This window comes from Sphingobium sp. LB126 (genome assembly GCF_002795205.1).
GTDB classification, from domain to species: domain Bacteria; phylum Pseudomonadota; class Alphaproteobacteria; order Sphingomonadales; family Sphingomonadaceae; genus Sphingobium; species Sphingobium chungbukense.
This window is the reverse complement of record NZ_NETV01000007.1, coordinates 1-57671: the sequence shown is the minus strand read 5'-3', so window position 1 is coordinate 57671 and position 57671 is coordinate 1. Positions and strand designations below refer to the sequence as shown.

The 57671-nt window shown below is 61.8% G+C and carries 52 protein-coding genes and 8 pseudogenes (1 of these 60 running past the window's edge); 39 read left to right on the top strand and 21 right to left on the bottom strand.

Going from position 1 to position 57671, the window contains the following annotated elements:
* The 3 genes in view from CAF53_RS26385 to leuD are tightly spaced (at most 3 nt apart) and all read left to right on the top strand, a layout consistent with a single transcriptional unit that may run on beyond the window.
* Nucleotides 1-378 carry the 3' end of a hydroxymethylglutaryl-CoA lyase gene (locus CAF53_RS26385; RefSeq protein WP_100239972.1) on the top strand. It extends 543 nt beyond the left edge of the window, so only the last 378 of its 921 coding nucleotides appear in the window; the start codon falls outside the window, past its left edge; it ends in the stop codon at nucleotides 376-378.
* A gap of 3 nt (nucleotides 379-381) precedes the next feature.
* On the top strand, nucleotides 382-1797 hold the full coding sequence (leuC, locus tag CAF53_RS26380; protein WP_100239971.1) for a 3-isopropylmalate dehydratase large subunit: 1416 nt from the start codon (nucleotides 382-384) through the stop codon (nucleotides 1795-1797).
* Complete coding sequence (gene leuD / locus CAF53_RS26375; protein WP_100239970.1) at nucleotides 1794-2453, top strand: 3-isopropylmalate dehydratase small subunit; 660 nt, start codon at nucleotides 1794-1796, stop codon at nucleotides 2451-2453. Before leuC (CAF53_RS26380) ends, leuD begins: the two co-directional genes overlap by 4 nt.
* Nucleotides 2454-2612: 159 nt before the next feature.
* Here leuD and CAF53_RS26370 read toward each other — a convergent pair whose 3' ends face one another.
* Nucleotides 2613-3173: a recombinase family protein gene (locus CAF53_RS26370; RefSeq protein ID WP_100239969.1), complete on the bottom strand. Its 561-nt coding sequence runs from the start codon at nucleotides 3171-3173 to the stop codon at nucleotides 2613-2615.
* 175 nt (nucleotides 3174-3348) lie between these two features.
* Here CAF53_RS26370 and CAF53_RS26365 point away from each other — a divergent pair, with 175 nt between their 5' ends.
* Complete coding sequence (locus tag CAF53_RS26365) at nucleotides 3349-6318, top strand: Tn3 family transposase (protein WP_008603805.1); 2970 nt, start codon at nucleotides 3349-3351, stop codon at nucleotides 6316-6318.
* A 12-nt stretch (nucleotides 6319-6330) separates the two neighbouring features.
* On the opposite strand, the gene CAF53_RS26360 is transcribed toward CAF53_RS26365, so the two are convergent.
* Together CAF53_RS26360 and CAF53_RS26355 are read right to left on the bottom strand one after the other, a co-directional pair.
* The gene (locus CAF53_RS26360) at nucleotides 6331-6723 is read right to left on the bottom strand and encodes a Plug domain-containing protein (protein ID WP_242443687.1); all 393 of its coding nucleotides are present in this window, start codon (nucleotides 6721-6723) and stop codon (nucleotides 6331-6333) included.
* A 441-nt stretch (nucleotides 6724-7164) separates the two neighbouring features.
* Entirely contained in the window at nucleotides 7165-8535 is a 1371-nt protein-coding gene (locus CAF53_RS26355; RefSeq protein ID WP_100240111.1) for an MFS transporter, read from the bottom strand.
* Nucleotides 8536-9046: 511 nt separating this feature from the next.
* Here CAF53_RS26355 and CAF53_RS26350 point away from each other — a divergent pair.
* The 4 genes and pseudogenes from CAF53_RS26350 to CAF53_RS26335 form a co-directional block, all read left to right on the top strand.
* Nucleotides 9047-9574: pseudogene (locus tag CAF53_RS26350) on the top strand (Tn3 family transposase); the annotation flags it as partial.
* 188 nt (nucleotides 9575-9762) lie between these two features.
* A pseudogene (locus CAF53_RS26345) lies at nucleotides 9763-10379 on the top strand (transcription elongation protein SprT).
* Between the two features lie 120 nt (nucleotides 10380-10499).
* Nucleotides 10500-11135: an AAA family ATPase gene (locus CAF53_RS26340; RefSeq protein WP_100240110.1), complete on the top strand. Its 636-nt coding sequence runs from the start codon at nucleotides 10500-10502 to the stop codon at nucleotides 11133-11135.
* Nucleotides 11135-11419: a ribbon-helix-helix domain-containing protein gene (locus CAF53_RS26335; protein ID WP_100240109.1), complete on the top strand. Its 285-nt coding sequence runs from the start codon at nucleotides 11135-11137 to the stop codon at nucleotides 11417-11419. The genes CAF53_RS26340 and CAF53_RS26335 overlap by 1 nt, the downstream gene beginning before the upstream one ends.
* Before the next feature lie 28 nt (nucleotides 11420-11447).
* On the opposite strand, the gene CAF53_RS26330 is transcribed toward CAF53_RS26335, so the two are convergent.
* The gene (locus CAF53_RS26330; protein WP_100240108.1) at nucleotides 11448-12551 is read right to left on the bottom strand and encodes a replication initiator protein A; all 1104 of its coding nucleotides are present in this window, start codon (nucleotides 12549-12551) and stop codon (nucleotides 11448-11450) included.
* An 809-nt stretch (nucleotides 12552-13360) separates the two neighbouring features.
* On the opposite strand from CAF53_RS26330, the gene CAF53_RS26325 reads away from it, so the two are divergent.
* Nucleotides 13361-14395, top strand: coding sequence for an IS110 family transposase (locus CAF53_RS26325; protein WP_100240107.1), 1035 nt, complete (start codon nucleotides 13361-13363; stop codon nucleotides 14393-14395).
* Between the two features lie 261 nt (nucleotides 14396-14656).
* Here CAF53_RS26325 and CAF53_RS26320 read toward each other — a convergent pair.
* The 6 genes and pseudogenes from CAF53_RS26320 to CAF53_RS26300 form a co-directional block, all read right to left on the bottom strand.
* Nucleotides 14657-14944 (bottom strand): annotated as a pseudogene (locus CAF53_RS26320) (Tn3 family transposase); the annotation flags it as partial.
* 46 nt (nucleotides 14945-14990) lie between these two features.
* Nucleotides 14991-15338 (bottom strand): type IV secretory system conjugative DNA transfer family protein, encoded by a 348-nt coding sequence (locus CAF53_RS27730; protein ID WP_197707590.1) that lies wholly within the window; start codon nucleotides 15336-15338, stop codon nucleotides 14991-14993.
* Nucleotides 15316-15696, bottom strand: a complete 381-nt coding sequence (locus tag CAF53_RS27725) for a hypothetical protein (RefSeq protein WP_197707589.1) — start codon at nucleotides 15694-15696, stop codon at nucleotides 15316-15318. Before CAF53_RS27725 ends, CAF53_RS27730 begins: the two co-directional genes overlap by 23 nt.
* 1 nt (nucleotide 15697) lies before the next feature.
* Entirely contained in the window at nucleotides 15698-15979 is a 282-nt protein-coding gene (locus CAF53_RS26310) for a hypothetical protein (protein WP_100240106.1), read from the bottom strand.
* Nucleotides 15976-16194, bottom strand: a complete 219-nt coding sequence (locus CAF53_RS26305; protein WP_100240105.1) for a conjugal transfer protein TraD — start codon at nucleotides 16192-16194, stop codon at nucleotides 15976-15978. Before CAF53_RS26305 ends, CAF53_RS26310 begins: the two co-directional genes overlap by 4 nt.
* Nucleotides 16195-16264: 70 nt before the next feature.
* Nucleotides 16265-16537 (bottom strand): conjugal transfer protein TraD, encoded by a 273-nt coding sequence (locus CAF53_RS26300; RefSeq protein ID WP_100240104.1) that lies wholly within the window; start codon nucleotides 16535-16537, stop codon nucleotides 16265-16267.
* Nucleotides 16538-16711: 174 nt separating this feature from the next.
* Between CAF53_RS26300 and traA the strand changes: the two genes are divergently transcribed.
* The 4 genes from traA to CAF53_RS26280 are packed head-to-tail and all read left to right on the top strand — an operon-like array spanning nucleotide 16712 to nucleotide 21036.
* Nucleotides 16712-19618 carry a Ti-type conjugative transfer relaxase TraA gene (gene traA, locus CAF53_RS26295; RefSeq protein WP_100240103.1) on the top strand — a complete coding sequence of 969 codons (2907 nt, stop codon included), beginning with the start codon at nucleotides 16712-16714 and terminating at the stop codon, nucleotides 19616-19618.
* Between the two features lie 60 nt (nucleotides 19619-19678).
* Nucleotides 19679-19924 carry a ribbon-helix-helix domain-containing protein gene (locus tag CAF53_RS26290; protein WP_197707588.1) on the top strand — a complete coding sequence of 82 codons (246 nt, stop codon included), beginning with the start codon at nucleotides 19679-19681 and terminating at the stop codon, nucleotides 19922-19924.
* A gap of 3 nt (nucleotides 19925-19927) precedes the next feature.
* The gene (locus CAF53_RS26285; protein ID WP_100240102.1) at nucleotides 19928-20362 is read left to right on the top strand and encodes a putative toxin-antitoxin system toxin component, PIN family; all 435 of its coding nucleotides are present in this window, start codon (nucleotides 19928-19930) and stop codon (nucleotides 20360-20362) included.
* Nucleotides 20359-21036 (top strand): DUF6118 family protein, encoded by a 678-nt coding sequence (locus CAF53_RS26280; protein ID WP_100240101.1) that lies wholly within the window; start codon nucleotides 20359-20361, stop codon nucleotides 21034-21036. Before CAF53_RS26285 ends, CAF53_RS26280 begins: the two co-directional genes overlap by 4 nt.
* 89 nt (nucleotides 21037-21125) lie before the next feature.
* On the opposite strand, the gene CAF53_RS26275 is transcribed toward CAF53_RS26280, so the two are convergent.
* Complete coding sequence (locus CAF53_RS26275) at nucleotides 21126-21911, bottom strand: SDR family NAD(P)-dependent oxidoreductase (RefSeq protein WP_004213209.1); 786 nt, start codon at nucleotides 21909-21911, stop codon at nucleotides 21126-21128.
* The gene (locus tag CAF53_RS26270) at nucleotides 21908-22459 is read right to left on the bottom strand and encodes a recombinase family protein (protein ID WP_004213210.1); all 552 of its coding nucleotides are present in this window, start codon (nucleotides 22457-22459) and stop codon (nucleotides 21908-21910) included. The genes CAF53_RS26275 and CAF53_RS26270 overlap by 4 nt, the downstream gene beginning before the upstream one ends.
* A gap of 139 nt (nucleotides 22460-22598) precedes the next feature.
* On the opposite strand from CAF53_RS26270, the gene CAF53_RS26265 reads away from it, so the two are divergent.
* The 3 genes from CAF53_RS26265 to CAF53_RS26255 all read left to right on the top strand — a co-directional run bounded on the left by CAF53_RS26265 (nucleotide 22599) and on the right by CAF53_RS26255 (nucleotide 26769).
* Nucleotides 22599-25556: a Tn3 family transposase gene (locus CAF53_RS26265; RefSeq protein WP_031286087.1), complete on the top strand. Its 2958-nt coding sequence runs from the start codon at nucleotides 22599-22601 to the stop codon at nucleotides 25554-25556.
* Nucleotides 25557-25750: 194 nt separating this feature from the next.
* Nucleotides 25751-26020 carry a WGR domain-containing protein gene (locus tag CAF53_RS26260; protein ID WP_100239968.1) on the top strand — a complete coding sequence of 90 codons (270 nt, stop codon included), beginning with the start codon at nucleotides 25751-25753 and terminating at the stop codon, nucleotides 26018-26020.
* Nucleotides 26021-26208: 188 nt separating this feature from the next.
* Nucleotides 26209-26769 (top strand): recombinase family protein, encoded by a 561-nt coding sequence (locus CAF53_RS26255; protein ID WP_017184234.1) that lies wholly within the window; start codon nucleotides 26209-26211, stop codon nucleotides 26767-26769.
* Nucleotides 26770-26853: 84 nt separating this feature from the next.
* Here the strand turns inward: CAF53_RS26255 and CAF53_RS26250 are convergent, their stop codons facing one another.
* The 4 genes from CAF53_RS26250 to CAF53_RS26235 form a co-directional block, all read right to left on the bottom strand.
* Nucleotides 26854-27933, bottom strand: a complete 1080-nt coding sequence (locus CAF53_RS26250) for a Cj0069 family protein (protein ID WP_157784811.1) — start codon at nucleotides 27931-27933, stop codon at nucleotides 26854-26856.
* An 88-nt stretch (nucleotides 27934-28021) separates the two neighbouring features.
* The gene (locus CAF53_RS26245; protein WP_017184236.1) at nucleotides 28022-28690 is read right to left on the bottom strand and encodes a Fe-Mn family superoxide dismutase; all 669 of its coding nucleotides are present in this window, start codon (nucleotides 28688-28690) and stop codon (nucleotides 28022-28024) included.
* Nucleotides 28691-28764: 74 nt separating this feature from the next.
* Entirely contained in the window at nucleotides 28765-30162 is a 1398-nt protein-coding gene (gene chrA, locus CAF53_RS26240; RefSeq protein ID WP_017184237.1) for a chromate efflux transporter, read from the bottom strand.
* Between the two features lie 2 nt (nucleotides 30163-30164).
* Nucleotides 30165-31043, bottom strand: a complete 879-nt coding sequence (locus tag CAF53_RS26235) for a chromate resistance protein ChrB domain-containing protein (protein WP_232307676.1) — start codon at nucleotides 31041-31043, stop codon at nucleotides 30165-30167.
* A 240-nt stretch (nucleotides 31044-31283) separates the two neighbouring features.
* Between CAF53_RS26235 and CAF53_RS26230 the strand changes: the two genes are divergently transcribed.
* The 4 genes and pseudogenes from CAF53_RS26230 to CAF53_RS26215 all read left to right on the top strand — a co-directional run.
* Complete coding sequence (locus CAF53_RS26230; RefSeq protein WP_008603797.1) at nucleotides 31284-32174, top strand: DUF1259 domain-containing protein; 891 nt, start codon at nucleotides 31284-31286, stop codon at nucleotides 32172-32174.
* The gene (locus CAF53_RS26225; RefSeq protein ID WP_228165648.1) at nucleotides 32171-32575 is read left to right on the top strand and encodes a PepSY domain-containing protein; all 405 of its coding nucleotides are present in this window, start codon (nucleotides 32171-32173) and stop codon (nucleotides 32573-32575) included. The genes CAF53_RS26230 and CAF53_RS26225 overlap by 4 nt, the downstream gene beginning before the upstream one ends.
* Before the next feature lie 611 nt (nucleotides 32576-33186).
* Complete coding sequence (locus CAF53_RS26220) at nucleotides 33187-35001, top strand: TonB-dependent receptor (protein WP_100240100.1); 1815 nt, start codon at nucleotides 33187-33189, stop codon at nucleotides 34999-35001.
* A gap of 456 nt (nucleotides 35002-35457) precedes the next feature.
* Nucleotides 35458-35558, top strand: a pseudogene (locus CAF53_RS26215) (transposon DNA-invertase); the annotation flags it as partial.
* 46 nt (nucleotides 35559-35604) lie between these two features.
* Here the strand turns inward: CAF53_RS26215 and CAF53_RS26210 are convergent.
* A complete protein-coding gene (locus CAF53_RS26210; protein WP_197707579.1) occupies nucleotides 35605-36510 on the bottom strand; it encodes a LysR family transcriptional regulator in 906 nt (301 codons plus the stop codon).
* A 352-nt stretch (nucleotides 36511-36862) separates the two neighbouring features.
* Between CAF53_RS26210 and CAF53_RS26205 the strand changes: the two genes are divergently transcribed.
* The 17 genes and pseudogenes from CAF53_RS26205 (at nucleotide 36863) to CAF53_RS27715 (ending at nucleotide 51620) form a co-directional block, all read left to right on the top strand.
* Nucleotides 36863-37423: a TonB-dependent receptor plug domain-containing protein gene (locus tag CAF53_RS26205; protein WP_157801401.1), complete on the top strand. Its 561-nt coding sequence runs from the start codon at nucleotides 36863-36865 to the stop codon at nucleotides 37421-37423.
* A complete protein-coding gene (locus CAF53_RS26200) occupies nucleotides 37420-39063 on the top strand; it encodes a TonB-dependent receptor (RefSeq protein WP_100240098.1) in 1644 nt (547 codons plus the stop codon). Before CAF53_RS26205 ends, CAF53_RS26200 begins: the two co-directional genes overlap by 4 nt.
* Nucleotides 39064-39157: 94 nt before the next feature.
* Nucleotides 39158-39856 carry a dienelactone hydrolase family protein gene (locus CAF53_RS26195; protein WP_197707587.1) on the top strand — a complete coding sequence of 233 codons (699 nt, stop codon included), beginning with the start codon at nucleotides 39158-39160 and terminating at the stop codon, nucleotides 39854-39856.
* Between the two features lie 315 nt (nucleotides 39857-40171).
* Nucleotides 40172-41119, top strand: coding sequence for a LysR family transcriptional regulator (locus tag CAF53_RS26190; RefSeq protein ID WP_157801376.1), 948 nt, complete (start codon nucleotides 40172-40174; stop codon nucleotides 41117-41119).
* Nucleotides 41119-42066 carry a LysR family transcriptional regulator gene (locus tag CAF53_RS26185; RefSeq protein ID WP_100239977.1) on the top strand — a complete coding sequence of 316 codons (948 nt, stop codon included), beginning with the start codon at nucleotides 41119-41121 and terminating at the stop codon, nucleotides 42064-42066. Before CAF53_RS26190 ends, CAF53_RS26185 begins: the two co-directional genes overlap by 1 nt.
* Nucleotides 42067-42413: 347 nt before the next feature.
* The gene (locus tag CAF53_RS26180; RefSeq protein WP_100240097.1) at nucleotides 42414-43703 is read left to right on the top strand and encodes a hypothetical protein; all 1290 of its coding nucleotides are present in this window, start codon (nucleotides 42414-42416) and stop codon (nucleotides 43701-43703) included.
* A gap of 7 nt (nucleotides 43704-43710) precedes the next feature.
* Nucleotides 43711-44109, top strand: coding sequence for a VOC family protein (locus tag CAF53_RS26175; RefSeq protein WP_197707596.1), 399 nt, complete (start codon nucleotides 43711-43713; stop codon nucleotides 44107-44109).
* A 136-nt stretch (nucleotides 44110-44245) separates the two neighbouring features.
* A complete protein-coding gene (locus CAF53_RS28850) occupies nucleotides 44246-44941 on the top strand; it encodes a hypothetical protein (RefSeq protein ID WP_242443685.1) in 696 nt (231 codons plus the stop codon).
* A 57-nt stretch (nucleotides 44942-44998) separates the two neighbouring features.
* Nucleotides 44999-45403 (top strand): alpha/beta hydrolase, encoded by a 405-nt coding sequence (locus CAF53_RS28845; RefSeq protein ID WP_242443684.1) that lies wholly within the window; start codon nucleotides 44999-45001, stop codon nucleotides 45401-45403.
* Nucleotides 45404-45680: 277 nt separating this feature from the next.
* Nucleotides 45681-45824 (top strand): hypothetical protein, encoded by a 144-nt coding sequence (locus CAF53_RS27370; RefSeq protein ID WP_157801400.1) that lies wholly within the window; start codon nucleotides 45681-45683, stop codon nucleotides 45822-45824.
* Nucleotides 45825-47478: 1654 nt separating this feature from the next.
* Nucleotides 47479-47595: a CoA transferase gene (locus tag CAF53_RS29295; RefSeq protein ID WP_347337878.1), complete on the top strand. Its 117-nt coding sequence runs from the start codon at nucleotides 47479-47481 to the stop codon at nucleotides 47593-47595.
* 115 nt (nucleotides 47596-47710) lie between these two features.
* Nucleotides 47711-47959 carry a CoA transferase gene (locus CAF53_RS29175; protein ID WP_277949235.1) on the top strand — a complete coding sequence of 83 codons (249 nt, stop codon included), beginning with the start codon at nucleotides 47711-47713 and terminating at the stop codon, nucleotides 47957-47959.
* The gene (locus CAF53_RS28835) at nucleotides 47944-48609 is read left to right on the top strand and encodes a CoA transferase (RefSeq protein ID WP_242443694.1); all 666 of its coding nucleotides are present in this window, start codon (nucleotides 47944-47946) and stop codon (nucleotides 48607-48609) included. Before CAF53_RS29175 ends, CAF53_RS28835 begins: the two co-directional genes overlap by 16 nt.
* Before the next feature lie 39 nt (nucleotides 48610-48648).
* The gene (locus CAF53_RS28830; protein ID WP_242443683.1) at nucleotides 48649-48966 is read left to right on the top strand and encodes a hypothetical protein; all 318 of its coding nucleotides are present in this window, start codon (nucleotides 48649-48651) and stop codon (nucleotides 48964-48966) included.
* Nucleotides 48941-49672 carry a hypothetical protein gene (locus CAF53_RS28825; protein WP_242443682.1) on the top strand — a complete coding sequence of 244 codons (732 nt, stop codon included), beginning with the start codon at nucleotides 48941-48943 and terminating at the stop codon, nucleotides 49670-49672. Before CAF53_RS28830 ends, CAF53_RS28825 begins: the two co-directional genes overlap by 26 nt.
* Nucleotides 49657-50929, top strand: a pseudogene (gene leuC, locus CAF53_RS26155) (3-isopropylmalate dehydratase large subunit); the annotation flags it as partial. The gene CAF53_RS28825 and the pseudogene leuC (CAF53_RS26155), both read left to right, overlap by 16 nt.
* A 436-nt stretch (nucleotides 50930-51365) precedes the next feature.
* Nucleotides 51366-51620, top strand: a complete 255-nt coding sequence (locus CAF53_RS27715; protein ID WP_197707586.1) for a hypothetical protein — start codon at nucleotides 51366-51368, stop codon at nucleotides 51618-51620.
* Nucleotides 51621-51777: 157 nt separating this feature from the next.
* Here the strand turns inward: CAF53_RS27715 and CAF53_RS26145 are convergent.
* The 3 genes and pseudogenes from CAF53_RS26145 to CAF53_RS26135 all read right to left on the bottom strand — a co-directional run bounded on the left by CAF53_RS26145 (nucleotide 51778) and on the right by CAF53_RS26135 (nucleotide 55943).
* Nucleotides 51778-52335, bottom strand: a pseudogene (locus CAF53_RS26145) (recombinase family protein).
* A gap of 189 nt (nucleotides 52336-52524) precedes the next feature.
* A complete protein-coding gene (locus CAF53_RS26140; protein WP_100239968.1) occupies nucleotides 52525-52794 on the bottom strand; it encodes a WGR domain-containing protein in 270 nt (89 codons plus the stop codon).
* A 192-nt stretch (nucleotides 52795-52986) separates the two neighbouring features.
* Nucleotides 52987-55943 (bottom strand): annotated as a pseudogene (locus CAF53_RS26135) (Tn3 family transposase).
* A gap of 139 nt (nucleotides 55944-56082) precedes the next feature.
* Here CAF53_RS26135 and CAF53_RS26130 point away from each other — a divergent pair.
* A pseudogene (locus CAF53_RS26130) lies at nucleotides 56083-56632 on the top strand (recombinase family protein).
* Between the two features lie 168 nt (nucleotides 56633-56800).
* Entirely contained in the window at nucleotides 56801-57412 is a 612-nt protein-coding gene (locus CAF53_RS26125) for an SDR family NAD(P)-dependent oxidoreductase (protein ID WP_242443681.1), read from the top strand.
* Here the strand turns inward: CAF53_RS26125 and CAF53_RS27810 are convergent.
* Nucleotides 57359-57671: DUF6118 family protein (locus tag CAF53_RS27810; RefSeq protein ID WP_242443680.1), on the bottom strand; the 313-nt coding region annotated here is incomplete at its 5' end. The two genes, CAF53_RS26125 and CAF53_RS27810, sit on opposite strands and share 54 nt — an antisense overlap.

Genomic DNA, 57671 nt, shown 5'->3' with positions numbered 1-57671 from the left:
ACGCCCGATCGGGTGAGGTCGCTGTTCGAGCGGTCGATCCGCCGATATGGGAACGGTACGGGATGGGCGTTCCACGGCCACGACACCTACGGTCTGGGCGTAGCAAATGTGTTGGCCGCCTATGACGCAGGCGTTCGCGTGTTTGACAGTTCCTTTGCGGGGCTTGGCGGCTGCCCCTTCGCTCCGGGCGCGACCGGCAACGTCGCAACCGAGGATGTCGTCTGGACCTTCAACAACATGGGTCTCGAGACGGGCGTGGATCTCGGGTCGCTCCTCGAGGTCTCGATGAGGGGTGCGGAGATCCCCGGCGCTTTCTCCGGCGGGCGTGTGCGAAACGCGCTCGAAGGCCAGCGCTGTGTTCAAGCGTTGGAGGGGTGATCGATGGCGAAGACGCTCTATGAGAAGATCTGGGATACCCACGTCGTCACCACACTCGGCGACTCGCCAGACAGACTGCTCTATGTTGATCGCCACCTCGTCTATGAGGTGACGAGCCCGCAAGCCTTCGATGGCCTGCGCACGAGCGGACGAACGGTACGACGTCCCGATCTGACGTTGGCGGTCGCAGATCACAACGTGCCGACCGAGCATCGGCAGCAGGGCCTGCTCTCGGTCGCCGACCCAGAGAGCAGGCGGCAGATTGAGCAACTCGAACTGAATGCCCGTGAATTTGGCATTCGCTATGTTCCGCTTACCAGCCGCCGACAGGGGATCGTTCACGTGATCGGACCCGAGTTGGGCCTCACGTTGCCCGGCACCGTCATTGTCTGCGGCGACAGCCACACCTCAACCCACGGCGCGTTCGGCGCACTGGCCTTTGGGATTGGCACCTCTGAGGTCGAGCATGTGCTCGCGACCCAGACGCTGGTGCAACGACCGTCGAAAACGATGCTTGTTCGCCTCGAGGGCAGACTCGGTACGGGCGTCGCGGCGAAGGACCTGGCGCTCGCTATCATCCGGCAACTGGGCGCCGGCGGGGGCAGCGGCTATGTGGTCGAGTACGCCGGCTCGGCGGTAGATAGTCTCGACATGGCCGGCAGAATGACGATCTGCAATATGACCATCGAGTTGGGGGCTAGGGCTGGTCTGATCGCTCCGGACGCGGTGACATTCGACTACCTTGCAAACACCCCTTGGGCCCCGAAAGGCCAAGAGCTCGAGACTGCTCGGGAAGCTTGGTCGCGTCTCCGGAGCGACGCAGGAGCGTCGTTCGATCGCATTGAGACACTAGACGCGGCCACAATCGAGCCGATGGTGACCTGGGGCACTAGCCCGGACGCTGTGACGACGATCGGTGGCTTGGTGCCTGATCCAGCGCAGGAGACGGACGAGGCGAAACGAGCCCAGATCGCGCGAATGCTCGCGTACATGGACCTTGAGCCAGGTCAGCCCTTGGCAGGGCTTCCGATCGATGTGGTGTTCATAGGGTCGTGCACCAACAGCCGCATCGAGGACCTTCGCGAGGCGGCCCGCGTCGCCAAGGGTCGAAAGGTCTCGCCCGGCGTGAGAGCGCTCGTCGTTCCAGGATCGGGAGAGGTCAAGGCGCGCGGTGAAGCCGAAGGTCTGGACACGATTTTTGAAGAGGCCGGCTTCCAGTGGCGGGAGCCCGGCTGTTCGATGTGTCTCGGACTAAACCCCGATCGATTGGCCCCGGGCGAGCGCTGTGCCTCAACGTCGAACCGCAATTTCGAGGGACGGCAGGGACCAGGCGGGCGGACACACCTCGTCTCGCCAGCCATGGCTGCGGCCGCGGCCGTGAATGGCTGCTTGGTGGACTCAAGGGCGCAACTGCAATGACCCCCTTTGTCAGGCTCGAGGCCGTCGCTGTATCGGTGCCGATCGCGAACATCGACACCGATATGCTAGTCCCCGCCAAGTTCCTTAAGACAACGTCGCGCAAAGGTCTGAAGGATGCTCTGTTTTTCAATCTTCGCGCCTCAGATCCGGACTTTCCACTCAACAAATCACCATGGAACAAAGCAGGCATCCTGATCTCTGGCTCAAACCTTGGATGCGGCTCTAGCCGCGAGCATGCCCCCTGGGCGCTGCTGGATTTCGGAATCCGCTGCGTCATCGCGGAGAGTTTCGCCGATATCTTCTACCTGAACTGCTTCAAGAATGGGATGCTCCCCATCCGCCTGCCAGCAGCCCAGATCAACGCTTTGCAGGCCGAAGCGTCGGCCGCCTCATCCTCCTGGATGACCGTCGACCTGACCCAGCAGAAGATTACGACAGGTTCCTCGGTTGTACCGTTCGAAGTCGACGCGGAGAGGCGGCGCCGGCTGATCGAGGGTATCGATGATATTGCCCTCAGCCTCGCCCATTTGGGAGAGATCGAGACGTTCGAGCGGACGGCGGCACTGGTACAGCCGTGGGTAGGACCTATTCCGAAAGCGATCGGGGCTGTTGAAAAACGCCCCGCTGGTGGCCGGGTACGGTTGGGGGCGGAATGACACCCCAAGGCTCCAATCCGTCCCACAAGGATGATGTTTTGAGAATGGGGCGCGCTCTTGGAGCGCGCGCCCTCCGTATCGTTGCGCGATTACAACAGGCGTCACCGGAAGCTTTGTGCGCCGGACAAGGATTTGTCGGACATAGTGAGAACAAAGGCGTCATGGGGTGTTGCGGAGATACTGATAGAGGGTTTCGCGACTGATCCCCAGGTCGCGGGCGATAGCGGCCTTTCGCTCGCCAACCGCTATGCGGCGATGCAGTTCGGCGACCATTTCGTCGGAGAGGGAGCGTTTCCGTCCACGATAGGCGCCGCGTTGCCTGGCGATCGCGATGCCCTCGCGTTGCCGTTCCCGGATCAGGGCGCGCTCGAATTCCGCAAATGCGCCCATGACCGAGAGCATCAGATTCGCCATCGGAGAATCCTCGCCCGAGAAGGCCAGGCTCTCCTTCACGAACTCGATCCGGATACCTCTTTTGGTGAGGGAGTGAACCAACTTGCGCAGGTCGTCGAGATTGCGCGCCAGTCGATCCATGCTGTGGACCACGACGGTGTCGCCCTCGCGGGCGAAAGCGAGCATGGCGTCGAGCTGCGGCCGGTTGACGTCTTTGCCCGATGCCTTGTCAGTGAACACCCGGTCGAGCGACTGCCCTTCCAACTGGCGATCGACATTCTGATCGAATGTGCTGACCCGGACGTAACCGATCCTTTGGCCTTTCATCGCCACCCCCTGTGCGATTTTGTCAGGTTGAAATCTATGATACAGCGCGACAGGCGTCAATAAACTCGTATCACAACTCTATCCTGACAGAAACTGGCGCACCGTCCTGACGTCGGGTTAGGCTATACTCCAGATTGACGCTAGCCTGTCGCTCTCGACTCGGGATGGAGGCAGGATGGCGCGGCGGCGATTATTGACCGGAGAAGAAAGGCGTCGCCTGTTCGATATCCCCCATGACGAAACCGCGATCGTCGGCCACTATACCCTTGCCGCCGAGGATCTCGAACTGGTCGGTCGCCGCTATCGCCCTGCCAACCGCCTCGGTCTGGCAACGCAGATCGCGCTTATGCGGCATCCCGGCTTCGGTTTGCAGCCCGACGTCGACGTCCCCGATGCGGTCCTTCACTATCTCGCCGCCCAGCTCTTCGTCGATGTTGATGCGTTCGCCGACTATGGCCAGCGCGCGCAAACACGTAACGATCATGCCGACATTGCGGCACGGCATCTGGGGCTACACCCTTTTCGGCGAGGGGATATACCGCTCGCGCTCGATCTCGCCGCAAGAGCTGCGGAGCGGACCGATCGGGGCGAACCTATTGTCCGCGCATTGATGGAGGGGCTGAAGCAGGAACGCTTCATTCTTCCATCGGCAGACACGCTCGAACGTGCGGGCCTCGCCGGCAGGGCACGCGCCCGCAAAGCCGCGGCGGCGCTCATTGTCGAAAGCCTGGGTCATGCCGAACTGGCGCGGATCGATGATCTGATCGTCAACAACAGCGACTTCGGCATGACGCCGCTGGCCTGGCTGCGCAATTTCGAGGAAGCGCCCACCACGGCGAACATCAACGGGCTGCTGGAACGGCTACGCTATGTGCGCGGAATCGGCATCGACCCGGCGATCGGCGCGAAAATCCCCGACTTCCGGTTCGCGCAGTTCATGCGCGAAGGTGGCGTTGCGCCGGCGTTCCTGCTCTCCGATTATAGCCTTAACAGGCGCCGCGCGACGCTGATCGCGGCGGTCATCGACCTCGATGCCAGGCTCGCCGATGGTGCGATCCAGATGTTCGACAGGCTTGTCGGAAGCCTGTTCACACGGGCGCGGCGCGGGCGGGAAAGGCGCTATCAGGACAGCATCCGCTCGGTCGGCGAACTTATGCGGCTGTTCGGCGCGACGATCGCCGCGCTGGGAGAGGCGGTCGAACATGGCGGTAATCCGCTCGAACTGATCGACGAAGCGGTAGGCTGGCACAGACTGGTCGCAGCCAAATCGCAGGTCGATGCGCTGGCCGAGCTGGCGGGCGAAGATGCGCTTGTCGCGGCGACTGGTCGCTATGCGACGCTGCGGCGGTTCAGCCCGGCTTTCCTCGATACATTCACGTTCAAGGCATCGGGGAGCGGATCGCAACTGGTCAAGGCCATCGAGGTCATCCGCGATACCAATGCCCGCAAGGCCCGCAGCCTGCCCGAGGGCGTTCCGCTCCCATTCGCCAACCGGCAGTGGAAGCGCCTCATCACCGAAGGTGGCCAGGTCGATCGCCGGCGATACGAGACGGCCATCATGGCCACGCTGCGCGATCGGTTGCGCGCCGGCGACATATGGGTCGAAGGAACCCGCAATTATCGCCGCTTCGACACCTATTTGCTGAGTCGACGCGATGCCGATAAGGTGGCCGACAGCCTGCCATTCCAGACCGATGCGGCCGCCTATCTGGAGGAGCGGGCAAGGACGCTCGACTGGCGGCTGCGCCGTTTCGCCAAGCAACTCAAGGCGAACAGGCTCGCGGGCGTGGCGCTCGAACGCGACCGGCTCAAGCTGCAACCCATGCCGGCGATCACTCCACCCGAGGCGGAGGCTCTCGATCGCAGGCTCGACGCCTTGCTTCCGCGCGTGCGGATCACCGAACTCCTGGTCGAGGTGGCCGAGCGCACCGGGTTCCTGAGCGCATTTCGCGATCTTCGGTCCGGCAAGGAGCATGACAACCCGCACGCGATCCTCGCCGCCATTCTCGCTGATGGATCGAATCTGGGTCTAGAGCGCATGGCCAACGCCAGCGACGGGGTGAGCTACGCCCAGCTTGCCTGGACCCACAACTGGTATTTGTCGCCCGAAAACTATCAGGCCGCGTTGGGGATGATCGTTGCCGCGCACCATGATCTTCCTTTCACGCGCCATTGGGGAGCCGGCACTAGTTCATCCTCCGATGGGCAGTTCTTCCGCTCGGGCCGCAACCGATCGGCGGCGGCCGACATCAATGCGAAATATGGCAGCGAGCCGGGCCTGAAGATCTACTCCCACCTGTCCGATCATTTTGCCTCGTTCGGATCGCGGATCATGTCGGCCACCGCCGGCGAGGCCCCCTACGTGCTGGATGGCCTGATGCTCGGCGCCGGCGCGCTACCGCTGCATGAGCATTACACTGATACCGGCGGCGCGACGGACCATGTCTTTGCCCTTTGCCATCTTCTCGGCTTCCGGTTCGTGCCCCGTCTGCGCGACATCGCCGACCGGAAACTCGGCTCGATCGCCGCGCCTTCGACCTACAAAGGCATCGAAAGCCTCATGGGCCGCACGATCAAGACGGCGGCGATCGAAGCCGATTGGGATGACATCGTCAGGATCGTCGCCTCCATTAAGGAAGGAGCCGTTGCGCCCTCCGCGATCCTGCGCAAGCTGGCCGCCTACAAGCGCCAGAACAGGCTGGATTTTGCGCTGGCCGAACTCGGCCGCATCGAGCGGACGCTATTTGCGCTCGACTGGCTTGAACAGCCCGACTTGCGTCGCGCCTGCCAGGCCGGCCTCAATAAAGGCGAAGCACGTCATACCCTTGCCGCCGCGATCTACACCAACCGACAGGGGCGGTTCACCGATCGCTCGATCGAGAATCAGGAATATCGGGCATCGGGCCTCAATCTGCTGATCGCGGCGATTTCTTACTGGAACACCGTCTATATGGACAGGGCCGCCCAGCATCTCCAATCATCCGGCGGCACCTTCGATGATGCGCTGCTTGCCCATCTCTCGCCGATGGGCTGGGTGCATATCAGTTTGACCGGCGACTATCTGTGGCAAAGGGCAAACCGGCTCTCCCCTGGCGAGTTCCGCACCCTCAACGATCCCATGGCCCGCCTCAAACTCGTGGCATAGCCAGTGTTCTCATTATGTCCGCCAAATCGTTGTCTGGCGCACAAACCTTGAGGTGACGCCATATAGTGTGCCCTGCGGACCCTTCAGCACCTCAACGCGCTGCACGTCGTTGCCAGCGAACTGGGACATTCGCGAATACGGCAGCGGAACTTCGTCAACATAGACTGTCACGGCGGGCACTGCGGAAATGCTGTAGTCGTAATAACCAACGCCCCGCAGCGTGAACACGGGAGCGCCATAAGCGCTTTTGGTATAGACGAGGCTCGGGACAAGCTTGCCGAGGCTCTCTGGGCTGACGGCACCGGCCCTGGCCAGCGTATCACCGCTGAATGCCGAGATGGTCATCGGAACGCGATTCAGGCTTTCTGAGCGCCTCTGGGCAGTGACCGTGATTTCCTCAATCACCGCGTCGCTTGTAGTTGGCTCGCTCTCCGCAACGTTCGGGCATTGATAGCTTGCGCAACTTCGGTCGCTGCCGACAGCGGGCTCCACGCCATAACAACATCCGCAATGCCAGTAAGGCAAATAATAATGCTGCTGGATGATTTTATGGCCATAATAGTCCTCCCCTTTGTCTTCGTCACGTAAATGTTCGTTCGCATATTATTAGATAGTTTAATCACCCCGCTACCTTCACAGCGGGACTCGCGATACGAGTACTGATACCGGTTGGCCGTGTATCGGTAAAACCGAAGATTCCGAATGCTATCGTCAGATTTCTGGGTGATATTATTGGACGAGCGGCGATTTAACCGCCCCGGGGTTGCTCCCCCGGGGCGGACCTGCTTGATTGTTGGTGTTTACCTTGAGGGTATCGCTCGGTAGATCGCCCACTATGGCGGGAGCTCATCGCAATTGGTAATCGGGGCGCATAGGAGCGAGGCGGATGGTGAGCAAGAGAATTGCCCCGATTGCCGATCCCGCCCCCATTAATGCAGCTACGCTCGATAGACCTATTCCATTCGTGAAAAGGTAGCCGGCAACAATCGGCGCAATGACGGCCCCACCACGGCCGACGCCGGCGACAAATCCGGTACTCGTCGCTCGTGTCTGGGTAGGAAAGGCGCGCGCAATGATCGCGTACATGCCGATCAGGCCACCAGTGCTGAAGAAGCCGGCGAGCGTTACTATGACAGTCATGAGAATCAAGTCCGCCTCGCTACGACCAAAGAATATGACAGCCATGGTCGAGCCGATTAGCATTGCCACCACCATACGCCTAAGGCCAAAGCGCTGAGCGAGCAGGCCGACGATCGCCCCCCCCACTATCCCTCCCACGTTTGCCCAGACCAGTACACCAGCGGCGGACGACTCGACGAAACCCATGTCGACCACGATTTTCGGAACCCATTTGAGAATAAAATAGAATGTGGTCATGTGTAGGAAATAGATGGCCGCAAACGTGATCATCATGCGCACTGACCCGGACTGCAGAATGTCACTATAGCCAGAACGCGGCTTCGTCTGTGCTGCTGGCAACTCCGCCGCATTGGGATGGCCCATGCGAGTGAGGATAGCGTTCGCCCTCTCCAATGCGTCGGGTTGCCGACGTTTACAGATGAAATGGAGGCTCTCCGGTAGCCATAGAACCACTACTGGGATGAGGATGGCGGCTGCAACCCCGCCAAATAGAAATACTGATCGCCAATCACCGTGCTGCAGAAGGAGCACCGCGGCAACACCGCCTAGCACCGCGCCGAGCGGATACCCGATACCCATTAGCGCGACGCAGAGATCGCGGCGAGGGTCGTTGGCGTATTCGGCCGCCATGGCATTGATAGACGACAACATGCCACCCATTCCTAGTCCAACCAGCACACGGTAGACAGAAAGATCGACGACACCACCTGCAGTGGCACACAACAACATCCCCGCCGACATCGCCAAGAGGCTGATCAGAATCATGGGCCGGCGTCCAATGCGGTCGGCGACGCCCCCGAACAAGATCGATCCGGCCGCCATGCCCAGCAATTCCATGGCAAGCACAATACCGAGTACCGACCGATCGATACCCCACTCCGCAGACAGGCCAGGCCCAGCGAAGCTGATCGACATGACGTCGATGCCGTCCAGCGCGTTCAGCACAATCGTGATCGCAACGGCTACTTTTTGCATGCGGCGCATCGGCTGCGTGTTAATGACCTGGACCGGATTTACTGCAGCGGAATGCGTAGGTTCCTGCTCAGCCGAACCGGCGCTCGTCGTTCTGGCCGGCATTACCACCCACTCCTCCCTCTCCGTTCTGGTTGGCTTAATTAAAAGCCCTAGTGACCCCGCGATTCTCAAACCGCAATTTCCGAAACCTGCACCAGGAAAGCATGACGATGATCGATTGGACAGCTGCACGAAGCCCTTTTGCCGGCACCGACGCTACAACACTATCAGGCCGCACAGTTCGCTAGGCATCGGCCGCCGGCCCCGGAAACGGCGACACCTCCTGGGGGCGGATGCAGTGACGTACTCCCTGTTTTTTCATCCATGCTGAGTGAGAGTTTTCCGGCCCTTTGAAGCCTGTGGGCAAGGAGCTGGAAAATGAAGAAGTCGCGCTACACGGAAGAGCAGATTGCGTCGCTGAAGCAGGCCGAAACTGGCACGCCGGCAGCCGAGGTCATTCGTCGTATGCGCCGCTGCGCGCATGGACGAAACGGTCGGCGAAGCCCGACCATGCGGCGACCTCGACCAGCAGGTCGGTGATGCGGACGCGCGGCAGCATCGCATAGAGCCGGGCCTTCAACGCCTCGCCGCCTCGATCCGCTCCGGCACCGTCAGCGCCTCGGTCATGCTGCGCAAGCTGGCGGGCTTCCCGCGACAGAACCCGGTCGCCCGCGCCCTGCGTGAAATCGGGCGGATCGAACGTACCCTGTTCATGCTCGACTGGTTCGACGATCCCGACCAACGTCGCCGCACCGGCAGCATCCTCAACAAGGGCGAGGCCCGCAACGCGCTCGCCCGCGCCATCTTCTTCAATCGCCTCGGCGAACTGCGCGACCGCACCTTCGAGAACCAGCGCCATCGCGCCTCTGGCCTGACCCTCGTCACCGCGGCAATCACGCTGTGGAACACCGTCTATCTCGACCGGGCCGTCCGGCATCTGCGCGGCAACGGTGTCGATGTGTCCGACGAACTGCTCGCCCACGTCGCCCCGCTGGGCTGGGAGCATGTCGGCCTCACCGGCGACTATCTCTGGGGGAAGATCGACAAGCCTCGCGAGCGGTTCAGGCCACTCCGCCTCCATCAAACCGGCCGCGACACTTAGCGTACGTTTTCGACCATCCTCTCACCGGTCCCCAGCAACGGGAATAGACGGGCCGTACCTCGCTGCGCTGCGGCCGCACCACCCCGTCGCTTCCCGCTGCCCCCCTCTCCTGCCGGCGTTCTTGGGCGTCCGTGTTCCGGCCGATGGCCTGCCATCGCCGGTCAGGCGATTTGAAGTGAGTAAGGACAATGACGCAGGACAACCGGGAAAGCTGGCTCAATCGGGTGGCGATGAGCATGGCACCCTTGTTCGAGGCGTTGGAAAGCCCCCTGCCCGCCCGCGTGCGCGTGGCAATCGGCTTCACCAGCGCGGGCCGCAAGGGCAAGGCGATCGGCGAGTGCTGGGATAACCGGCTGAGCGCGGACGGCCATTTTGAAACTTCATCCGGCCTGACCTCGCCCATGCGCCCGACGCCATGCCGGCGCAGATCGCGGCCATCCTCGCGCATGAGCTGGTCCATGCCGCTGTCGGCATCCCGGTGGGGCATGAGAAAGCGTTTAAATTGGGCTTGGCCTGGTCGGGCCGATGCGCGCCACCATCCCCGGCGAGGCGTTCCTTGCGGCCATCGGGCCGATCTCGGAGGGCGTCGGCCCCCTCCGTCCATGCCCGTCTCGACATGGACGGAGAGTCGACCGCTCCGAAGAAGCAGAAAACCCGGATGCTCAAATGCGAGTGCGCGACGTGCGGCTATACCGTCAGGACCGCGCGCAAGTGGCTTGAGCAGGCCGGAGCGCCGCTTTGCCCGATCGAGGATCACGGTCAGATGAGCCATGACCCGCTGGACGATGACGAGCCGGAGGAATGATGCGCCGTGCTTTCACATTTCAGAGTCAGCTCCGCCCTATCGTCATTTCAGCGACGATAGGGCTTCCCATCCCCGTCTAGCGTGTATACAAGTACAGAGCTATACGTGTAGGAGTGTAGCATGAAGGTTCTCGCCATTCTCTCACAGAAAGGCGGCGTCGGGAAAACGACGCTCGCAACCTGTCTGGCGGTCGCGGCCGAGCAAGCGGGCAAGGTGGCCGCGATCATAGACCTAGACCCGCAGGCGACGGCTTCGTTCTGGAAGGACGTGCGCCAGCTCGACACGCCCGCCGTGGCGTCGATTCAGCCGGTGCGCCTGCCCGCTATGCTCAAAGCCTGCGAGGATGCCGGCACCGATCTTGTCGTGATCGACGGAGCGGCAGTCGCGCGCGACGTGGCCTATGAGGCAGCGCGCCATGCCGATTTCATCCTGATCCCGACCAAGACTGCCGTGTTCGACACCATGAGCATGACGCACACGCTCGAGGTTGTGCGCCAGCTCGACCGTGCCTTTGCCGTGGTCCTTACCTTCGTGCCCCCGCAAGGTCAGGAAACAGGCGATGCGATTCAGGCCGTGGCGGAGCTGGGCGCGACGGTTTGCCCGGTGACGGTCGGCAACCGCAAAGCCTTTTTCCGCGCCCAAGCCGCAGGCCAGGCCGTGCAGGAGTTCGAGCCGCATGGGCCAGCGGCAGACGAAATCCGGAGACTATACGAGTATACAAATATATGCCTATACAATCAGGCGGGGGCGGCGTGATGGCGAAGGGCGGAAACAGCCTGCAGGCGGTGTTGAACCGCGCCAAGGCGGATGGAGACGCGGCCCCGGCCCCAGCGCCGACGATCGAGCTGGCAGATGTGGCGCGCAAGGTCCCGCAGAGCGGCCGACAGGGGACCAAGTTAATTGGTGGGCATTTCCCCCCGGAGGTCAGCACGCAGCTTCGTATCATCGCGGCCGAGGAAGGGACGACCGTTCAAAGCCTGCTAGGCGAGGCGCTGGACGACCTGTTCGTGAAGAAGGGCAGGGGACGGATCGCCGGATAGTATGGGCGTATACAAATATATGCCTATACTATCGCAAGCGGGTGGTCTTGTGCTTATTGCGGCAGAAGCCGATGAAGGCGGCGCGGGGGCTTTTCAGTTCGGGCCGCCCGCTGTCGATCCACCATGACACCCATTGGTCATAGAGCGCGTAAACGTCATAGCCAGGCGCAACGCTCTTGGCGTCGTGGAAGCCTTCGGGGTCGATATAGGGCCGCTCGGGTTCCGCCTCGATCGCCTCGACCGTATCCAGTGCCTCTCGATTGCGGAACATGACCGTATCGCCCTTCATTTCCACGGCATAGTCGGGCAGATGATCGTGCGCGACGAGATCGCGCAGCATCGAGCGGAACACGCGCAGATGGCTGCTCGCGCCGGTCTTTTTCTGTAGCGTTTCGACCGAGATCGACCATTTTTCCTGCGCGCCGCAATGCTTGCGCGCCAGCTCGTAGATGCGCCGTTCGAGCGGCTTGCGGAGTCGGAAATAGTCTCGGTGCAGCGTCAGGACGCTACGCCCCTCAACCATCTTGAACAGCCAGTCGGATAGCGTGACCTTGATTTCCGACATTTGGCCGGAGCGGGTTTGCCGCACGATCCGCCATTCGTTGATAAGGCCAAAACCTTCGGTGATTTCCTCGCCATCGGCCTTGATGTTCGTGGTGATCCGCGTCCCCGACAGCCGCTCGAACGCGCTCCGCAGCCGGTCATAGCCGTCGCCATCGGTTTGCCGGTTGGTCCACACCAGCAGATCGCGGGCGGTCAGGTGCAAGGTGCGGCTCGGCCGCTCCCCCTGGTTCATCTTCCCGATGAGCTGGGAGATGCAGTAGATTAGAATATCCTTGTCGTGGATCGTCGCCAGCCCTTTGACGCTGGGGACGATTTCGAGCTTGTTGCCGTTATGCTCGTAGCGGAAGACGCGCCGATCGGGCTTGGTCGCGAGCGAAAAAATCGGATGCTCCATCGAGGCCATGTCATCCTTGGGGATGGCGTCGAGAACATCGCAAATGAACAGATCGGGATCAGGATAGCGAACAGGCAGCAGGGGAGGGCGTCCCTCCGCGCCGCTCGGGGTTTCGTTGACGGCAAGCGGTAATTCGGGGTTTCGTTGACGATCAGGCTCGATTCGGGGTTTCATTGACGGGCAGCCTAGATTCGGGGTTTCATTGACGCAACAGAAAAGTTCGGGGTTTCATTGACGGCCGCCCGCGATTCGGGGTTTCGTTGACGCAGATTCGGGGTTCTGGAGTCAGTGGATTCGGGGTTCCGTTGACGGAAGAGGCCAAAGAACGGCCGATTCAAACAACATTTTCAATGAATTACTGGATCGCCAAAATCCCGTAACACAACTCTTTAACTCAAATATTAACACTAGGTCGGCCTGTGGATAACTTTTGGCCGCACCAAGCTTGATACTCAGCATCGTGGTTTCACCCACCAGCGCCGCGCTTGCCGCCAAGTCGAAATGAAGAAAGGCGCTGCCTCTTGGGGCTCGCCCCACAGGCTCGCGGCCTACGGCCGTCACGGATCGCTAAAGCGATCCTCCCACCCGAAATCCCCATAATGAGGCTTCGCCGGCACGCTTTTGTTGGTTTGGAGATCGGTTAAACGCTCGCTTCTGCCGCAACCACAGCGCCAGCGGCAACGTTACAATTAGCTTTCCAGAAAAAGCCAGGCGGAAATGTCGCCACAGGCGCGATTTCCGGGCCGCTAGACGCCGTACCGGACGTTTGGCAGGGCTGGAGAGGTTGAGCGCCCTTGGTGCTCTACGCGCTTCCAAGGCGGCCGATTTTTGGAAGCTAGATTCTCGCACGATCTCGCGCGAGGACACGAAAGTGCGTCTTATGGAGGGCATAGTGTGGAAGGTGCGCTAAACGAAGGGGTGGATGGCTCCCGCTCACCGGCTGAGGCAGTTTGCCTGGGCCACAATGGAGCGAGGAGCATGTCATGGGCAGGATCGTTACGGTCGGACTCGATATAGCGAAGTCGGTCTTTCAGGTTCACGGGGTCGATGAAGACGGCAAGGTCGTCGAGCGGCGGCAGTTGAAGCGAAGTCAGATGGTTCGCTATTTTGGCGAGTTGCCACCGGCGCTGATCGGCATCGAGGCGTGCGGTACCGCGCACCATTGGGCTCGTCAGCTTGCCGAGTTAGGGCACGAGGTGAGGCTGATTCCGCCGGCCTACGTGAAGCCCTATGTCAAAAGGCAGAAGAACGACGCTGCAGATGCGGAGGCGATCTGCGAGGCGGTGATGCGCCCTTCAATGCGGTTTGTCGCGGTGAAGTCAGTCGATCAACAGGCGGCCGGTGTGCTGCACAAGACCCGCGCGCTGCTGATCAAGCAACGGACGATGATGCTCAACGCCGTTCGCGCGCATCTGGCCGAATTCGGGGTCGTGACCGGCGCCGGCATTACACAGGCAATCCGTGCGGTTGCCGAGTTGGCCAGTCGGGAGGATCTGGGCCTGCCAGATGTGGCGCGGGAAGCGCTCGGCAATCTGGCCGGCCTGATCCAGGAATTGCAGGCCAAGCTGACCGCAGTCGACAAGCAGCTGACGCGTTGGCACTACCAAAGCGATGTAAGCAACCTCCTCGAGACGATCCCGGGAGTTGGGATAATCACGGCGTCCGCACTGGTCTCGTCGGTGACTGAGCCCAACGCATTCAAATCAGCGCGGCACTTCGCAGCCTGGCTGGGTCTCGTGCCCAAGCAGAACTCATCCGGCGGGAAAACACGGCTCGGGCGAATTACCAAAGGCGGTAACCGATACCTCCGCCAGTTGCTGGTGGTCGGCGCAACGGCCGTGCTGCGGCATGCGCGCGCAGGCAATGGGAACGTGCTGCCGTGGATCAAGGCGTTGCTCGATCGACGCCCCCCCAAAGTCGTTGCAGTCGCCTTGGCGAACAAGATGGCGCGCATCGCATGGGTGGTCATGACCCGTGGTGTGGAGTACGAACGGCGGGAGTTGGCGATCGCCGCTTGAGGCGGGCGATTGATGGACGAGGTTGAGGTGTGAGGAGAGACTGAAGGCAAGCCAATCGATCCACCGGGCACGGCAATCCCGCTTAGCGTTGAGAACTTCGAGTTCGCCTAGACGATGGTGATGCTGGTGCTGGCGGAATCCTTCAAGGCCCGCAGCCGTGAATGGGCTGCACCGACAGGCCGGACACGCGACTGCACTCGATTTGGCGAAGCAAACAGTCTGGAAATCACATCGCAACGCGGGAGCCATCCACACGCAACGCTAAGCGAGAACAATCAGCGAACGCTTAGGCTGCGCGGCGGCCCTATCCCAGAGGAAATCGCCGGAGAAAGCGATATGCTCCCAGCCTACCGGGGACGTATGGGCGAGGATTTCATCAGGCACCGGGACGGATATAGATCGCAGATGCTGGGCGACGGCATCCATGTAGATCGTGTTCCAATAGACGATCGCAGCGATGACCAGGTTGAGGCCAGCGTGGCATCGCCGGTGCAGATCGAGATTTTCGAGCCAGTCCAGCATGAACAGCGTGCGTTCGATCTTGCCGATTGTATACGCCTATACTCGGCTGTTTGAACGCGCCGTCTGAACGGTATCACGCTGGGTCGAACCGGCCTGCAAATTCGCGATCTGCGTAGTAGGCGAGCTTGGCGGAAATGATCGGCCGCTGCCCGGCGAGGAACAGCAATTCCAGCTCGCCGGGCACGACGCGGACCTCATCGGGGGTGAGGAGCGGCCGGCCGACATGTTGGATGAGCCCGGCGATCAGCTCCTTGGCTTCCTCGCTCCAGTGCGCCTCTCCGGCTTCGCCGGGAGTGTCATAGACCAGTGCATCGGCGAGCGTCATGGCGTCGTCGGCCAGATCGAGGCCGGCAGGGTCGATGCGATCGAGCAGATGAACGCGGCCGAGGCGATGCCCGTCACCCGAACGGATCGAGGACATGGACCGGGCCGAAGCGGGCCGAGCCGTGGGTGGCGTCGCTGTCGTCATAGCCGTAGCGCAGGATGAGGGGTTGAAAGAGCGCGCGCAGGCCGACGAGGATGACAACGAGCGCCGTCAGCATCATCGCCGTCTGACAGATGTTGGAATCATGCGGCAAGCCCAGCAGCGAGCCGAGGACGAGCTTCATCCCCAGCCCGAGCACCAGGCCGACGATCAGGAGCAGGAGCGCCACGCTTAGCAGATGGCGGATCAGCTTGATGGGGCTGAGGGTGAGGGCGGTGATCGCCCATACCGGGTTCTGGCGCGATATGCGCGCCAGGTTGCGGAGCGCGCGGCCGAGCTGGCGGAACCATTCCATGTCAGTCCGCCCCGATCGGCGTGACGGCCAACGCCGGATCGGCGTCGGGATGGCCCAGCAGCTTCAGGACTATCGCGGTGGCGAGGGGAGGGGGCACGGCTTCGTCGCGAAGCATGTCGAACAGCGCGTCGTCGTCAGGTGTGAGCGCCATGCCGTCGATCGCGAGATTGGCGCGGGCGTCGGCATCGTCCTCGCACCACATCGCCGCTTCGGCCGAGCTGCCCCGCTCATAGTCGAGCGCGCGGACCTCTGCCCGTATCGCCTCAATATCCAGCGCGCTCATTGTGCTTCGCTCCCTTCCGCTTCCGCGTCGAACGCGCGCTTGCCCCGCCGCTTCCACAGCGCCAGCGCATCGCCGTCGTCGCGCGCCTTCGCCGCCAGTTCGAGCAGCGCGCCGTAGAGGGTGGCGCGATCGTCGTCGGCGAGATCGACCAGGCCGGCCTTCTGGACGAGGCCGCCCAGCTCGATCAGGTGCCGGGTTCGTTCACGGCGTTGCACGACCCATCCTCTCGTATCGGTGCGGCGCTGCGCGGCCTCAGCCCTGCGAACCGCCTGCGCCAGCTTCGCCTCACTCCCCGCCGTTGTCCGCAGCGCTTTTGCCAGCCTTGCGCCCGCGCCGCTGAAAGAAAGCGGAGCCCTTCGCGCGCCACGCCTCCCTCGCACCGGCATCCTTCGATGAAGCGGCGTCGAGCAGTGCGCCCGCCAGTGTCTCGATATCGAGCGCATCGGCCCCGGTCGCCGCCACCAGCTCGCCGAGCTGTTGTACCTTGCGGGCCTTCAATGCCTTGGCCTTGTCGCCGAGGGCTTTCAGCTCCGCGTCATAGTCGCGCGCTTTGCGCATATTCTTCTCCCTCTCGCCCAGGATCGGGAGGCGCAGAGTAGCATGATTGGCCCGAGAGGGAACGGACCACAGCCGAAAATGCGGCAAAGTCAATCATGCGAACGGCAGAGAGTGTGAGTGCGCGCTTATACATCGTTGCCGACGTGCGCTCAGAAGGGCAGTATAGCGATCGTCATGGCGATCTACCATTTCTCGGCCAAGGTCATCAGTCGTTCTAATGGATCTAGCGCCGTTGCCAGCGCGGCCTACCGTTCGGCGTCCGAGCTGCATGATGACCGACTCGGGCGCGACCATGATTTCTCGAACAAGGCCGGCGTCGTCCATTCGGAGATCATGTTGCCCGAAGGTGCACCGGAGCGTTTAAACGATCGCGCGACCTTATGGAATGAGGTCGAGGCCGGGGAGAAACGCAGGGACGCGCAGCTCGCCCGCGAAGTCGAGTTCTCGATCCCCCGCGAGCTGAACCAGCAGCAGGGCGTCCAGCTCGCGCGCGATTTCGTCGAAAAGCAGTATGCCGAACGCGGCATGGTCGCCGACCTCAACGTGCATTGGGACTATGCCGAGGATGGCAGTCCGAAGCCGCACGCGCATGTCATGCTGTCGATGCGCGAGGTAAGGCCGGAGGGCTTCGGCCAGAAGGTGCGCGAGTGGAACAGCACGCAGCTCTTGCAGGGGTGGCGCGAGGCGTGGGCCGATCATGTCAACGAGCGCCTGGCCGAGCTGGATATTGATGCTCGCATAGATCACCGGACCCTGGTGGCGCAGGGCATCGAGCTTGAGCCGCAGCACAAGATCGGGCCGGCAGCGTCGCGTATGCCCGACCAGGGGCTTGAGGCCGAGCGGGTCGAGGACCATGCCCGGATCGCGCGCGAGAATGGCGAGAAGATCATCGCCAATCCCGAAATCGCGCTCGACGCGATCACCCGCAGCCAAGCGACGTTCACGCGGCGCGACCTGGCGCAGTTCGCGTTCCGCCACAGCGACGGCAAGGAGCAGTTCGATGCGGTGATGAGCGCGGTGCGGACCTCGCCCGAGCTGGTGGCACTGGGCAAGGACGGGCGTGGCGAGGACCGCTTTACCTCGCGCGACATGATCGACACCGAGCAGCGGTTGGAACGCGCCGGCGATCGGCTTGCCGACAGGGCGGGGCATGGTCTCCCGGCGGTGGGGCAGTGCTTGGGGACCACCGCCGGGAGTGAGGACCTGATGCTGGGGAGCCAGCAACAAGCCGCATTAATCCATATAATAGGCACGCAGGATATTGCCATCGTCGTCGGCTATGCCGGCACCGGCAAATCGACCATGTTGGGGGTTGCGCGCGACGAATGGGAGCGGGCGGGCTATCAGGTGCGCGGCGCGGCCCTGTCGGGGATCGCGGCCGAGGGGCTTGAGGGCGGCTCCGGCATCGCCTCGCGCACGATCGCCAGCATGGAATATCAGTGGGAGCAGGGCCGCGAGCTGCTAGGCCCGCGCGACGTGCTGGTGATCGACGAGGCCGGCATGATCGGCACGCGCCAGATGGAGCGCGTGCTGTCCGAGGCCGAACGGGCAGGGGCCAAGGTGGTGCTGGTCGGCGATGCCGAGCAGTTACAGGCGATCGAGGCCGGCGCGGCGTTCCGCGCGCTTGCCGAGCGCCACGGCGCGGCCGAGATCAACGAGGTTCGCCGGCAGCATGAGGACTGGCAGAAGGACGCCACGCGGGCGCTGGCGACGGGCCGGACCGGCGAGGCTGTCCATGTCTATGAGGCGCACGGCATGGTCCACGCGGCCGAGACGCGCGAGGCTGCGCGGGAAAGCCTAGTGGAGGGCTGGGATCGCGCTCGCATCGCCGATCCCGACAAGACGCGGATCATCCTCACCCACACCAATGCCGAGGTGCGCGATTTGAATCTGGCCGCGCGCGATCGGCTGCGCGACGCCGGCGAGCTGGGCCAGGACGTGCGCGTGTCGGCCGATCGCGGCGTGCGGGAGTTCGCGACCGGCGACCGCATCATGTTCCTGAAAAACGAGCGCGGCCTTGGGGTGAAGAACGGCACGCTGGGACAGGTCGAGCAGGTCAGTCCGGAGCGCATGGCGGTGAAGCTCGACGACGGCCGGCAAGTCGCGTTCGACCTCAAGGACTATGCCCATGTCGATCATGGCTATGCCGCCACCATCCACAAATCGCAGGGCGTGACGGTCGATCGTTCGCACGTCCTCGCCACCCCCGGCATGGACCGCCATTCTGCCTATGTGGCGCTGTCGCGGCACCGCGACATGGTGCATCTCCATTACGGCCGCGACGACTTCGCCGACGTGTCCCGGCTTGTCCGCACGCTGTCCCGCGAGCGGGCGAAGGATATGGCGTCGGACTATCCGATGTTCCGGGACCGCGACGGCAAGGTTCGGGCCTTTGCCGAGCGGCGCGGGCTTTCTGGCGAGGCCAAGGCCGTGGCTGAGCGACAGCCGCGGCGCGGCATGTTCGACGAGCTGAAACTGCCCCAGCGCACGCCAACGCCGGCGAAGGAAGCGCCTGCGCGTGCCGGGCAGGGCCAGGACCGTGCTTTCACGCGCGCGGTCGAGCGGGCCTCGCGTTCGGCCGAGGCGGTGTTGCAGGCCCGCGCGTCGGGTGGGCCTGTTCTCGAGCATCAGAAGGTCGCGCTCGAGCGCGCGACGGAGGCGCTGGACCAGATCAGGCCGTCCGCCTCGCGCGATATGGCGTCGGCGATGCAGCGCGACCCCACCTTGTTGCGCGAGGCGGCGGCGGGGCGCAGCGGCCCGATGGTCGAGGCGATACGCCAAGAGGCGCGGGTGCGTGCCGATCCGAACTTGCGGGCCGATCGGTTCGTGGAACGCTGGCAACAGCTCTCCCAGGACCGCGACCGGCTGTATCGCGCCGGCGACATCACGGGCCGCGAGAAGGCGGGCAAGGAAATGGCAGGCATGGCGAAAAGTCTTGAGCGCGATCCCCAGGTGGAATCGATCCTGCGCGGGCGCACCCGCGAGCTGGGGCTTGAAATAGGTATGGAGCGTGATCGCGACCTTGGCCGCCAGTTGACGCAGGATTTGGGGATTGGCCGTGATCGTGGCCTTGGTCGCTGATGTTTTTGCGGATAAGCGCCTATCATGCTAAGATGATATGCGTTAATCCGGAGGTGAACCATGAACGATATGACCCGATGGACCGTCTCGGTATCAAAGAACACCGATATCGCAGTGCGTAGCTTCCTCGCGCAGCGCGGCATGAAGAAAGGCGATCTTTCCCGTTTCATCGAGGAGGCGGTCAAATGGCGCGTTCTCGATCAGACCATCATCGAGGCGAGAGCCAAGTTCGAGGATATGGCCCCTGAAGATTTGGACGCGGTGATAGGGGAGGCGGTGGCCGCCGCGCGTCAGCCCGCAGGCTGACCCGTGCGCGTCGTTGTCGATACCAATGTCCTCATTAGTGCGCTGCTTTCGGACAGATCGCCGCCCGCGCAGATCGTCACGCTCTGGCGCGAAGGGCGGTTCGAGTTGCTGACTTCCCAGGAGCAACTGGACGAACTGGCGCGGGTGACGCGCTATCCCAAAATCCGCGAGCGGCTTTCGCCCGCGCTGGCGGGGCGGCTTGTCAATGAGCTGCGCGACGTGGCTGTGATGGTGGCGGACCTGCCGGAAGTGACGGCCTGCGCCGATCCTTACGATAATTTTCTGTTGGCCATGATCGTCGCGGGCAGGGCCGATCATCTTGTGACCGGCGACAAGCGGGATCTTCTGACGATGGTCCGTTATGAGGGCGCACGGATCATCGCCGTGCGGGATTGTCTGGCGATGTTCGGGCGGGTGCCCAGGGATGAGTGGACATGAGCGGGCAGCACCAGGATAGCCAGGAGCGCGACGACCCGGTGCTGGCGTTCGAGCGGTTGCGCGGCGAGGTGTCGTTGCTGCGCCATGCGGTCGAGGCGCTGACCACGGCGCGCGAGTCCATCGACATTCCCGACTATGAGCCGACGTTAGAGCGCACCGAAAAGGTGCTGGGTATCCTGGTGCAGCAGATCGACGGTGTGCGAAAAAGCCCCGCCATGAGGCTCACCCCGGAGAATATGGGAGGTCGTTTAGACGCTTCCGTCGCCGAGGCGACCCGCGAGCTGCGCGCCCAGGTGCAGGCAACCGACATGGTGCTCAGAGGGGCAGCGCGCGACTTGTCCGATATGGTCGCATCGGCTCGGCGGGGCGACGAGCAGAACCGTTGGCTGTATATCGTGGGCGGCGTCGGTCTGGTGCTGGGGCTGTTGCTCTATACGCTGCTCGCCGGTCCGATCGCGCGGATGATGCCGGCGAGCTGGCTTTGGCCCGAGCGCATGGCGACGCGGGCGCTTGGCGAAAAGTCGGCATGGGATGCGGGGCAACGTTTGATGCAGACGGCCGCGCCGGAGAGCTGGGGATTGATCGTCGCGGCGGCCCCGCTCGCCGATGGCAACCGCGAGGCGGTGCAGGCGTGCCGCAAACAGGCCGAAAAAGGGGTGACTACACGAAAGTGACGTATCTGCACGCTAAGGGCGAACAAATCCGGTACGATGCCAGCAGATGCTATTCGCAGGCTTTCCTGCCCCTTTTATGTGGTGCCGCCCTACGGGCGCCGATATGGGAGGGCGGCAATCCGATTGACCAACGATCGAGGTAGAACCCTGCTCGCCAAATATGTGAGCTGGTTGCCCATCCCCGGTATGGCGAAGGATTGCCGATAAACCAGAGCGTGGACTGCATGGGCCGCGCACCGGTCAACGTCCATCAAACCCAACCTCCCCCACTTCAAATCGCTGAGGGCAGCCATGTCTGTGTCGATTCCACCGGGTGCAAAAGACCCAACACTCACTCCCGTCCCGGCAAGCTCCACGGAAAGCGCTCGCATGAGGGTGCTCACATAGGCTTTCGACGCGCCGTAGACCGCTTGGAAGGGCACGGATGTTTCGCCCGCCAGGCTCGACACGGCGATTACTGAGGATTCAAACGGCTGCTCCCTGAAAATCGCAATCAGGCGAGCCAGCAAATCCGTGAAACCGAGTATGTTTGTTTCAATTACCTCGGCATAAGTGTCGGCACGGCCTGCATCAAATGAACCAACGCTCGTCATTCCGGCAACCAACAAAGCGGCTGTTACTTGCAATTCTGCAACCTTAGCCGCGATTTTCTCCCTGCCCTCGATTTCACGTTGATCAGCCACTATAATCTCGCACGGCACATTGAACCGCTCGTCAATTTCGGTCTGTAGCTCCCGCAAGTTGTCGAGCCTTCGTCCAACAATCAGGGGCTTGGCCTGGTACGATGCCGCCAAGCGGAGGGCGGACGCTCTGCCCAAACCGGTCGAAGCCCCTGTGACCAGCACCCACGAGTTCTTGATCGCCAGCGGTTTCACGCGTTTTCCAGAGCCTTGTATAGGGCGGTTTTGCCGATCTTGAGCCGGGCCGCCGCCTCACGAACAGTGAGGCCCGCTGCGATATGCGCCCGCGCTTTACGTAGTTTGTCGGGGGTAACGACAGGCCGGCGACCACCCTTGTTGCCCCGCTCGCGTGCGGCCTTGAGGCCGGCATGAGTGCGTTCACGGATCAGGTCACGCTCGAATTGGGCCAGCGAGCCGAAGATGTTGAACACCAGCATGCCGCCCGAAGTGGTGGTGTCGATATTCTCGGTGAGTGAGCGGAACCCGATGCCGCGCGCCGCAAGCTCGCCGACCTTCTCGATCAGGTGGCTCATCGAGCGGCCGAGGCGGTCGAGTTTCCAGACCACCAGCGTGTCGCCGGGGCGCAAATAGGCGAGCGCTTCGGTTAGGCCAGGCCGATCGGCTTTTGCCCCGGATGCGTGATCGTCGAATATACGGTCGCACCCGGCAGTGTTCAGCGCGTCAAGCTGGAGCGACAGCTTCTGGTCTGCGGTCGAGACGCGCGCATAGCCGATCAGCGCCACATGATGCCCGATCCTGTCCGTTTTCCCGTCATTATGCGATCTTGTCCGAATCGCCGTTACAGGTCCAGAGTTAACGGACATATTCCTGTTGGCCGCCAGAGGACCGTCTGACGGACACGCAAAGCGAAGGAGATGATGCTTGGCGAGACGGCGACTGGTGAGCCTGGAAATCTGGGCGAGGCATTATGGCGCGCCGCTCGATGAGCGCGAGATCGCGCGTCATTATACGCTGACCAGCGACGACCTGGAAATTGTCGGCCGCCGTCGCGGCGATGCCACCCGGCTCGGCTATGCGATGCTCATGCTATATATGAGATGGCCTGGCCGTGCGCTGGAAGCGGGCGAAGTCCCGCCCGCTCCTGTGCTCGCCTATGTGGCGCAGCAACTCGGCGTCGCGCCGGCAGCCTTCGCGGATTATGCCCATCGGGACCAGACCCGTCGCGAGCATCTCGTCGAAATCCGACGATCGCACGGGTTCAGGATTTTTGACCGCAACGCTTTCCGTGAAGTTGTCGCCTTCTCGGTCCCAATCGCGCAGACCATCATACACCCCGGCCAGATGGCAGACGTCATCGTCGATGAACTCCGGCGCCTGCAGATCCTCCTGCCTTCTCCGTCGATTCTCGAAGCGGTGCTGCGGCGGGCGCGCCAGCAAGCCGAACAGCTTACCTATGAAGTGCTCACGAATGGCCTGCTGCCTGACACCCTTCAGGGCCTGGACGATTTGCTGGCCCGACGACCGGGGCAGGTCGCGACATGGCTATCCTGGATGCGCAATGCGCCACAATCGCCGGCAGCGCGCAACATCCTGCGCCTGATCGAACGGCTCGCCTATATCCGCGCGCTGGGCCTCGATCGCGCCCGTGCCGACATGATCCCGGCTTTGACTTTTGACAGGCTGGCGGACGAAGGCAGCCGCATCACACCCCAGCACCTTGGCGAACTCAATGCCCTGCGCCGCCATGCGACGCTGGCGGCAACCGGCATCCGGCTTGAGGAAAGCCTGACCGACGCCACCCTGACGATGTTCGACAAGCTGTTGGGCAGCATGGCGCGCCGCGCCGAGAACCGGACCCGCGACAAAGCCCTCAAGACGGTGCGCGAGTTGCAAGGCCACCTCCGGACGCTCACGGGGTCTTGCCGCCTCCTCATCGACGCGCGCAGCAAGGGCGTGGATTCTCTGGCGCAGATCGAGGCGCTGGACTGGCAGCACTTCGCCGTGGCCGTCGAGCAGGCCGAAGTGCTCGGGCGACCGGAAACCGTCGATCGCACCGCCGAATTGATCGAGCGGCATCGGACGGTGAAGCTCTTTGTCGGCGCTTTTCTCAACGCCTTCGAGTTTCGCGGCGCCGGCGCGGTTCAGGGGCTCCTGTCAGCGCTGGCCATCATCGCGGAGCTATATCGGACCGGCAAACGGCGCTTGCCTGATCGCGTGCCGCTACGCTTTGTGCCGCCCGCATGGCGCCCGTTCGTCCTGCGGGATGGCATCGTTGATCGTGCCGCTTATGAACTATGCGCCTTGTCGCAACTACGCGAGCGGTTGCGAGCCGGGGATATATGGGTCGCGGGAAGCCGGCAGTTTCGCGATTTCGACAGCTATCTCATACCGCCGGCGACCTTTGCGGCGCTGCGCGAGAAGGGGCCGTTGCCGCTCGCCATCGAAACGGATTTCGAGCGCCATATCGAGGAACGGCGCACCAGGCTCGACACGGCGATCGAGCAGGTAACGGTCCTTGCACGGCAAGGGGAGCTGCCCCAGGTTAAGCTTGACGAAAACGGTCTCATCATCTCGCCGCTGAAGGCGGCAACACCGCCCGCCACCGAGATTGCCCGTCGCGCCGCCTATGATCGACTGCCGCGCGTGAAGATCACCGATCTTCTGCTGGAGGTCGATGCCTGGACCGGGTTCAGCGAATGCTTCATCCATCGTCGTTCGGGCCGGGAAGCCGACGATCGCAATGCGCTGCTCACGGTCATCCTCGCCGATGGCATCAATCTCGGCCTCACACGCATGGCGGAAACCTGCCGGGGCGCAAGTCTGCGTCAGCTCGCCCATCTTCACGACTGGCACATCAGCGAAGCCGCCTATGGCGAAGCGTTGGGAAGGCTGATCGACGCCCATCGCGCCATGCCGCTCGCCGCGCTGTGGGGAGACGGCACCACTTCGTCGAGCGACGGACAGCAATTTCATGCCGGGGGCCGTGGGGCCGCGATCGGCGACATCAACGCGCGCAGCGGCAACGAACCAGGCGTTGCCTTCTACACCCATGTCTCGGATCGATATGACCCCTTCGCAAGTCGGGTGATCGCGGCGACCGCTGGCGAAGCGCCCTATGTGCTGGATGGCTTGCTGTATCACCAGACCGGCCTGACGATCGAGGAGCACTACACCGATACGGGCGGGGCATCGGACCATGTGTTCGGCCTCATGCCCTTCTTCGGCTACCGCTTCGCGCCGCGCCTGCGCGACATCAAGGAGCGTCGTTTACACCTCCTTCCCGGCCAAGAATCCGGCCCCTTGCTTGCCGGCATGACGGCCGAACCGATCGCATTGGGTCATGTCGCGGCGCATTGGGACGAACTGCTGCGGTTCGCCACGTCGATCCGCACCGGCACCGTCACTGCTTCGGCAATGCTGCGCCGCTTGTCCGCCTATCCGCGACAGAACGGACTGGCCCTCGCACTACGCGAGCTGGGCCGCCTCGAACGCTCCATTTTCATGCTCGACTGGCTGCGCGACATCGACCTGCGCCGGCGCACCCAGGCGGGCCTCAACAAAGGCGAAGCCCGCAACGCGCTCGCCCGCGCGCTCTTCTTCAACCAGCTCGGCGAACTGCGCGATCGTCGGTTCGAGAACCAGACCTATCGCGCCTCCGGCCTCAACCTGCTCGTCGCCGCCATCATCTTGTGGAACACTCGCTATCTCGAAATGGCGCTGGCGGACATCGGCACAGCCGACGAAATCGCACGCCACATCGCGCCATTGGGCTGGGAGCATATCTCGCTGACCGGTGACTATAGCTGGAATGTTGAAGATCAACCCGATCCGGACGCCTTGCGACCGCTGCGCGCCGTCAACTCCCTACTTGCCGCGTGACGTTCGCTATCCGTTCGCCCTTTCCGTGCAGATACGTCACTTTCGTGTAGTCACCCCAAAAAGCGAAAAGACCGGTGCGCTGCACAATCGAGGTAAAAGGCGCCCCGGAATCATCGGTTCCGTGAATCAGTGCAGCATGACTGATTCAGAGAAGTCGTCGGACATCGGCAAACCGATGCTGTAGGCTTTGCGACATGAATGGCGCAGGTCTTCTCCCTAATCCCGTTGAGCTGATCGCGCTTGATCCGGCGCGTAATATTCGCCGACGCTACAGCATCACCGTGAGCGTTGACCTGTTCGGCATGATCGTCGTCGAAAGCCGCTGGGGCCGGATCGGCGCGCGCGGCCAAGCCCAGCGCCATGCCTTCGCCGATCATGCCGCAGCCGAGCGGTATATCGCAGCGCTTCTCCAAAAGCGTGGTACGGCTGAAAGGCGGATCGGTGTCGCCTATCGGCCTGTCTGACACCGGACACAGAGCTCGCGTGTCGAAGCTGATCGACCCCCTTATCCTTATGTCAATCTGGAGTATAGCCTAACCGGACGTCAGGATGCAGCGGCGGTTTCTGTCAGGATAGGGTTATGGCAAGCATTTATTGACGCATGTTCCGCCGTGTCATAGAATTCAACCTGACATTTTGACCGGAGGCGGCGATGAAAGGCCAGAGGATCGGTTACGTCCGGGTGAGCACATTCGATCAGAATGTCGATCGCCAGTTGGACGGGCAGTCGCTCGACCGGATTTTCACCGACAAGGCATCGGGCAAGGACATCAACCGCCCCGAACTCGATGCCATGCTCGCCTTCGCCCGCGAGGGTGACACCGTCGTGGTCCACAGCATGGATCGATTGGCGCGTAATCTCGACGATCTGCGCAAACTGGTTCAGTCCCTCACCAAAAGAGGCGTCCGGATCGAGTTCGTGAAGGAAAGCCTGGCCTTCTCGGGCGAGGATTCCCCGATGGCCAACCTGATGCTCTCGGTCATGGGTGCGTTCGCCGAATTCGAGCGCGCCCTGATCCGGGAGCGGCAGCGCGAAGGCATTGCGGTCGCCAGACAACGCGGTGCTTATCGCGGGCGGAAACGTTCCCTCTCCGACGAAATGGTCGCCGAGCTGCACCGCCGTGTTGATGACGGCGAGCGCAAGGCCGTCATCGCCCGTGACCTGGGGATCAGTCGCGAAACCCTCTACCAGTATCTCCGCGCTGCCACCTGAGCCGGTTTCACCCAGCCTCGCTCACCCTTAGGCTTGTCTGATTGATACGACCAATGTCACGTCTCTTGAATTGCTTGAATCATATCAATGAGGATTGGAGGTCTCCTTCGTCAAACGAATGGCAAGAGCGCGACCGATTGCCGCTGCGGCGACTGGCTGGACGGCGCTTGGCGGAAATGGTGCAACCGAACTAGCATTGATCTCGCAAAGCGCATAGGAGCCATCGCTGATGGCTTCACCAGGGCGAAATAGGAAGTCGGCGTCCCAAAGAAGCGGAAGATCGTGGTCGGCGATCGACAGCAACCTTTGCATCTCTGGAATCCAGCGATCCTCCATCGCTTTCCGTAAGGCTGCGAAGCGCGTCACCTCCGGTCCGAACATGGCGCGGCCCATCGGCTGTGGGGTTGACGACGTTGTATCAATGGCCGTTGGCGTCATCAGCGCAGTGATCAGGTTGTGCCCAAAGCCAACCACTCGGTGCCCGCACACGTAGCAGCGGACCATGCCCTCGGACGACTGCGGCTGATAAGCCTGATCGATCAGCACGCCGCCGTCGTTTAGAAACGGCACCCACCTTTCCAAGCACTCGGCTAGGCTGATGCGCTCCGATTTGCTTCCTTGGCGGGCCTCTTGAACTTTCACCGACGTTTTCAAAGCCGGAGCGTTTCCCGCTTCGTCTAGTTGGACACGCCATACATTCCTGCCGCCGTTGCCGTAGTTCGGCTTCAGCACGCGCGGGCCTGCGGCAAGATGTTCGGGGAAACGAGCGCGAAGGCCTTCAGCGTCCACGTATCGATCGACATCGCTGCCCCATTCCATGGAGCGCGTTGTGTAGAGCACTTCCTTGACGCCGATTTTGGCGATCACGTCAGGATGCGCGCTGACGACAACGCCGCACCCCGCGACTTCGCGCAGCATTGGATCGAGCTGCGAGCGGTCGCCTGAAATGTCCAACGGATTCACCCAGACCAGCACTGCGTCGCACGACAGCAGCTCGTCCCGAATCTCGCGAACCGCCTCGTCCCTGTACAGTACAGGCCTTGCGGTCGCCCCGAGCGCCCGCAAGGCCTGCATTATCGGCCACTGCCGGGCTTCATGAAAGCGATGCGTCCACTCGGCTGCTTGCCCACGCCAAAGAAGAGCGATGTTCGGGCCGGATGTCATTGTTGCATCTCCCCATCGGACCTGTCCCCTTTGTGGTCGCGAACTCAGGTGTCGCGCAGCAGTGGGTGTTAAGCCACGGCGGTCGGGTTCAGCCGCCGCCGCGCAAAGCCGCGGCATAGCGCCGGTCGACCACTTCCCAGTCGATGTTGCGGAAGAAGGCGTCGACATATTTGGCGGCGGCGGTGCCGTAATCCATGTGGAAACTGTGCTCGTACATATCGAGCGCGAGCAGCGGCACGCCGGCAATCGCACCGTGCATATGATCCCACGCCCAATGGTTGTGCAGCGAGCGCGTGTGGAGATTGTAGACGAGCACGCACCAGCCCGATCCGCCGGCAAGGCTCATCCCGGTACGGCGGAAGTCGGCTTCCCAGCGGTCGAACGAGCCGAACGCCGCGCCCAGCGCGTCGCGGATGGAACCGGCTGCCTGGCCGTTGCCGCCGAGCCCGTCGAAATAGACCTCATGGAGCACGACCGAGCCGGTGCGGTGCAGCTCCTCGCGCTTCAATCCGCCATAGACCACCGGCGGCAGGTCCGTGTCAGCGAGCGCGGCGGCAAGTCGTGTCTCGATCATATTCAGGGCCTTGACCGAGCCCGCATAATTGTTCTCGTGGTGCGATGTGATCAGCCTTTCGGAGAGGCCGTGAAGCCTGGCGGGATTGAACCTGAGCGGCTTGACCTGATGATTTCCGGCAAAGGCGGGGACAGCCGCCGGCGCTGCGGCCGGCGTCTGCGCAGAGGCTTCGTTGATAGTCATGGCGGCGGCTCCGATGCCAAGAGTTGCGATTGCACTGCGTCGGGAAAGATGGTCGATCGTCACGCGTCACTCCTTCAGATGATCATTACATATGCGGCCCCGAGGACCGAGCAGACGCCGAGCACCGGCAGCATGCCGGCCTTGAACCGGAACATGGCGAGTATCGCACCCACCGCGAGCGCCAGCGCCGGCCAGTTGACGGACGTTAGGACTGGGAGATCGATGGTGCCGGCTGCGAACGGCACTTCGCGGACTTGCTCGAACAGAGTGTGGATACCAAACCAGACCGCCAGATTGAGGATCACGCCGACCACTGCGGCGGTGATCGCCGAAAGCGCGGCCGACAATGCGCGGTTGCCGCGCAGCCGCTCGATGAATGGCGCGCCGGCGAAGATCCACAGGAAGCATGGCAGGAAGGTAACCCAGGTGGTGAGGATTGCGCCGAAGGTCGCGGCGACGAGCGGCGGCAGCCCGGTCGCTTCGCGGAAGGCCGCGAGGAAGCCGACGAACTGCGTCACCATGATCAGCGGCCCGGGCGTGGTCTCGGCCATGCCGAGCCCGTCGAGCATCTCGCCGGGCTGGAGCCAGCCATAGGTCTCGACTGCCTCCTGCGCGACATAGGCGAGCACCGCATAGGCGCCGCCGAAGGTCACCACCGCCATCTGGCTGAAGAAGGTGGCGATGCGGCTGAACACGTCGTCGGGGCCGAACGCGAACAGCAGCGCTGCGACCGGCCCGAGCCAGAGCAGCAGCAGGACGCCGGAGATGCGCAGCGACCAAGAGAGGTTCGGCCGGGCATGGTCGGGAAGGCCCTCGCCAAGAGCGGTGTCGCGGTCGTGGATTATCTCAGCGCCGGCGGGACCATGTCCGCCGCCGCCCTTGAATGCGGCGTAACCAGCGCGGCCACTGAAGAAGCCGATCAGCGCGGCGGCAAGCACGATCAGCGGGAAGGGCACGTCGAGCACGAAGATCGCGACGAACGCCAGCGCGGCAAAACCGCGCATGACGTTGTTCTTCAAGGCACGCGAACCCACCCGGACCACCGCCTGTAGCACCACCGCCAGCACGGCGGCCTTCAATCCGAAGAACAATCCCTCGACCAGCGGCACTTCGCCGAGCAGCACATAGACATAGCTGAGCCCTAAAATCGCGAGGAAGCCGGGCAGCACGAATAGCGCGCCCGCGACCAGGCCGCCCTTGGTCTTATGGAGCAACCAGCCAATATAGACAGCTAGCTGTTGCGCTTCAGGGCCGGGCAGCAGCATGCAATAGTTGAGCGCGTGGAGGAACCGCTCCTCGCCGATCCAGCGCTTCTCCTCGACCAGGATGCGATGCATCACCGCTATCTGGCCCGCCGGTCCGCCGAAGCTGAGCAGCGCGACCCTGATCCAGACGCGCACCGCCTCGCCAAAGCTGATGCCGTGCTCGTGCAGCGTCTCGACTGCGATTTCAGCGCGTGCGCTGGCCTCCATCTTTAGTCCTCTTTTCGCCGGGTGAAGTGAGCATAGAATCCGTCGAGCGCGGTCGATCCGCGCGCGATCCGCTCCTCGTCGTCGTCGGTGCCGGCACAGATGCCGGCGATAAGCGCGCTCACTCCCGGAGTTTCCGGGCGCTCGAACCGAGCATCGGCAATATCAAGGTCGTGAACAATTTCGCCGAGCGCCCGCAGCGCGGGGTCGGTCTCGAGACCGGTGAGGAACACCAAGGTCTCGAAGGAGCAGCGGTCGCCTTCGTGGGTGAACTCAGCGTCCGCCATGTCGAACCTCAGTTCGTCAGGCTCCGGCACATATCCTTTGCCCTCGACGAACTTGAAGCTCGCCTCGGGGTCGATGAAGCGGCGAATGAGCCAGGCGGACGCGATGCGATCGACATGGACATGGCGGCGCGTCACCCAAACGCGGCGCTTTAGCTCCGCCGGGGTCAGCTCGGGCGCACCGGGGCCGCTCACATCGGGATGTTGGTGAGAGCGGCGGTCCGCCTCGGTGATGGCGGCCTGTGCCGCCTGCCGACCATGCGCACCGAAAAAGTCGATCGCGGCGACCTCGTTCAGGCGTTTGCGCAGGCGGCCCACATCCGCCGCCGCGACATACTCGCCCTCACACAGCGCGCGCGCCTCGCGTGCCAACTCCTCATAGTCGGCGTCACGCGCAGCGTCGAACACTCCGCGCAGCTCCGCATCGCCCATGCCGCCGACAAGGCGCGCTTCGAGGATCAGCGCCTCGCCGCCATTTTCGGTGATCTCGCGATGCAGTTCTTCGAACAGCGCGCGCGTGTCCTCGCGATTGGGGAGCGCATGGACGGCGTTCTTGAGCGGCGCGGCCCCGATCGCCTGCAAACGCCGCCAGACCTTCACCCGCAAATAGGCAGGCTTAGCCGGAAGCTGCGGGATCAGGAGCAACCAAGGGGAAGCTTGTGTGTTTGTCATAGTTGTATCGTCACTAGCCTACAAGTGTAAGGGTTGCATCACAAGCCTCATGAGCATAGGACTGCTTATCCCGAAGAAAGAAACCGGAGCGCAATGTCGCGGCTCGCCGGCGGCGCGCTCGCATGACGTGAGGCTTTCCGTGTCGAGTGCGCTGATGAAGGATCAATTATGCTGAAAAAGACCATCGCCTTGGGATTCGCCAGCCTCCTGCTGGCAAGCCCGGCATGGGCAGCGCCGGACTGGTCGGCTGTCGACCGGGCGATAGGACGAGCGGGGGCCGAACAGCCGGGGGGCGTTCACCGCTACAGCTTCCCGCGTTCGGACCTGAGCGTCACGCTGGATGGGGTGACGATCAAGCCCTCCCTCGCGCTCGGCTCTTGGGCGGCGTTTCAGCCGATGGGCGACGAGGCGATGGTGATGGGCGATCTCGTGCTGACCCACGACGAGGTGAACCCCGTTTTGAGCCGCCTGCTCGCAAGCGGTTTTACGATCACCGCGCTCCACAATCACCTGCTCCGCTCTTCGCCTGCGACCATGTACATGCACATTGCCGGCCACGGCGACCCGGTGAAGCTCGCGGCCGCGCTCCGGCAAGCGCTATCAGCCAGTCGGACCCCGCTCGCCGCGCCGCAATCGCCTTCGGCCAGCGCAGCCGCATCGCGGCTCGACCTCGATGTGGCCGCGCTCAACCGGTTGATGGGCGGTGAGGGCAAGACGGCCGGTGGCATCCTCCAATACAGCTTTCCGCGCGCCGAGCGGCTGATGGACGGCGATATGGAGACTCCGCCGACGATGGGCACGGCGACCGCGATCAACTTTCAGCCAACCGGGGACGGCCGAGCCGCCATCACCGGCGATTTCGTACTTGTCGCAAACGAGGTCGATCCGGTCCTGCGCGTGCTGCGGACGAACGGGATCGAGGTCACGGCGCTGCATAATCATATGCTAAACGACGAGCCGCGGCTGTTCTTCATGCACTTCTGGGCCAACGACGACGCAGCCAAGCTCGCCCGTGGGCTGCGCGCGGCGCTCGACAGGATGAACAATCAGAGGAGTTGAACTCGGACGACGGCTCATTGGGCCGTAACCGCCGCCCGCCCGACCCCACGGCCCTTATGCAGGAAGTGGAATGGAACATGGCTAGCAAACGAACTCTCACTGTTGTCGCAGGCGTGGGCGCGGCCGCGCTGGCGATCGCGGGCGTGGCGATCGCGCAAAACCACGAGGCGAACGAAAACCGGATAATCGGCAAGCACAGCGAACGAGACATCCCGCTTGCTCAGGTGCCCGAGGCCGCGATGAACGCGGCACGCGCGCAACTCGCGTCAATAAGCAAAGCGGAGCAAGTCACCCGAAAGGCGGACGGAAGCACGCTCTATGAAATCAAGGGCAAGAACAGCGACGGAAAGACGATCGAACTGTTCGTCACGCCCGAAGGCCAGGTGCTCGGCCGCGAATGATGGATCAGCACGGGGCGCCGGCCGTCGAGGGCCGTGCGCCCCTTCCGAAATGATACTGCGGAATAGGAGACGAAAATGCGGCCAAGGCGATGGATATTGTTATGCGCCGCTTTGGCCGCCCTGCCTGATAGTGCGATCGGCCAAACCGAACCCGCGTCGGCGACGGGCTCGGCGTTGTTCGTAAGCTGTCAAGCGAATGAGCCGCGATGCGGCGCTTACCTCCAAGGCGTGCTCGACATGATGATCGTCGCGCGAAAAGCGGAATGCCGCGCTCCACGCTATGACCGATCGGCGCTGCGCGCGGCATATTTACGCTGGGCGGAGCAGAATAGCTATTTTATGAGTGTTCATATGGTGGCCGGAGCTGAACGCTCGTTAGCGAAGGCTTGGCCATGTCAGTAGCATCGTACCCCGCGGCGTAGCCTGCCCGGCGGCTGCCTTTGAGGGCAGGCGGAGCGTCCGCCTGGCGGTGAATTCCGCCAGCTCAACGATCCCATGTCGCGCCTCAAGCTCGCTAATTAGCCGATGTTCGCATTATGTCTGCCAAATCGTTGTCTGGCGCACAAACCTTGAGGTGACGCCTATATGGTCAGAATTCGACCGGCGGCGCGATCAACTATCTCGCTAACCGGGCAACCGACACATTTCAGGCTGGCCTGAGCATATCATATGCCCGATTCAACGATACATTAGTTGACGGCTATGTCTCCGGGCCGCTCACCGACACCGTTCGGGCTCGGCTTGCGTTCAATGTCGAGCGAGCGGATGGCTGGCAGTATAGTGTGACCCGGCCTGATGAGCGAAATGGACGCAAAAATCTTAGCAGCGGGCGGCTGCTGCTCGACTGGAAACCATCCGACGACTGGTCGATCGGGCTAAACATTAACGGCGGCCTCGATCGGTCGGATACGCAGGCCGCACAATTTCGTGGCCCAACTATTTCGGAGCCAGGCTTTAGCCTTCTTAAAAACAACCGGCCAGAGCTCTTTAATTTTCCCATTGCGCCCAATAAAGCGCGAGCGGCAGACTTTGATCCAAAACTGGATCTGTCTCAGAGAAATTCGCTGTGGCAGACTGCATTAACGGTGCAGCACCAGCTCACCGGTTATGTCGCTCTGAAATCGATCACGTCTTTTGTGCAGTTCAAGCAGTTTCAGCCACTGGACACCGATGGTACTCCTTATGACGCTTTTGGCGGCCCCGTGTCAGGTAATCTCAAGTCTCTTTATCAGGAGCTACGCGTTCAGCGAGAGGGCGAAGGTTTGAATTGGATCGTTGGCGCTAACTATATTCGCGACAAGATCGTCGAGCGCCAGCGCTCCACAAGCACGCAATCAGGCTTCTCGATCGTCGGCGTTTCCGCGTTTGATAACAACAATCGGCAAAAAGCCGACACTAAGTCCATCTACGGCAATATCACCTATTCCTTCGCGGAAGGGTTGAAACTGGAGTCTGGGCTACGCTACACAAAGCAGAAGCGTAATTTTACCGCATGTTCGCGCGCTGATGATATCGTCACCGCAACAATTTACTCTAACCGACTGAAACTACCCATAGCTATTGGAGATTGCCTGACCCTAGGTCCCACAGGTGTGCCTGGAGTCCAGCGCGACAAACTGGTCGAAGACAGCCTATCATGGCGGGCGACGTTGAACTGGCAGGCTTCAGCCGACTTTCTCGCCTACGCTACTGTCAGTCGTGGCTACAAGGGCGGATCCTTCCCGATTTCGGGAGCGACATCCTATCTGCAATACCGCCCTGTTAAGCAGGAAAGCCTTCTCGACTTAGAGGCAGGATTAAAAGCGAGCCTGTTTGACCGCCGCGCTCAGCTGAATTTGGCAGGCTTCTATTATGAATACCAGGACAAGCAGGTTCGCGGTAAATTCATTGACGCAGCTACGAAACTGGCATTTAGCGGCCTTGTCAATGTGCCCAAGTCGCGGCTTTACGGTGCCGAAGCGCAACTTTCATTGCGCTTGTCCCGTGCGTTGACGATCGGCGCTGATGCGACCTATGTGAACTCGAAGATCAGCGCACCGTTCGCAAACGTGGATTTCTACGGCTTCTCCAAGGATTTTGAAGGTGAACCTTTGCCGTTTGCGCCGAAGTGGTCAATGGTTGGCCGCGCCGACTTCGATCAGCCGGTCACCGAGCATCTGACTTTCTTTGCTGGAGCTAACGTCAATTATCAATCCTCAACCAATGCTGCGCTCGGGCAGCAGCCAGCGGCAGACATACGGAGTTTTTATACGCTGGACGTCCGCGCTGGCATCAGGACGTTGGACGATAAGGTTACGGTCAGCGTTTGGGGCCGCAATATCACCAACCAATATTACTGGACTGGCGTCAATCTCGTTTTGGACGTGGTCAGCCGGTACGCAGCTCAGCCCGCAACCTATGGCATGACGCTATCCTACAAAATCTAGCAGGAACCGCCTGTGAGCCGACCGGGTCGGCTCGGGAGGTGGGGGCAGGGGTCAGGCGGCATCGCGGGTTTTGAAGCAACAGCGTTCATGCCAGTCTCGACGATGTCGCAATGGTGGGTGACCTTATCCATCAATTATTGAGGCAACCGATCTCTTCTTTTCAGGGGCCGGCGAGCTTTCGCCGGCTCTTTCCTAAGGCGCTTGCAGCGCGATGCTGCGCAGGACTCCGCACACTGACCAAAGTTTCAGAACCGACTCGGGGACCTCGCCGGCGGATTTCCATCAAGGCCAGCGGTCACCAAATGCCGCACAAACAGGCCGGACATATGAAAGCAACCGATCAAACCCATCCCGACAAACGACCCTTGCCCAGGGGGCGTCCACATATGAATCACGACACCCTGCCATCCGCCAGAGGTTTTTAGAGGCGTCCAATCGCATTGAGGGTGCGCATGCGTGTCGAAAGCCGATGGCTCGCAGTCGCTCGACCTCCAACACGATGCCCTCACGCAGCCGGCGTCGAGCCCGACAATGTCTATGACGATCGCGCGTCCGGCATGATCCGCAGATTATCGCGACCAGCCTGATTTTCGAAACCGACTCTCAGCGGATTTCGGCGCCGGATCGGTTGAAGCCTTCCTTTACCAGCTCGCGAAGCCAGCGGTTCGCCGGATCAAGGTGGAAACGCCGGTGCCAATATTGGCGAAGTGCGAAGGCCGGGAGCGAGATAGGCGGGTCGCGCAAGGCAACGATGCCGTACCGGCTGAACTTTACCCCGAGGGATCGGGGCACCGTCGCGACATAATCCGAGTGCTGCGCGACCAACCAAGGCACGCTGAGGAAGTTGGTCGTTGTGATGGAAACATTCCGCTTCACGCCGGCCTCGTCGATGGCGGCGTCATGGCGAACGATCACGCCGGCTCGGCCAACGTCGACCACGACGTGCGATAAAGCAGAAAACTCCTCCTGTAGGATAGGCGCCCCGCCCGCTGCGTTCGAAGGATGCACGATGCTGAGATAGTCGTGCATGAAGAGCTCCTGCTGGACGAGTTCTTCGGGCAACTGTCCCAACCGTCCAATCGCGAGGTCGGCCTCGCCCGTGCCGAGCACGGTGTCGAGTTGCCGGCCGGCGGCCTGCATTGTGCGCACCTCTATCAACGGGGCGTCCTGGCGGAGCCGCTCGACCAGAGCGGGTAGGAAGACGAGCTCGCCCATGTCGCTTAGGCAAAGCGTAAAGGTTCGGCGCGAATTCCGTGGGTCGAACGGCACAATCGGCAGCACCTCGTCGCGGAGTGTAGCTACCAGGCGCGACACGGTCGTACCCAGTGCCCGGCCCTTAACCGTGGGAACGACGCCGGAACCCGACCTAACGAAGAGCGGGTCCCCGAAGAAAACTCGGAGCCGCTTGAGGGCATGGCTCGCGCCACTCTGGGTGATGCCCAAGCTCTGGCCCGCGCGGGTTAGGGTCTTCTCGCGCAACAGCGCATCGAACACGAGCAGAAGGTTCATGTCGAACTTTGCAAAATCATGCCGATTAGTCATAGTCTTAATATATATTATTCACCTCCCGAATGTCAAAGCAGGGCCTTTGCCTCTACAAAGAACGGATCGCGCACGCCTCCTGCATCGTGGTCGATGGAGGCCGTTCGGTGCTCTAACACGAATAAACGAGCCGGGCCGCTCCGCGAAGCGACTGACCGAATAAATGAATGGGATTCATGAAGAAGATGATATCTACTCGCTTGCATAATGATGGAAGACTGCGGTAGATTTGTTGAAACAATACGAGAAAACGGATTGGACTCGATACGAAGGGGGGGGTATGGTTGGAAGAGGGGCCGGCATAATTGCCGCGGCATCAATGATCTCGGCCGCCGCGCAGGCGCAAACCACGTCAGGCACGAAGCAGCACGCCATTCTACCTGCCGAGCAATCCACCACCGATAGCGCCAGCACCAGCGATGTCGCGGCTTCCTCGACGCAAGGCCTCGAAGAGATCGTGGTGACCGCGCAGAAACGTTCGGAAAATCTTCAGCGAGTACCGATCGCAGTTACGTCCTTGTCGGCGAACCGAATCCAGACTGCCAACATCACCAGCACCGTCCAACTCGCGGCGGTCTCGCCAGGTGTCAACATCGAACTCGTCAATGCCAATTTTCAACCACGCATCCGCGGCGTAGGCACCTCGTCGCAAGGTCCAGGTGTCGAGAACCCAGTCGCCCTTTATGTCGACGGTGTCTACTATGCCTCGCAGCAGTTCGGACCGGGCGATCTGAGCGACGTCCAGTCGCTGAACGTGCTCAAGGGCCCCAAGGCACTCTGTTCGGTCGCAACGCCACCGGCGGTGTTATCCAGATCAATACCCGTGATCCGTCGCGGACGTTCAACGGCGAGCTCGAGGCCCGCCTCGACTCTTACTTGACCAGCCGCATCTTTGGCTACGTGAGTGGCAGCCTAACTGACGACGTCCAAGCTGGACTGTCGATCGCTTATGCAAAGCAGTTTGATGGCTGGGGCGAGAACTTGGCGGACGGCAAGGACGTCCACCGGGCCGACAACGACCTCAACGTGCGTTCGAAATTCTTCTTCGAACCGACGTCGTCGACGACCATCAAGCTCTTGTTCGACTACGCCCACAGGGATGGCACGAACGGACTCAATTTCAGGCCCTACCCCGGCACCAAACCACTTTTGCCGGGCTACCGGCAGGGCGGTAGCAAGTGGGATATCGACAACGCCCAGGCCGGCGATCTCCGGTTCGATGGCGGCGGCGCGGCCCTAACGATCGAGCAGGACGTCGGCTTTGCGCAGCTGGTCAGCACGACCTCCTACAGGCGCTACTCCTCCTTCACCAATTTCGCGGCGTCAATGGTCCCGCAGCCTGCCCAGATCATCGACATCAGCCGTAGCGGGAACCAAGAAACAGAGGAGCTCCAGCTTCTCTCGAAAGCGAGTTCCAAGCTAAAATGGGTCTTTGGCGTGTTCGGGATACGGTCCAGCGAGACGGTGGACCCGCTTAGCGTAAAACTTTTCGGTCCGCTTGCCCCCGCACCGGACTCGCTGGCGCTGATCGACATCAGCGCCAAGACGGTCGCGAAGTCGATCGCGGTCTTCGGGCAGTCTAGCTACGAGGTGCTCCCCCGTCTGAACTTCACCGCCGGCTTGCGCTACACTTACGAGCACCGCAGCTTCACCGGCGGCGAGACCGGGATGTTGAACAACGGCTTTGACCTCGGCGCCCTGCCGATCCCGGCGGTGCCGCCAACCGTCTCGTTTAATAACGTCTCTTGGCGGCTCGCGCTGGACTACCAGCTCACCCCGTCCACCCTGCTGTACGCGTCCAACAATCGCGGCTTCAAGAGCGGTGGCTACAACGGCCTCGATCCGACCAACCCGCCCTACCTTCCAGAACGACTCGACGCCTACGAGGCAGGTATGAAGACCGAGCTGTTCGATCGGCAGCTGCGACTCAATGTTGCGGGCTTCTATTACAACTACCAGAACATCCAGGTCAGCCGTTTCCTTCAGACGGCAACGATCTACAACGGCGGCCAAGCGCATCTGTATGGCGTCGACATCGACGTCGATGCCAAGTTGGGCGCATTCACTATAGAGGGCGGGCTCGAGTACCTCCACAACAAGTTCACCCGGTTTCCCGATGCGCAGTTCAGCGTGCCCCAGCCTAACGGGGGCAGCCTGATCACCTCTGGCGACGCAGCGGGCAATCATCTTCCTTTCGCCTCGACGTTTTCGGGCAACCTCAGCCTGACCTACACCACGGCGCTCGCCGGAGGCGACTTGGCGCTCAACGTCAACGGCTCCCACAATAGCGGCTACTGGCTCGAGCCGGACAACATCCTCAAGCAGCCCGACTATGATCTTCTTGGCGCCAGCATCAGGTGGGCTCCGTCCAACGCCAGGTATACCCTTCGCCTCTGGGCGACCAACCTCCTCAACAAGGCGGTGATCGGCTTTATTGCAAGCAGCGCGCTCGGTTCGGAGACCGACTACAGCAATCAGCCGCGTACTTTCGGCGGGACACTCACCATCAAGTTCAGATAACGATAAGACAGGAACAAACAAGCATCTGGAACGGAATATGATAGAAAAGACGATCGACATCAAAACGCCAGACGCCAGCCCAATCGGCGGAGGAATGACGACCCTGATATTTCATCCCGAGGACGACCCATCGCCGGTGATCATCCTCTACATGGACGCCTTCGGTATTCGCGAGGAACTGCGGAACATGGCGCGGCGTCTCGCAAGCGTCGGCTACTATGTAGCGGTTCCCAACCTTTATTATCGTTCGTCGCTATTGGAAGTCGATCAGATCGCCAGCATGCCGGACGAAGACGGTGCTCCCAAGATTATGCCGCTCGTGCGGGAGGTAACCGTCCCGCGCGTGATGGCCGACAGCGACGCGCTCCTGGGCTTCATCGACCAGGACTCCGCAGCAGCGAAGGGGCCGATCGGTACGGTGGGCTATTGTATGAGCGGTCGCAACGCGATTGCTCTGGCCGCCCGGCATCCCGATCGTGTCGCGGCAGTGGCATCGATCTACGGCACTTGGCTGTTCGAGGACAGCCCGACTAGCCCCGCCAACATGCTGCCATCGGTCCGGTGCGCGCTCTACATGGCCTGCGCGGAGCACGACCCGTTCGTGCCGCTGCACGAGGTAGAGGCGCTTCGGAATATGCTGATGACCCGCGACGCGCCCACCGAGGTCGAGCTCTACGCGGGCGAGCATCACGGTTTCGCCTTCCCCCAAAGGGCGAGCTACAGCCGCGTCGCCGCCGAGCGTCACTGGGAGCAGCTCTTCCGCCTGTTCCGACCGCTTCTGGCAACTGCATGATCGCAGGCAGTTCTCAGACCCACTGTCTGGACGCCGGTCGATGCGCCTGAGTAGACGTCTGGGACTACCCCCGTCGACACCAACAGAACAGATTTGAGGGTTGTGATTTAAGGAGGATTTGGGCTTCGCCGTAGTGACGAAGGAGCGAAGATGAAGCCCAAATCCTCCAATGCAAAATAGCCGACCAAGGCCTCTACCAAAACGGGATAAAGGACATTTGGCGGCAGACCCGTCGGCATTTCTAGGCCAAGAACAGCATTTCGAACTATGCCAACAAGGAAGGCATCGTTCAGAGCTTGTAGGTCAAAAGAGTTCATGAGAAGCCTGCGCGCCACCAACCTGAACCTGCTGCCCGTGCTGCGCGCGGTGCTGCGTTTCAAGAACGTCACTCGAGCGGCACGAGCGCTTGACCTGAGCCCATCCACGGTGAGCGAGATGCTAGGGCATCTGCGCCATATGTTCGACGACGAGTTGCTGGTGGCGCGAGGCAAGACCTTTCGCCTTACGGTCGTTGCGGAACGTCTGGACCAGCAGCTCCGTACCGTGCTCAAACCGCTTGACCACCTCATCGACCTGGAAATCTCCGCCACCTCGCACGAGAGCCCGAAACTCGACATCGCCATCAACGACTATTCGATGCTGGTGGTCGGCGAGCAACTGGTCCGCTTCTGCGCCGAACTGCATCCGGAAATAATCCTCAACCTCCACGATGTGAACGAGGAAACTGCGATCGCGCTGTTGCAGGGAGACCTAGATTTCCTCATCTCGCCCGAAATTCCGGCGGGGCTGACCGATCCACAATTCGCCCGGCTTGCCCTCGTCGACGATCGGATGATGGGTCTCGTTGACGCAGGGTCGCCAATCATTGGCAACATCTCGGAAGAGATGTACTGGCGCGCGCAGCATATCTTCCTGCATCATAACCCCGGCCACTACAACGCTAGTCGCACCACGATTTTGCAGCATATCGGTGAGAACCGCGCCGATTCAATACTAGTCGAGAGTTACCCGCTCCTTGCCTTTTTGGTTGAAGGAACGGAGAGCATCGCCCTGGTGCTGGAGCGTGCTGTCGCCGCGTTGATGCCGCAACCCAGTGTTCGGCTAGTCGAGGTGCCGTTCGAAGTGACGCTCAGGACCTTCGCTTATTGGGATGACACCTATCCTCGGGACCCGGTGCAGCGCCGGTTCGTTGAGATCCTCCGCGACTTCGCCTCACAGATTAGTCGTCGGGCGACGACGCGCGCGAAGGCGTTCTATCCCTGATGGCCAATCGACGAGACGTCCCCGGACTGGACAAGCAGAAGCGCGGAATTGCGCGCGGGGCGGCCTTGGACCGCTCACGTCAGACTGGGCGCTTTCCCGGGCTCAACCACAATCTCCTTCCAGCCCTGCGCGAGCTGCTCAAGTCGCGCAGTGTTGCCAAAGCTTCCACCGCACTGAACATGAGCCAGTCGGCGATGAGCGATTCCCTCGCTCGGCTGCGCGGCTATTTCGACGACCCGCTTCTGGTCAGCGCCGGCCGCAAGTTCGTACTTTCGGATCTTGCTACCCAGATCGAGCCTGTCATCGATCAGATGTTGAGCCGCGTCGAAGTGCTGCTTGGCCTGCAGCCGTTCGATCCTCAGGCCTTCCTCGGGCGGGTCAAGGTGTCAGCGCCGGAAAACGCAGTGCTCACGCTGCACCCTAAGTTCCTAATCGAGGCGCGGCACTTGGCTCCGACAATGTCGATCCATTTCGTGCGCGATTGCGCCGACGTTCTGCCGACACTCGCGAGCGGTCTGCTGGACTTCGCGCTAATCCAGGCGATCGAAGCACCGGAAGTGGACAGGTCTTTGGGAATCGAGCTCCTATATGAGGAGGAATTGGTCTTGCTGAGCGATCGCGCTGATGCGGCGGACGATCGCGTTGCCGAAGTGCGCGACCTCTTGCTGTCTACGCCCTCGGCAGTGTTGCGCGAATGCCGAAAGATTACGCACAGTCATAGTGCGCCTGAGGTTCTGATCCTTCCGGCGTTGCAGCTCGTAAAGTTGGCGCAGGCGCGTAACATAGTGAGCGTGGTGCCTCAGCGCCTGGCCCAGCGGCTAGGCGCGAGCGTGGCTAGGCCGAATCTGCCGCGCCTCTCGACCTTCATGGTGTCACGGCGTTTGCGTGAGAAAGAGCCATTGCAGATCTGGGTATCGACCCTACTGAAGAACAGTGTCGTTAGTTGACCGCCTGCGGCGAAGGCCGAAAGTAACATACCTGCCGATACCTACCGTCCCTATTTCCGATTGTTCTTTTTCGATCGGCACGCCTAGTCTTCCCAGCAGCCAAAATCGATCCACAGCGTGCAGCAGCTGCATAGTTGAGTTCGGCACGAGGGCGGCGATTGATAATCGGGCCATGAAACGCGCAAGCCATTGATATTGATCGGCTGTGGGTGCGGTCCGAGCATATCATGTGGCCATCTCGCGAAGCGCAGTCACAGTGCCCCGAGTCGCCCTGATGCGATAAGAGGTTTAAGGAGAAGTTCGATGGTTTCGATGATAGCTCGCGTAGCGGCGCCCGCTGGCCGCCAGTGGGACTGGCTGGACAAGGAAGATCTAGCGCAGCTGACGCCGGCACTATTGCTCGACGCGCGCGCGGTATCCGTGACCTTGCGGCGCAGTGCGCCGAGGAGACCGAGCGGCAGCGTCGCCCGCTCGATCAGGTCGTCGATGCGATGCGCGCTGCTGGGATATTCTACCACTTCGTGCCCAAACGCTTCGGCGGGCTAGAATTCGGCCTTCAGAGTTTCATCGATATCGTCACAACGGTGGCAGAGGGCTGCATGTCCAGCGCGTGGATCATGTCCTTTTACATGCAGCACAATTTCCTGATGAGCCAGATGCCTAGGCAAGCGCAAGACGAAGTCTACGGCGCCTATCCCTACATTTGCGCGCCTGCGACCACCGCTCCTCCGGGCAATGCCATCCCAACCGACGGAGGCTATACGGTCAGCGGGCATTGGAAATACGCTTCTGGCATCATGCATGCCGATCTGCTGCAGCTGATGGCCATTGTGCAGCGCGACGGCAAAGCGGCCGAGATGCGTATGTTCGTGTTGCCAGTCGATCAGGGGCGGGTAATCGACACCTGGTATGTTGACGGCCTTTCGGGGACAGGAAGCGCCGACGTGGTGGTAGACAGCGTGTTCGTGCCCGAGCATATGTCGGTGGATTTCGAGCAGGTTCGCGCTGGCGAAGGCTTCGGTCGGGACTACCACGACAACCCGCTGTACGGCATCGCGGTCGACATCCTTCTCAACATCTCGTCCGCCTCACCGGCTATTGGCGCGGCCCGGGCCTGTGTCTCGGCGTTCAGTAAGCGGCTGCAGGAGCGCAGTCCTCGCGGGACCGATGGCGCGCCACAAATCAAGCCAACGGCGCTCGTTCGCCTAGCCGAAGCGAACCTCGCCGTAGAGGTCGCCGAAGTGCTGCTGCGCGATGCCGCGCAGCGCACGGAGGAGGTAGCGCGCGCCAGGCGCGTCCCGACCGCCGAGGAACGGCTCCTCATCCGCTCGCACATCGTGTTCGCGGTGGATCAGTGCAAGCGGGCGGTACGGACCGTCTCGGACGCGGCGGGGACGAGCGCGCACAATCTGGACAACCCGATCCAACGCGCAGTGCGCGACGTAACGGTGTTGGCCAGCCATGCGGTGTACGACTGGGACAACTCAATGGAGTTGTTGGGCCGCACCATCACGGAGTGGCAAACGCCAACATGTTCAAGCACCATTCCCACACCCAGGCTTCCAAGGCGGCCTGAGGGGGAAGTCCTGATGCCCATGGCGACCAGAGGCCGCTGGCGGCTGTGCTCGCAGATTTAGGAAGAGGATCCAGAACGATGCTCAAGAAACTTCATCATGTCGCTATCGCTGCGTCGATGCCGAGCAGACGACCAAATTCTACACCGAACTGCTCGGTCTCAAGCTCGCAGCGGCCTTGGTCCACAATTATGTCCCGTCGACTAAGAAATCGGACCCGCACAATCACATCTTCTTCGAGATGGATGACGGCAGTTTCATTGCCTTTTTCGACGTTATGAATGACACGAGATCGTCGTCAGTTCCTGAAAACGACTGGGCGCAGCATCTGGCGCTGGAGACCGAGTCGCACGAACGCGCCGAACTGCTCGCCCAGCGGCTGCGGGACAATGGCGTCGAAGTGATCGGTCCCATCGGTCACGGCTTCTGCGACTCCTATTACTTCTATGATCCAACGGTCATCGCCTAGAGATGACCGTGCGCACCGATTCAGCGACGATGTGGGATGATTTCGCGCGGGCCGCCGGCGACGAAATGACCAAATGGCGTGAGCGGAAAGCCACCGGCAAGGCAGTAGCGTGAAGGTAGAGGAACTGCGCGAGCAGTTGGAACGCCGCGCCTTCACGATCTCGTTCGAGGAAAGCGCGCTCTTCACCGAGGTGTACGGCTTTGTCGGCCGCAGCGGGCGCATTTTCCTGGAGGGACAGCTGTTGCTTCCCGGCAATGCGCCGTCCGACACTGTGCTGCTGTTCATGCACCCGTCGTCCGCGCTCAACCTCCTGCCACTGCCGCGCGCCTTCGCCGAGGCCGGGCTACACGTCATGTGCTGCGGCAGCCGCTACATCCGCAACGATACATCGCTGATCATGGAGAAGGCGATCATCGATATGGGCGCCTATGTGCGCTACGCGAAGGAGGTTCTGGGCTACGGAAAAGTGGTGCTGGTTGGCTGGAGCGGTGGCGGCTCGCTTTCGATAGCCTATCAAGCGGAGGCTGAACAGCCTACCATCACGGAAACGCCGGCCGGTGACCCCGATCGACCTCGCGGCTGCCGGACTGATCCCGCCGACGCAATCTGGAGCGTCGCCGCGCATCTGAGCCGCGCCGAAACACTGACCGAATGGCTCGACCCTTCCGTGGTTCACGAAGGCGATCCGACACCGGGACCGCGCGCTGGACATCTACACCTCCGAGGCGCTGGCGGCGATGCCTTTCGATCCGGCCTTCGTAGCGCGCTTCAGAGCATCGCAGGTCGAGCGCAACCGTCGGATCACGTCATGGGCCGACGCCATGCTGCGTGACCTTCGCGCGCGTGGTACCGACGAGATGGAGCGCGGCTTCATCGTCCACCGCACGATGTGCGATCCGCGCTGGATCGACCCAGCGTCGATCCCAACGGACGCAAGCCCAACTGGTGCTATCTCGGCAATCCCCGCACGGCCAATGCCGGCCCGGTGGGTCTTGCCCGCTACACCACACTGCGCTCATGGCTGTCGCAATGGTCTTATGATCGTTCCAACGCCAGGACCTCCCTTAATGCGCCGCGGATCACCGTGCCGGCGCTGGTAATCGAGAACGGCGCCGACGACGCAACGCCCGCGACGCACCCGCGCAAGATCTTCGAGCTGCTCGGCAGCGCCGACAAGAGCTTCGAAAAGATCGACGATGCGACCCACTACTTCCAGCAGCAGCCTGCGTTGCAGGAGCGTGCCGTGGCGATCTGTAAAAACTGGCTGAGAGAGCGCTGTATGATTAAAGCGTGACCCGAGAAAGTGCTCTCGAAACATCGACACAATCGGAAATGGACGAGCCGCCCGGTTGCCCGTGCCAAGCACGAGATCTGACCGGTGCCACTTCGCTCGCTCCGCAGTCTTAAGGGCACAGTCCATTCTTCCCGAAACTTAGTGTCGGAAACAGGGGACTGGGTGCCGGTTGGATCGTCAAAGCCGCGCGTATATGAACACACATAATGACACTAATTATGCTTAGGCTAGACGATTGTCGGTCGGAGCATAACCCAAACCATAAGGAGACCATAACATGCGCGCGACAGGCAAATTAGCGCCCACTACTCAGTCGTTCGGCGCGTTCCAGCGCTATCCACGCAACGCTTGGTATGTAGCGGCGGGCGACACCGAAGTGACGCGCAAGCCTATGGCGCGCAAGCTCCTGGGCGAGTGGTAGTAATGTATCGGACCGAGGCGGGTGAACGGTGGCGATGCAGAATGCATGTCCACATCGCGGCTTTCCTTTTCAGGAGAGCCGAGTGTCGGGGACAGCATCCAGTGTGGCTATCACGGGATGTGTTCGATAGCAGGGGCGCTGCACGAAGATCGCTGGTGGAGCTTCACCTCCCCGGCGATGCGGCGTCCGGTCCTATCAGTGTCGAGCGCCGGAACTTTATCTGGATTTGGATGGGCGATCCGGATCTAGCTATCCCGCCGACATCCCCATGGCACAATGGGGGACGACCATTTCGATCACGTCTATTACTTCCCGCTACCCATGGCTGCGAACTTCATGCGGGGCCACGATAACCTATTCGACACTACGCATGTCAGCTTTCTCCATGCCGGTTGATGGATAGCGGTGACGACCGGGAGATTCTGACCCAACCATCAACCAGGATTATGAGCAAGACGGGCGAAAATTCACACGGATATTGCATGCCCAACTTCATCGCCCACGAAATGTTGCCCGTATTTGGCATGTACCGACAGGCCGCCCACTGAATCGGACAATCACGATGATTCATGAGTTGCCCGCAGCGTAAGATCTACAACCGTTTACGGATCCCGCGGACGGCAATCGTATCATAAGCCAGCGCTGTACTAACGTTGGCCTGACCCCCGCCGACGACAGTCACTGCTATCACTTTACGGCGGTCAGCTCGAGCTTCCGACAACCGAAGACGACACGGCCGCCCAGTTGGAGGTCTTCTCGCAGGACCTGTCTGCCTGCGAAGCAATCCAGAGTCACTTCAACGCAAACCGGATACGGCCTCAGAGATCAGCGTCATGTCCGATAAACTCGCTATCGTCGCACGACGCCTGATCGACGAGATGTAGAAGCGGAGAACAAGGCCACTCGACTGCAAATCATCGGGAGCTGATGGCCGGTTTCACTGTCGGACGCGATGCCCGGTGTTGATCATCGGTGATTTCTCGCGACGCGAGATCGCTGCGGATTGCGCCTGCAACCTGCAGCGTTCCGCGAATCTCCTGACGGATGGCTGCCACCGCAGAACCGTTTGCCAAGAGCGGCGCACCATGGATCGGCGACGACCGTTGAGGTTGGGCTGTAAATCGGCATCCAAAAGGGATCCACCGGGCGGCAAGACTGGCTATCGGCGGTGCCCGAGCCTTGGTGCGCGATGTCAATCGCGAGCGCACCAGACCCGCCGATGCCCCCTAGAAGAGACATGACAACCGCGTCCAGTATGGGGATGAGAGCATCCTCGTTCCCGCACCGGCTGGAGACATGTTTCCGTGAACGCCTCGGTCCCTCACATCTCCCGCTGCCGTCGATCCCTTCGACAGCATGCGGCGCCCGCTCAGCGAACCCATCAGCTGCCAAGAGAGATGTATCCGTGCTGGGCCTCATCACCGGTTCGTCAACATTACCAATCGAGCATCTTTGACGCCAAAGTGGCAGGCCAGTGCCAGCGGCGAATATACGACGCCGCTGTCGTCCGCTACGACGGATTGATCGCGTTCGACTATACCTACCAGACATGTTCAACTCCGGGCTGGGGCAGCTGCCGCAACTCCAGATGCCAAGCTATAGGAATTATTATGATCGAGACAAATCTTCCACTTGAAGGCTTGCGGATCTAGAGATTGGCCACTTCGTCGCAGCCCCCTTTGCGACGCGGCTGCTTGCAGACCTCGGTGCGGACGTTGTCAAGATCGAGCCGCCAGGCGGTGACCCATCCGCCAATGGGGCGAGCACGTGAACGGCCAGTCGCTTTGGTGGTCGGTACACGGCCGTAATAAGCGGAGCATTGTCCTAAACTGAAGCATCCCGGCGCGATCGACATCGTTCTCGATCTGGTCGAAACTTGCGACGCCGTGGTCGAGAACTTTCGGCCTGGGCAACTCGAGAAGCTCGGGTTGGGGCCTGCCAAGTTGCGCGAGCGATGCCCTGGCCTGATCGTGACGCACATCTCTGGCTTTGGGCAAAGCGGGCCTTACCGCGATCGCGCCGCCTTTGGCGTTATCGGTGAAGCGCTCGGCGGCTTGCGTTATCTGACCGACCAACCTCCGGTACCAGCGATCTTCCGCCCGTCCGCGTCGGCGTCAGCATCGGAGATTCGGTAGCGGGTCTCTACGCGGCATTCGGCCTCCTTGCAGCGCTGTGGCAGCGAGATCGGCCCGGCGGAGAGCGGACCGGTCGCACGATCGACGTCGCGCTGACCGAAAGCGTCCTGAGCCTCATGGAAGGCATGCTCCCGGAGTTCGGGCGGTTGGGTAAGATTCGCCAGCCGACCGGTGGTGGCATTGCGACCGCGGCACCGACCAACGCCTATCCGACCGCGGATGGGGCGTTCGTCCTGATCGCCGCTAACTCCGAGCCTCTCTTCGCGAAGCTGATGACCCTTGTCGGCCGACCCGAGCTGATCGGAGCTCCTGGCTACGCCGGCAACCAGCAGCGCGTTGCGAATTCGAGCGCTCTCGACGAGATCATTGGCGACTGGACACGCAGGCACGCGTCCGCCGCGCTGATCGAGGTTCTTGCGACGGCCGACATTCCCAGCTCGAAGATCTACACGGCGGCCGACATCGCCAGCGATCCTCAGTATCGCGTGCGCAAGATGGTCCGGGAGGTCGACGACGACCTGCTTGGCGGACCGGTTCTCCACCCTGGCGTGGTCCCTTCGTTCGATGGAGGCGCTGTCCCCATCCGATGGACCGGGCCGCATCGGCGAGCATACCGAGGAGGTGCTTCGATCAGCGTTGAAGCTGACTGACGCTAAGATCGAGACTTTGCGCTCGGAGGGCGTGATAGCATGAGCTCCGCAATCGCCTTGGTCGAAGTCGGTCCGCGTGACGGGTTCCAGCCCATCGGACCGCATATCGCTACCGACGTGAAAATCGCATTCGTCGAAGGGCTGTACCGCGCCGGACTTCGCAGAATGGAAGTGACCGCCTTCGTGAATGAACGGGCTGTGCCACAATTGTCGGATGCGGCTGAAGTCCTGCGGGCAGCGCAATTGCTGCCCGGCCTAGCGGCCCAGGTCCTTGTACCTAACAAGCGTTTTGCCATCGAGCTTGGAAGCTGGCGCTTCCCATATAGCGTTCGTGCTTTCGGCCAGCGAGAAGCATAACCAGAACAATGTCCGGCGCAGTCCGGCCGAATCGGTCGAGGAATATGGCCGGCTCGTTGCCGATTTGCCCGGAGGCACTCGGGTGCGCTTGAATCTGGCCACCTCCTTCGACTGCCCGTTCGACGGGCCCGTGCCCGAGGCGGATGTTTTGAAACTTCTCGACGCCTTGATCCCGCTGCGGCCCGGTGTGGAGGTCGCGCTGTGCGATACTACCGGACGGGTCACGCCCGATCGGGTGAGGCGCTGTTCCGAGCGGTCGATCCGCCGATATGGGAACGGTACGGGATGGGCGTTCCACGGCCACGACACCTACGGTCTGGGCGTAGCAAATGTGTTGGCCGCCTATGACGCAGGCGTTCGCGTGTTTGACAGTTCCTTTGCGGGGCTTGGCGGCTGCCCCTTCGCTCCGGGCGCGACCGGCAACGTCGCAACCGAGGATGTCGTCTGGACCTTCAACAATGGGTCTCGAGACGGGCGTGGATCTCGGGTCGCTCCTCGAGGTCTCGATGAGGGGTGCGGAGATCCCGGGCTTTCTCCGGCGGGCGTGTGCGAAACGCGCTCGAAGGCCAGCGCTGTGTTCAAGCGTTGGAGGGGTGATCGATGGCGAAGACGCTCTATGAGAAGATCTGGATACCCACGTCGTCACCACACTCGGCGACTCGCCAGACAGACTGCTTATGTTGATCGCCACTCGTCTATGAGGTGACGAGCCCGCAAGCCTTCGATGGCCTGCGCACGAGCGGACGAACGGTACGACGTCCCGATCTGACGTTGGCCGGTCGCAGATCACAACGTGCCGACCGAGCATCGGCAGCAGGGCCTGCTCTCGGTCGCCGACCCAGAGAGCAGGCGGCAGATTGAGCAACTCGAACTGAATGCCGTGAATTTGGCATTCGCTATGTTCCGCTTACCAGCCGCCGACAGGGGATCGTTCACGTGATCGGACCCGAGTTGGGCCTCACGTTGCCCGGCACCGTCATTGTCTGCGGCGACAGCCACACCTCAACCCACGGCGCGTTCGGCGCATGGCCTTTGGGATTGGCACCTCTGAGGTCGAGCATGTGCTCGCGACCCAGACGCTGGTGCAACGACCGTCGAAACGATGCTTGTTCGCCTCGAGGGCAGACTCCGGTACGGCGTCGCGGCGAAGGACCTGGCGCTCGCTATCATCCGGCAACTGGGCGCCGGCGGGGGCAGCGGCTATTGGTCGAGTACGCCGGCTCGGCGGTAGATAGTCTCGACATGGCCGGCAGAATGACGATCTGCAATATGACATCGAGTTGGGGGCTAGGGCTGGTCTGATCGCTCCGGACGCGGTGACATTCGACTACCTTGCAAACACCCCTTGGGCCCCGAAAGGCCAAGAGCTCGAGACTGCTCCGGGAAGCTTGGTCCGCGTCTCCGGAGCGACGCAGGAGCGTCGTTCGATCGCATTGAGACACTAGACGCGGCCACATCGAGCCGATGGTGACCTGGGGCACTAGCCCGGACGCTGTGACGACGATCGTGGCTTGGTGCTGATCCAGCGCAGGAGACGGACGAGGCGAAACGAGCCCAGATCGCGCGAATGCTCGCGTACATGGACCTTGAGCCAGGTCAGCCCTTGGCAGGGCTTCCGATCGATGTGGTGTTCATAGGGTCGTGCACCAACAGCCGCATCGAGGACCTTCGCGAGGCGGCCCGCGTCGCCAAGGGTCGAAAGGTCTCGCCCGGCGTGAGAGCGCTCGTCGTTCCAGGATCGGGAGAGGTCAAGGCGCGCGTGAAGCGAAGGTCTGGACACGATTTTTGAGAGGCCGGCTTCCAGTGGCGGAGCCCGGCTGTTCGATGTGTCTCGGACTAAACCCCGATCGATTGGCCCCGGCGAGCGCTGTGCCTCAACGTCGAACCGCAATTTCGAGGGACGGCAGGGACCAGGCGGCGGACACACCTCGTCTCGCCAGCCATGGCTGCGGCCCGGCCGTGAATGCTGCTTGGTGGACTCAAGGGCGCAACTGCAATGACCCCCTTTGTCAGGCTCGAGGCCGTCGCTGTATCCGGTGCGATCGCGAACATCGACACCGATATGCTAGTCCCCGCCAAGTTCCTTAAGACAACGTCGCGCAAAGGTCTGAAGGATGCTCTGTTTTTCAATCTTCGCGCCTCAGATCCGGACTTTCCACTCAACAAATCACATGGAACAAAGCAGGCATCCTGATCTCTGGCTCAAACCTTGGATGCGGCTCTAGCCGCGAGCATGCCCCCTGGGCGCTGCTGGATTTCGGAATCCGCTGCGTCATCGCGGAGAGTTTCGCCGATATCTTCTACCTGAACTGCTTCAAGAATGGGATGCTCCCCATCCGCCTGCCAGCAGCCAGATCAACGCTTTGCAGGCCGAAGCGTCGGCCGCCTCATCCTCCTGGATGACCGTCGACCTGACCCAGCAGAAGATTACGACAGGTTCCTCGGTTGTACCGTTCGAAGTCGACGCGGAGAGGCGGCGCCGGCTGATCGAGGGTATCGATGATATTGCCCTCAGCCTCGCCCATTTGGGAGAGATCGAGACGTTCGAGCGGACGGCGGCACTGGTACAGCCGTGGGTAGGACCTATTCCGAAAGCGATCGGGGCTGTTGAAAAACGCCCCGCTGGTGGCCGGGTACGGTTGGGGGCGGAATGACACCCCAAGGCTCCAATCCGTCCCACAAGATGATGTTTGAGAATGGGGCGCGCTCTTGGAGCGCGCGCCCTCCGTATCGTTGCGCGATTACAACAGGCGTCACCGGAAGCTTTGTGCGCCGGACAAGGATTTGTCGGACATAGTGAGAACAAAGGCGTCATGGGGTGTTGCGGAGATACTGATAGAGGGTTTCGCGACTGATCCCCAGGTCGCGGGCGATAGCGCCTTTCGCTCGCCAACCGCTATGCGGCGATGCAGTTCGGCGACCATTTCGTCGGAGAGGAGCGTTTCCGTCCACGATAGGCGCCGCGTTGCCTGGCGATCGCGATGCCCTCGCGTTGCCGTTCCCGGATCAGGGCGCGCTCGAATCCCGCAAATGCGCCCATGACCGAGAGCATCAGATTCGCCATCGGAGAATCCTCGCCCGAGAAGGCCAGGCTCTCCTTCACGAACTCGATCCGGATACCTCTTTTGGTGAGGGAGTGAACCAACTTGCGCAGGTCGTCGAGATTGCGCGCCAGTCGATCCATGCTGTGGACCACGACGGTGTCGCCCTCGCGGGCGAAAGCGAGCATGGCGTCGAGCTGCGGCCGGTTGACGTCTTTGCCCGATGCTTGTCAGTGAACACCCGGTCGAGCGACTGCCCTTCCAACTGGCGATCGACATTCTGATCGAATGTGCTGACCCGGACGTAACCGATCCTTTGGCCTTTCATCGCCACCCCTGTGCGATTTTGTCAGGTTGAAATCTATGATACAGCGCGACCAGCGTCAATAAACTCGTATCACAACTCTATCCTGACAGAAACTGGCGCACCGTCCTGACGTCGGGTTAGGCTATACTCCAGATTGACATAAGGATAAGGGGGTCGATCAGCTTCGACACGCGAGCTCTGTGTCCGGTGTCAGACAGGCCGATAGGCGACACCGATCCGCCTTTCAGCCGTACCACGCTTTTGGAGAAGCGCTGCGATATACCGCTCGGCTGCGGCATGATCGGCGAAGGCATGGCGCTGGGCTTGGCCGCGCGCGCCGATCCGGCCCCAGCGGCTTTCGACGACGATCATGCCGAACAGGTCAACGCTCACGGTGATGCTGTAGCGTCGGCGAATATTACGCGCCGGATCAAGCGCGATCAGCTCAACGGGATTAGGGAGAAGACCTGCGCCATTCATGTCGCAAAGCCTACAGCATCGGTTTGCCGATGTCCGACGACTTCTCTGAATCAGTCATGCTGCACTGATTCACGGAACCGATGATTCCGGGCGCCTTTTACCTCGATTGTGCAGCGCACCGGTCTTTTCGCTTTTTGGGGTGACTACACGAAAGTGACGTATCTGCACGGAAAGGCGAACGGATAGCGAACGTCACGCGGCAAGTAGGGAGTTGACGGCGCGCAGCGGTCGCAAGGCGTCCGGATCGGGTTGATCTTCACATTCCAGCTATAGTCACCGGTCAGCGAGATATGCTCCCAGCCCAATGGCGCGATGTGGCGTGCGATTTCGTCGGCTGTGCCGATGTCCGCCAGCGCCATTTCGAGATAGCGAGTGTTCCACAAGATGATGGCGGCGACGAGCAGGTTGAGGCCGGAGGCGCGATAGGTCTGGTTCTCGAACCGACGTCGCGCAGTTCGCCGAGCTGGTTGAAGAAGAGCGCGCGGGCGAGCGCGTTGCGGGCTTCGCCTTTGTTGAGGCCCGCCTGGGTGCGCCGGCGCAGGTCGATGTCGCGCAGCCAGTCGAGCATGAAAATGGAGCGTTCGAGGCGGCCCAGCTCGCGTAGTGCGAGGGCCAGTCCGTTCTGTCGCGGATAGGCGGACAAGCGGCGCAGCATTGCCGAAGCAGTGACGGTGCCGGTGCGGATCGACGTGGCGAACCGCAGCAGTTCGTCCCAATGCGCCGCGACATGACCCAATGCGATCGGTTCGGCCGTCATGCCGGCAAGCAAGGGGCCGGATTCTTGGCCGGGAAGGAGGTGTAAACGACGCTCCTTGATGTCGCGCAGGCGCGGCGCGAAGCGGTAGCCGAAGAAGGGCATGAGGCCGAACACATGGTCCGATGCCCCGCCCGTATCGGTGTAGTGCTCCTCGATCGTCAGGCCGGTCTGGTGATACAGCAAGCCATCCAGCACATAGGGCGCTTCGCCAGCGGTCGCCGCGATCACCCGACTTGCGAAGGGGTCATATCGATCCGAGACATGGGTGTAGAAGGCAAACGCCTGGTTCGTTGCCGCTGCGCGCGTTGATGTCGCCGATCGCGGCCCCACGGCCCCCGGCATGAAATTGCTGTCCGTCGCTCGACGAAGTGGTGCCGTCTCCCCACAGCGCGGCGAGCGGCATGGCGCGATGGGCGTCGATCAGCCTTCCCAACGCTTCGCCATAGGCGGCTTCGCTGATGTGCCAGTCGTGAAGATGGGCGAGCTGACGCAGACTTGCGCCCCCGGCAGGTTTCCGCCATGCGTGTGAGGCCGAGATTGATGCCATCGGCGAGGATGACCGTGAGCAGCGCATTGCGATCGTCGGCTTCCCGGCCCGAACGACGATGGATGAAGCATTCGCTGAACCCGGTCCAGGCATCGACCTCCAGCAGAAGATCGGTGATCTTCACGCGCGGCAGTCGATCATAGCGGGCGCGACGGGCAATCTCGGTGGCGGGCGGTGTTGCCCGCCTTCAGCGGCGAGATGATGAGACCGTTTTTCGTCAAGCTTAACCTGGGCAGCTCCCCTTGCCGTGCAAGGACCGTTACCTGCTCGATCGCCGTGTCGAGCCTGGTGCGCCGTTCCTCGATATGGCGCTCGAAATCCGTTTCGATGGGAGCGGCAACGGCCCCTTCTCGCGCAGCGCCGCAAAGGTCGCCGGCGGTATGAGATAGCTGTCGAAATCGCGAAACTGCCGGCTTCCCGCGACCCATATATCCCCGGCTCGCAACCGCTCGCGTAGTTGCGACAAGGCGCATAGTTCATAAGCGGCACGATCAACGATGCCATCCCGCAGGACGAACGGGCGCCATGCGGGCGGCACAAAGCGTAGCCGGCACGCGATCAGGCAAGCGCCGTTTGCCGGTCCGATATAGCTCCGCGATGATGGCCAGCGCTGACAGGAGCCCCTGAACCGCGCCGGCGCCGCGAAACTCGAAGGCGTTGAGAAAAGCGCCGACAAAGAGCTTCACCGTCCGATGCCGCTCGATCAATTCGGCGGTGCGATCGACGGTTTCCGGTCGCCCGAGCACTTCGGCCTGCTCGACGGCCACGGCGAAGTGCTGCCAGTCCAGCGCCTCGATCTGCGCCAGAGAATCCACGCCCTTGCTGCGCGCGTCGATGAGGAGGCGGCAAGACCCCGTGAGCGTCCGGAGGTGGCCTTGCAACTCGCGCACCGTCTTGAGGGCTTTGTCGCGGGTCCGGTTCTCGGCGCGGCGCGCCATGCTGCCCAACAGCTTGTCGAACATCGTCAGGGTGGCGTCGGTCAGGCTTTCCTCAAGCCGGATGCCGGTTGCCGCCAGCGTCGCATGGCGGCGCAGGGCATTGAGTTCGCCAAGGTGCTGGGGTGTGATGCGGCTGCCTTCGTCCGCCAGCCTGTCAAAAGTCAAAGCCGGGATCATGTCGGCACGGGCGCGATCGAGGCCCAGCGCGCGGATATAGGCGAGCCGTTCGATCAGGCGCAGGATGTTGCGCGCTGCCGGCGATTGTGGCGCATTGCGCATCCAGGATAGCCATGTCGCGACCTGCCCCGGTCGTCGGGCCAGCAAATCGTCCAGGCCCTGAAGGGTGTCAGGCAGCAGGCCATTCGTGAGCACTTCATAGGTAAGCTGTTCGGCTTGCTGGCGCGCCCGCCGCAGCACCGCTTCGAGAATCGACGGAGAAGGCAGGAGGATCTGCAGGCGCCGGAGTTCATCGACGATGACGTCTGCCATCTGGCCGGGGTGTATGATGGTCTGCGCGATTGGGACCGAGAAGGCGACAACTTCACGGAAAGCGTTGCGGTCAAAAATCCTGAACCCGTGCGATCGTCGGATTTCGACGAGATGCTCGCGACGGGTCTGGTCCCGATGGGCATAATCCGCGAAGGCTGCCGGCGCGACGCCGAGTTGCTGCGCCACATAGGCGAGCACAGGAGCGGGCGGGACTTCGCCCGCTTCCAGCGCACGGCCAGGCCATCTCATATATAGCATGAGCATCGCATAGCCGAGCCGGGTGGCATCGCCGCGACGGCGGCCGACAATTTCCAGGTCGTCGCTGGTCAGCGTATAATGACGCGCGATCTCGCGCTCATCGAGCGGCGCGCCAATGCCTCGCCCAGATTTCCAGGCTCACCAGTCGCCGTCTCGCCAAGCATCATCTCCTTCGCTTTGCGTGTCCGTCAGACGGTCCTCTGGCGGCCAACAGGAATATGTCCGTTAACTCTGGACCTGTAACGGCGATTCGGACAAGATCGCATAATGACGGGAAAACGGACAGGATCGGGCATCATGTGGCGCTGATCGGCTATGCGCGCGTCTCGACCGCAGACCAGAAGCTGTCGCTCCAGCTTGACGCGCTGAACACTGCCGGGTGCGACCGTATATTCGACGATCACGCATCCGGGGCAAAAGCCGATCGGCCTGGCCTAACCGAAGCGCTCGCCTATTTGCGCCCCGGCGACACGCTGGTGGTCTGGAAACTCGACCGCCTCGGCCGCTCGATGAGCCACCTGATCGAGAAGGTCGGCGAGCTTGCGGCGCGCGCATCGGGTTCCGCTCACTCACCGAGAATATCGACACCACCACTTCGGGCGGCATGCTGGTGTTCAACATCTTCGGCTCGCTGGCCCAATTCGAGCGTGACCTGATCCGTGAACGCACTCATGCCGGCCTCAAGGCCGCACGCGAGCGGGGCAACAAGGGTGGTCGCCGGCCTGTCGTTACCCCGACAAACTACGTAAAGCGCGGGCGCATATCGCAGCGGGCCTCACTGTTCGTGAGGCGGCGGCCCGGCTCAAGATCGGCAAAACCGCCCTATACAAGGCTCTGGAAAACGCGTGAAACCGCTGGCGATCAAGAACTCGTGGGTGCTGGTCACAGGGGCTTCGACCGGTTTGGGCAGAGCGTCCGCCCTCCGCTTGGCGGCATCGTACCAGGCCAAGCCCTGATTGTTGGACGAAGGCTCGACAACTTGCGGAGCTACAGACCGAAATTGACGAGCGGTTCAATGTGCCGTGCGAGATTATAGTGGCTGATCAACGTGAAATCGAGGGCAGGGAGAAAATCGCGGCTAAGGTTGCAGAATTGCAAGTAACAGCCGCTTTGTTGGTTGCCGGAATGACGAGCGTTGGTTCATTTGATGCAGGCCGTGCCGACACTTATGCCGAGGTAATTGAAACAAACATACTCGGTTTCACGGATTTGCTGGCTCGCCTGATTGCGATTTTCAGGGAGCAGCCGTTTGAATCCTCAGTAATCGCCGTGTCGAGCCTGGCGGGCGAAACATCCGTGCCCTTCCAAGCGGTCTACGGCGCGTCGAAAGCCTATGTGAGCACCCTCATGCGAGCGCTTTCCGTGGAGCTTGCCGGGACGGGAGTGAGTGTTGGGTCTTTTGCACCCGGTGGAATCGACACAGACATGGCTGCCCTCAGCGATTTGAAGTGGGGGAGGTTGGGTTTGATGGACGTTGACCGGTGCGCGGCCCATGCAGTCCACGCTCTGGTTTATCGGCAATCCTTCGCCATACCGGGGATGGGCAACCAGCTCACATATTTGGCGAGCAGGGTTCTACCTCGATCGTTGGTCAATCGGATTGCCGCCCTCCCATATCGGCGCCCGTAGGGCGGCACCACATAAAAGGGGCAGGAAAGCCTGCGAATAGCATCTGCTGGCATCGTACCGGATTTGTTCGCCCTTAGCGTGCAGATACGTCACTTTCGTGTAGTCACCCCTTTTTTCGGCCTGTTTGCGGCACGCCTGCACCGCCTCGCGGTTGCCATCGGCGAGCGGGGCCGCCGCGACGATCAATCCCCAGCTCTCCGGCGCGGCCGTCTGCATCAAACGTTGCCCCGCATCCCATGCCGACTTTTCGCCAAGCGCC

Coding starts and splice junctions, on each gene's coding strand:
- CAF53_RS26280 (WP_100240101.1), top strand. CDS start 20,359: ATGAGCGGGCAGCACCAGGATAGCCAGGAGCGCGACGACCCGGTGCTG.
- leuC (WP_100239971.1), top strand. CDS start 382: ATGGCGAAGACGCTCTATGAGAAGATCTGGGATACCCACGTCGTCACC.
- CAF53_RS26355 (WP_100240111.1), bottom strand. CDS start 8,535: ATGCCGGCCAGAACGACGAGCGCCGGTTCGGCTGAGCAGGAACCTACG.
- CAF53_RS26230 (WP_008603797.1), top strand. CDS start 31,284: ATGCTGAAAAAGACCATCGCCTTGGGATTCGCCAGCCTCCTGCTGGCA.
- CAF53_RS26330 (WP_100240108.1), bottom strand. CDS start 12,551: ATGAAACCCCGAATCGAGCCTGATCGTCAACGAAACCCCGAATTACCG.
- CAF53_RS26195 (WP_197707587.1), top strand. CDS start 39,158: ATGACGACCCTGATATTTCATCCCGAGGACGACCCATCGCCGGTGATC.
- CAF53_RS26300 (WP_100240104.1), bottom strand. CDS start 16,537: ATGCGCAAAGCGCGCGACTATGACGCGGAGCTGAAAGCCCTCGGCGAC.
- CAF53_RS26210 (WP_197707579.1), bottom strand. CDS start 36,510: ATGAACCTTCTGCTCGTGTTCGATGCGCTGTTGCGCGAGAAGACCCTA.
- traA (WP_100240103.1), top strand. CDS start 16,712: ATGGCGATCTACCATTTCTCGGCCAAGGTCATCAGTCGTTCTAATGGA.
- CAF53_RS27730 (WP_197707590.1), bottom strand. CDS start 15,338: ATGTCCTCGATCCGTTCGGGTGACGGGCATCGCCTCGGCCGCGTTCAT.
- CAF53_RS28830 (WP_242443683.1), top strand. CDS start 48,649: ATGAGCTCCGCAATCGCCTTGGTCGAAGTCGGTCCGCGTGACGGGTTC.
- leuD (WP_100239970.1), top strand. CDS start 1,794: ATGACCCCCTTTGTCAGGCTCGAGGCCGTCGCTGTATCGGTGCCGATC.
- CAF53_RS26370 (WP_100239969.1), bottom strand. CDS start 3,173: ATGAAAGGCCAAAGGATCGGTTACGTCCGGGTCAGCACATTCGATCAG.
- CAF53_RS26245 (WP_017184236.1), bottom strand. CDS start 28,690: ATGACTATCAACGAAGCCTCTGCGCAGACGCCGGCCGCAGCGCCGGCG.
- CAF53_RS26260 (WP_100239968.1), top strand. CDS start 25,751: ATGAATGGCGCAGGTCTTCTCCCTAATCCCGTTGAGCTGATCGCGCTT.
- CAF53_RS27725 (WP_197707589.1), bottom strand. CDS start 15,696: ATGGAATGGTTCCGCCAGCTCGGCCGCGCGCTCCGCAACCTGGCGCGC.
- CAF53_RS27370 (WP_157801400.1), top strand. CDS start 45,681: ATGCGCGCGACAGGCAAATTAGCGCCCACTACTCAGTCGTTCGGCGCG.
- CAF53_RS26325 (WP_100240107.1), top strand. CDS start 13,361: ATGGGCAGGATCGTTACGGTCGGACTCGATATAGCGAAGTCGGTCTTT.
- chrA (WP_017184237.1), bottom strand. CDS start 30,162: ATGGAGGCCAGCGCACGCGCTGAAATCGCAGTCGAGACGCTGCACGAG.
- CAF53_RS26250 (WP_157784811.1), bottom strand. CDS start 27,933: ATGACATCCGGCCCGAACATCGCTCTTCTTTGGCGTGGGCAAGCAGCC.
- CAF53_RS26335 (WP_100240109.1), top strand. CDS start 11,135: ATGGCGAAGGGCGGAAACAGCCTGCAGGCGGTGTTGAACCGCGCCAAG.
- CAF53_RS26140 (WP_100239968.1), bottom strand. CDS start 52,794: ATGAATGGCGCAGGTCTTCTCCCTAATCCCGTTGAGCTGATCGCGCTT.
- CAF53_RS26310 (WP_100240106.1), bottom strand. CDS start 15,979: ATGAGCGCGCTGGATATTGAGGCGATACGGGCAGAGGTCCGCGCGCTC.
- CAF53_RS26255 (WP_017184234.1), top strand. CDS start 26,209: ATGAAAGGCCAGAGGATCGGTTACGTCCGGGTGAGCACATTCGATCAG.
- CAF53_RS26205 (WP_157801401.1), top strand. CDS start 36,863: ATGATCTCGGCCGCCGCGCAGGCGCAAACCACGTCAGGCACGAAGCAG.
- CAF53_RS27715 (WP_197707586.1), top strand. CDS start 51,366: ATGACCGTCGACCTGACCCAGCAGAAGATTACGACAGGTTCCTCGGTT.
- CAF53_RS26290 (WP_197707588.1), top strand. CDS start 19,679: ATGAACGATATGACCCGATGGACCGTCTCGGTATCAAAGAACACCGAT.
- CAF53_RS26340 (WP_100240110.1), top strand. CDS start 10,500: ATGAAGGTTCTCGCCATTCTCTCACAGAAAGGCGGCGTCGGGAAAACG.
- CAF53_RS26365 (WP_008603805.1), top strand. CDS start 3,349: ATGGCGCGGCGGCGATTATTGACCGGAGAAGAAAGGCGTCGCCTGTTC.
- CAF53_RS26190 (WP_157801376.1), top strand. CDS start 40,172: ATGAGAAGCCTGCGCGCCACCAACCTGAACCTGCTGCCCGTGCTGCGC.
- CAF53_RS26185 (WP_100239977.1), top strand. CDS start 41,119: ATGGCCAATCGACGAGACGTCCCCGGACTGGACAAGCAGAAGCGCGGA.